The sequence below is a fragment of the Pseudomonas sp. RL_15y_Pfl2_60 genome (genome assembly GCF_963970595.1).
In the GTDB taxonomy this organism is placed as follows: Bacteria; Pseudomonadota; Gammaproteobacteria; order Pseudomonadales; family Pseudomonadaceae; genus Aquipseudomonas.
Window position 1 is genome coordinate 1 of record NZ_CAXAOE010000003.1, and the last position, 57,671, is coordinate 57,671.

The 57,671-nt window shown below is 56.1% G+C and carries 46 protein-coding genes and 1 pseudogene (1 of these 47 running past the window's edge); 16 read left to right on the forward strand and 31 right to left on the reverse strand.

All coding sequences use genetic code 11. The features are described 5' to 3' along the window. Nucleotides 1-235 (forward strand): annotated as a pseudogene (locus tag AACY26_RS08965) (hypothetical protein); the annotation flags it as partial. 128 nt (nucleotides 236-363) lie between these two features. Here the strand turns inward: AACY26_RS08965 and pelG are convergent. The 9 genes from pelG to AACY26_RS09010 form a co-directional block, all read right to left on the reverse strand. Continuing rightward, entirely contained in the window at nucleotides 364-1,734 is a 1,371-nt protein-coding gene (pelG, locus tag AACY26_RS08970; protein WP_339513138.1) for an exopolysaccharide Pel transporter PelG, read from the reverse strand. 1 nt (nucleotide 1,735) lies between these two features. Then, nucleotides 1,736-3,265: a GT4 family glycosyltransferase PelF gene (gene pelF / locus AACY26_RS08975; protein WP_339513140.1), complete on the reverse strand. Its 1,530-nt coding sequence runs from the start codon at nucleotides 3,263-3,265 to the stop codon at nucleotides 1,736-1,738. After that, nucleotides 3,262-4,251, reverse strand: coding sequence for a HEAT repeat domain-containing protein (locus AACY26_RS08980; RefSeq protein ID WP_339513142.1), 990 nt, complete (start codon nucleotides 4,249-4,251; stop codon nucleotides 3,262-3,264). The genes pelF and AACY26_RS08980 overlap by 4 nt, the downstream gene beginning before the upstream one ends. Continuing rightward, nucleotides 4,229-5,608, reverse strand: a complete 1,380-nt coding sequence (locus AACY26_RS08985) for a PelD GGDEF domain-containing protein (protein WP_339513144.1) — start codon at nucleotides 5,606-5,608, stop codon at nucleotides 4,229-4,231. The genes AACY26_RS08980 and AACY26_RS08985 overlap by 23 nt, the downstream gene beginning before the upstream one ends. After that, nucleotides 5,605-6,123, reverse strand: coding sequence for a hypothetical protein (locus AACY26_RS08990; RefSeq protein WP_010488195.1), 519 nt, complete (start codon nucleotides 6,121-6,123; stop codon nucleotides 5,605-5,607). Before AACY26_RS08990 ends, AACY26_RS08985 begins: the two co-directional genes overlap by 4 nt. A 27-nt stretch (nucleotides 6,124-6,150) precedes the next feature. Continuing rightward, nucleotides 6,151-9,762: a tetratricopeptide repeat protein gene (locus AACY26_RS08995; RefSeq protein WP_339513146.1), complete on the reverse strand. Its 3,612-nt coding sequence runs from the start codon at nucleotides 9,760-9,762 to the stop codon at nucleotides 6,151-6,153. Next, nucleotides 9,740-12,487, reverse strand: coding sequence for an endo alpha-1,4 polygalactosaminidase (locus AACY26_RS09000; RefSeq protein ID WP_445261296.1), 2,748 nt, complete (start codon nucleotides 12,485-12,487; stop codon nucleotides 9,740-9,742). Before AACY26_RS09000 ends, AACY26_RS08995 begins: the two co-directional genes overlap by 23 nt. A gap of 287 nt (nucleotides 12,488-12,774) precedes the next feature. Next, the gene (locus AACY26_RS09005) at nucleotides 12,775-13,998 is read right to left on the reverse strand and encodes a CaiB/BaiF CoA transferase family protein (RefSeq protein WP_339513149.1); all 1,224 of its coding nucleotides are present in this window, start codon (nucleotides 13,996-13,998) and stop codon (nucleotides 12,775-12,777) included. 86 nt (nucleotides 13,999-14,084) lie between these two features. After that, nucleotides 14,085-15,263, reverse strand: a complete 1,179-nt coding sequence (locus AACY26_RS09010; protein WP_339513151.1) for an acyl-CoA dehydrogenase — start codon at nucleotides 15,261-15,263, stop codon at nucleotides 14,085-14,087. Between the two features lie 299 nt (nucleotides 15,264-15,562). Between AACY26_RS09010 and AACY26_RS09015 the strand changes: the two genes are divergently transcribed. The 4 genes from AACY26_RS09015 (at nucleotide 15,563) to AACY26_RS09030 (ending at nucleotide 19,897) form a co-directional block, all read left to right on the forward strand. Continuing rightward, nucleotides 15,563-16,471, forward strand: a complete 909-nt coding sequence (locus AACY26_RS09015) for a LysR family transcriptional regulator (RefSeq protein ID WP_339513153.1) — start codon at nucleotides 15,563-15,565, stop codon at nucleotides 16,469-16,471. A 535-nt stretch (nucleotides 16,472-17,006) separates the two neighbouring features. Then, entirely contained in the window at nucleotides 17,007-18,128 is a 1,122-nt protein-coding gene (locus tag AACY26_RS09020; RefSeq protein ID WP_339513155.1) for a Re/Si-specific NAD(P)(+) transhydrogenase subunit alpha, read from the forward strand. A 12-nt stretch (nucleotides 18,129-18,140) separates the two neighbouring features. After that, on the forward strand, nucleotides 18,141-18,458 hold the full coding sequence (locus AACY26_RS09025; RefSeq protein WP_010488190.1) for an NAD(P) transhydrogenase subunit alpha: 318 nt from the start codon (nucleotides 18,141-18,143) through the stop codon (nucleotides 18,456-18,458). Between the two features lie 2 nt (nucleotides 18,459-18,460). Next, complete coding sequence (locus AACY26_RS09030) at nucleotides 18,461-19,897, forward strand: NAD(P)(+) transhydrogenase (Re/Si-specific) subunit beta (protein ID WP_339513159.1); 1,437 nt, start codon at nucleotides 18,461-18,463, stop codon at nucleotides 19,895-19,897. 89 nt (nucleotides 19,898-19,986) lie between these two features. On the opposite strand, the gene AACY26_RS09035 is transcribed toward AACY26_RS09030, so the two are convergent. Next, entirely contained in the window at nucleotides 19,987-20,538 is a 552-nt protein-coding gene (locus AACY26_RS09035) for a cytochrome P460 family protein (RefSeq protein ID WP_339513161.1), read from the reverse strand. Between the two features lie 591 nt (nucleotides 20,539-21,129). On the opposite strand from AACY26_RS09035, the gene AACY26_RS09040 reads away from it, so the two are divergent. Further along, on the forward strand, nucleotides 21,130-21,345 hold the full coding sequence (locus tag AACY26_RS09040; RefSeq protein WP_339513163.1) for a DUF1127 domain-containing protein: 216 nt from the start codon (nucleotides 21,130-21,132) through the stop codon (nucleotides 21,343-21,345). A gap of 91 nt (nucleotides 21,346-21,436) precedes the next feature. On the opposite strand, the gene AACY26_RS09045 is transcribed toward AACY26_RS09040, so the two are convergent. The 13 genes from AACY26_RS09045 to AACY26_RS09105 all read right to left on the reverse strand — a co-directional run bounded on the left by AACY26_RS09045 (nucleotide 21,437) and on the right by AACY26_RS09105 (nucleotide 36,461). Next, complete coding sequence (locus tag AACY26_RS09045; protein WP_339513165.1) at nucleotides 21,437-22,579, reverse strand: glycosyltransferase family 4 protein; 1,143 nt, start codon at nucleotides 22,577-22,579, stop codon at nucleotides 21,437-21,439. Further along, a complete protein-coding gene (locus AACY26_RS09050) occupies nucleotides 22,579-23,721 on the reverse strand; it encodes a glycosyltransferase family 4 protein (protein WP_339513167.1) in 1,143 nt (380 codons plus the stop codon). The genes AACY26_RS09045 and AACY26_RS09050 overlap by 1 nt, the downstream gene beginning before the upstream one ends. After that, complete coding sequence (locus AACY26_RS09055) at nucleotides 23,699-25,087, reverse strand: glycosyltransferase family 4 protein (protein ID WP_445261292.1); 1,389 nt, start codon at nucleotides 25,085-25,087, stop codon at nucleotides 23,699-23,701. Before AACY26_RS09055 ends, AACY26_RS09050 begins: the two co-directional genes overlap by 23 nt. 8 nt (nucleotides 25,088-25,095) lie before the next feature. Next, on the reverse strand, nucleotides 25,096-26,349 hold the full coding sequence (locus AACY26_RS09060) for an ABC transporter ATP-binding protein (protein WP_339513171.1): 1,254 nt from the start codon (nucleotides 26,347-26,349) through the stop codon (nucleotides 25,096-25,098). Next, nucleotides 26,349-27,146: an ABC transporter permease gene (locus tag AACY26_RS09065; RefSeq protein WP_339513173.1), complete on the reverse strand. Its 798-nt coding sequence runs from the start codon at nucleotides 27,144-27,146 to the stop codon at nucleotides 26,349-26,351. Before AACY26_RS09065 ends, AACY26_RS09060 begins: the two co-directional genes overlap by 1 nt. Next, complete coding sequence (locus AACY26_RS09070; RefSeq protein WP_339513175.1) at nucleotides 27,146-28,585, reverse strand: mannose-1-phosphate guanylyltransferase/mannose-6-phosphate isomerase; 1,440 nt, start codon at nucleotides 28,583-28,585, stop codon at nucleotides 27,146-27,148. The genes AACY26_RS09065 and AACY26_RS09070 overlap by 1 nt, the downstream gene beginning before the upstream one ends. Nucleotides 28,586-28,589: 4 nt before the next feature. Further along, the gene (gmd, locus tag AACY26_RS09075) at nucleotides 28,590-29,561 is read right to left on the reverse strand and encodes a GDP-mannose 4,6-dehydratase (RefSeq protein WP_339513177.1); all 972 of its coding nucleotides are present in this window, start codon (nucleotides 29,559-29,561) and stop codon (nucleotides 28,590-28,592) included. Between the two features lie 147 nt (nucleotides 29,562-29,708). Beyond that, nucleotides 29,709-30,611, reverse strand: a complete 903-nt coding sequence (locus tag AACY26_RS09080; RefSeq protein WP_339513179.1) for a GDP-mannose 4,6-dehydratase — start codon at nucleotides 30,609-30,611, stop codon at nucleotides 29,709-29,711. Further along, nucleotides 30,608-31,798, reverse strand: a complete 1,191-nt coding sequence (locus tag AACY26_RS09085) for an acyltransferase family protein (RefSeq protein WP_339513181.1) — start codon at nucleotides 31,796-31,798, stop codon at nucleotides 30,608-30,610. Before AACY26_RS09085 ends, AACY26_RS09080 begins: the two co-directional genes overlap by 4 nt. Nucleotides 31,799-31,810: 12 nt before the next feature. Further along, complete coding sequence (locus tag AACY26_RS09090; protein WP_445261293.1) at nucleotides 31,811-32,674, reverse strand: class I SAM-dependent methyltransferase; 864 nt, start codon at nucleotides 32,672-32,674, stop codon at nucleotides 31,811-31,813. Between the two features lie 30 nt (nucleotides 32,675-32,704). Continuing rightward, entirely contained in the window at nucleotides 32,705-33,574 is an 870-nt protein-coding gene (locus tag AACY26_RS09095) for a class I SAM-dependent methyltransferase (RefSeq protein WP_339513185.1), read from the reverse strand. Continuing rightward, nucleotides 33,571-35,022 carry a glycosyltransferase gene (locus tag AACY26_RS09100; protein WP_339513187.1) on the reverse strand — a complete coding sequence of 484 codons (1,452 nt, stop codon included), beginning with the start codon at nucleotides 35,020-35,022 and terminating at the stop codon, nucleotides 33,571-33,573. Before AACY26_RS09100 ends, AACY26_RS09095 begins: the two co-directional genes overlap by 4 nt. After that, on the reverse strand, nucleotides 35,019-36,461 hold the full coding sequence (locus AACY26_RS09105) for a glycosyltransferase (protein WP_339513190.1): 1,443 nt from the start codon (nucleotides 36,459-36,461) through the stop codon (nucleotides 35,019-35,021). Before AACY26_RS09105 ends, AACY26_RS09100 begins: the two co-directional genes overlap by 4 nt. 554 nt (nucleotides 36,462-37,015) lie before the next feature. On the opposite strand from AACY26_RS09105, the gene AACY26_RS09110 reads away from it, so the two are divergent. From AACY26_RS09110 to AACY26_RS09120, 3 genes are all read left to right on the forward strand, one after another. Further along, nucleotides 37,016-37,333: a DUF2388 domain-containing protein gene (locus AACY26_RS09110; protein ID WP_339513192.1), complete on the forward strand. Its 318-nt coding sequence runs from the start codon at nucleotides 37,016-37,018 to the stop codon at nucleotides 37,331-37,333. Nucleotides 37,334-37,504: 171 nt separating this feature from the next. Further along, entirely contained in the window at nucleotides 37,505-37,825 is a 321-nt protein-coding gene (locus AACY26_RS09115; RefSeq protein ID WP_089360005.1) for a DUF2388 domain-containing protein, read from the forward strand. After that, on the forward strand, nucleotides 37,822-39,774 hold the full coding sequence (locus AACY26_RS09120) for a DUF7844 domain-containing protein (RefSeq protein ID WP_339513197.1): 1,953 nt from the start codon (nucleotides 37,822-37,824) through the stop codon (nucleotides 39,772-39,774). The genes AACY26_RS09115 and AACY26_RS09120 overlap by 4 nt, the downstream gene beginning before the upstream one ends. Here AACY26_RS09120 and AACY26_RS09125 read toward each other — a convergent pair. Continuing rightward, nucleotides 39,771-40,175 carry a GFA family protein gene (locus AACY26_RS09125; RefSeq protein ID WP_339513198.1) on the reverse strand — a complete coding sequence of 135 codons (405 nt, stop codon included), beginning with the start codon at nucleotides 40,173-40,175 and terminating at the stop codon, nucleotides 39,771-39,773. The two genes, AACY26_RS09120 and AACY26_RS09125, sit on opposite strands and share 4 nt — an antisense overlap. A gap of 77 nt (nucleotides 40,176-40,252) precedes the next feature. Here AACY26_RS09125 and AACY26_RS09130 point away from each other — a divergent pair, with 77 nt between their 5' ends. Then, nucleotides 40,253-41,188 carry an AEC family transporter gene (locus AACY26_RS09130; protein WP_339514088.1) on the forward strand — a complete coding sequence of 312 codons (936 nt, stop codon included), beginning with the start codon at nucleotides 40,253-40,255 and terminating at the stop codon, nucleotides 41,186-41,188. A 2-nt stretch (nucleotides 41,189-41,190) separates the two neighbouring features. Here AACY26_RS09130 and recD read toward each other — a convergent pair whose 3' ends face one another. From recD to trpB, 5 genes are all read right to left on the reverse strand, one after another. After that, on the reverse strand, nucleotides 41,191-43,035 hold the full coding sequence (gene recD, locus AACY26_RS09135; protein WP_339514090.1) for an exodeoxyribonuclease V subunit alpha: 1,845 nt from the start codon (nucleotides 43,033-43,035) through the stop codon (nucleotides 41,191-41,193). Beyond that, nucleotides 43,035-46,628 carry an exodeoxyribonuclease V subunit beta gene (gene recB / locus AACY26_RS09140; protein WP_339513200.1) on the reverse strand — a complete coding sequence of 1,198 codons (3,594 nt, stop codon included), beginning with the start codon at nucleotides 46,626-46,628 and terminating at the stop codon, nucleotides 43,035-43,037. The genes recD and recB overlap by 1 nt, the downstream gene beginning before the upstream one ends. After that, the gene (gene recC, locus AACY26_RS09145; RefSeq protein ID WP_339513202.1) at nucleotides 46,625-49,897 is read right to left on the reverse strand and encodes an exodeoxyribonuclease V subunit gamma; all 3,273 of its coding nucleotides are present in this window, start codon (nucleotides 49,895-49,897) and stop codon (nucleotides 46,625-46,627) included. The genes recB and recC overlap by 4 nt, the downstream gene beginning before the upstream one ends. A 197-nt stretch (nucleotides 49,898-50,094) precedes the next feature. Beyond that, nucleotides 50,095-50,904, reverse strand: coding sequence for a tryptophan synthase subunit alpha (gene trpA, locus AACY26_RS09150; protein ID WP_339513204.1), 810 nt, complete (start codon nucleotides 50,902-50,904; stop codon nucleotides 50,095-50,097). Continuing rightward, nucleotides 50,904-52,124 carry a tryptophan synthase subunit beta gene (gene trpB, locus AACY26_RS09155; protein WP_339513206.1) on the reverse strand — a complete coding sequence of 407 codons (1,221 nt, stop codon included), beginning with the start codon at nucleotides 52,122-52,124 and terminating at the stop codon, nucleotides 50,904-50,906. Before trpB ends, trpA begins: the two co-directional genes overlap by 1 nt. 148 nt (nucleotides 52,125-52,272) lie before the next feature. On the opposite strand from trpB, the gene AACY26_RS09160 reads away from it, so the two are divergent. From AACY26_RS09160 to AACY26_RS09180, 5 genes are all read left to right on the forward strand, one after another. Further along, nucleotides 52,273-53,160: a LysR family transcriptional regulator gene (locus tag AACY26_RS09160; protein WP_339513208.1), complete on the forward strand. Its 888-nt coding sequence runs from the start codon at nucleotides 52,273-52,275 to the stop codon at nucleotides 53,158-53,160. 125 nt (nucleotides 53,161-53,285) lie between these two features. Continuing rightward, nucleotides 53,286-53,498 (forward strand): dodecin, encoded by a 213-nt coding sequence (locus AACY26_RS09165; RefSeq protein WP_010488136.1) that lies wholly within the window; start codon nucleotides 53,286-53,288, stop codon nucleotides 53,496-53,498. 157 nt (nucleotides 53,499-53,655) lie between these two features. After that, nucleotides 53,656-54,588, forward strand: coding sequence for an autotransporter domain-containing protein (locus AACY26_RS09170; protein WP_339513211.1), 933 nt, complete (start codon nucleotides 53,656-53,658; stop codon nucleotides 54,586-54,588). Nucleotides 54,589-54,732: 144 nt separating this feature from the next. Further along, the gene (locus tag AACY26_RS09175; RefSeq protein ID WP_339513213.1) at nucleotides 54,733-55,728 is read left to right on the forward strand and encodes an LLM class flavin-dependent oxidoreductase; all 996 of its coding nucleotides are present in this window, start codon (nucleotides 54,733-54,735) and stop codon (nucleotides 55,726-55,728) included. 94 nt (nucleotides 55,729-55,822) lie between these two features. After that, nucleotides 55,823-56,248, forward strand: coding sequence for an OsmC family protein (locus tag AACY26_RS09180; protein WP_339513215.1), 426 nt, complete (start codon nucleotides 55,823-55,825; stop codon nucleotides 56,246-56,248). A 24-nt stretch (nucleotides 56,249-56,272) separates the two neighbouring features. Here the strand turns inward: AACY26_RS09180 and AACY26_RS09185 are convergent, their stop codons facing one another. Together AACY26_RS09185 and AACY26_RS09190 are read right to left on the reverse strand one after the other, a co-directional pair. Further along, a complete protein-coding gene (locus AACY26_RS09185) occupies nucleotides 56,273-56,692 on the reverse strand; it encodes a PA0061/PA0062 family lipoprotein (RefSeq protein WP_339513217.1) in 420 nt (139 codons plus the stop codon). 51 nt (nucleotides 56,693-56,743) lie between these two features. After that, nucleotides 56,744-57,160, reverse strand: a complete 417-nt coding sequence (locus tag AACY26_RS09190) for a PA0061/PA0062 family lipoprotein (RefSeq protein ID WP_339513219.1) — start codon at nucleotides 57,158-57,160, stop codon at nucleotides 56,744-56,746. A 113-nt stretch (nucleotides 57,161-57,273) separates the two neighbouring features. Here AACY26_RS09190 and AACY26_RS09195 point away from each other — a divergent pair, with 113 nt between their 5' ends. Next, nucleotides 57,274-57,671: the start of an aminopeptidase gene (locus AACY26_RS09195; protein ID WP_339513221.1), read on the forward strand. 676 nt of this gene lie beyond the right edge of the window; 398 of the gene's 1,074 nt are visible here — the first part of the coding sequence; the start codon lies at nucleotides 57,274-57,276; its stop codon lies off the right edge, out of view.

A 57,671-nucleotide genomic window follows, 5' to 3' on the forward strand; every position in this document is an offset into this window, starting at 1 on the left:
TGTTTTTCGAAGTTCTTTTCCGAAGAAAACCGTTTCTACTCAACCACTTGCGCTTCCGATCAAACCAGCTTCTCGTCAGCGGGAGGCGCATTCTACAGCGTTCAAAACCGCTGTCAACACCTCTTTTCTACCGCTTCCGATCACCGAAGCGATCACTCCAAAGGCTATTCAAAGCACCCTTCAGAGCCCGGCGCATTCTACACAGCTTTCACTGTTTTGCAACCCCTCTTTTTAAGCTAACTTCTTGTTTTACAAGAGGTTTTCCGAGAGGTCTACGCCGGAAGAGGTGCGCATTATAGGCACCTCAGATTTGCCGTCAAGGGTTTATTTGAATCTAATCCAAAAAACCTTCAAACCCGCGTATTAACGGCTGAGCATGAAGGTTTCATACTCCAGATCATCCAGCGAGCTTGATAAGCGGCCTAAGGCCAACAGTACACAGACCAGCAAGGATAGAGTGAATCCGTAGCCGAAGAAGCTCGGCCCCATATAGATGCTTAATATGGTCAACGCGGCGTTGAGCACGACAAACAGGATGCACAACTCCAGCACAATGGCGCGCTTGTCTAGATAGAAGAAGACGTTAAGCAAGGCCATGAATACCACCTGGATGCTTACCCCGATCAGATCGATGTAGAACAACGGCAGGTAGTGGCTGGACATGCCCAACCACTCAAGCAGTTGCGGCGCCAACAAGAACAGCAATGTCACCGTGACGCCCTGCACCTTGCAGATCTCCAGCAGACCTTGGCGGATAGATAGAATCATCTGCTCTTTTAGCTGGCCAATATGCTGCAGCGTCTCGCCTCCGCGGATGGCCACATACAAGCGCTCGTTCCATTCGGCAAAATCAGTTTCAATCCGCACCAGGAACACCGCCATACCGGGAATAATCGCCAAGTAAGCGAGGAAGATCGGCAAGTCATAAAGAATCGAGGCGCGTAATGGTCCGATAACCTGGCTTGAGGTCGCGGGGGTGTACCAAAAGATGAACTTGTCTATCCACACCCCGAGGTTGTAGCAAAGCCCTGTAATCAGCAGGCTGTAAAACACTTGCTGGCGCTTAAAGAAATCAAAGGCGACCAACTGTTTAGCCGGGTACTCACGCAGAATATCGAACAGGTACATAAAGAGCAGACTGGCGTGACCGATGAGGAAGGCCAGCAATAAGCCCTCCATTTTCAGGAAGCGCAACAACAGGGCACAGAGCACCATCAATGAATAGCCCGCCAGCATCACCAGCAGGATCCGGTTGTAGGCCTTCATCCCTGACAGGAAGGTGATTACCAGCCACAAGTTGCACAGCACAACGAAGTTCGACACCACCAGCAGGCGGTAGGTGAACGACTCATCGAACATGGTCGCCAGTAGCACAAAGCCCAGAAAGCCTGCACCTATAGTGACCACCAATAACATGCCCACCAGGTTAGGCAGAATTCTGTCATTGGCCTTTTCAAACAAACGATCGGAGATAAAGCGGGTAAACATCAACTGCAAGCCGCCAGTGATGATCAGTGAACAGGCCATCAGGTAGGTTACGGTGATAAGGAACTGCCTGATGAGCAATTCGGGGACCACGATACCCAGGCTAAGCACGCCGATCATCATCACGCTCAGGATCGACAGCACCCATGGACCGGAGCCGATCAACCCCGCGTAAACATAAGCACGCAATGTCGAGGTATAAGAGTCTCGCGAGAGAATCTTGCGCAGTTCAAAACCAATGCCAGCCATTTTATTGGGCCTCCATGGCAATAGCATCGCGATAAAGTGTGCGGTAGCGCTGCAGCATCAGTGTCTCTGTGTAGTAGGTGTTGACCCGTTTCAAGCCAACAGCCTGGGCCTCGTGCCAACGGTTTGAATCAGTAAGCAGACTGACAATAGCCCGCGATGTCGCCTGAGGATCGGCAATGGCCACCACCTCTCCGGCATTGCCTAATGCCCGGTCTTCCCCCTCAACCCCCTCAATCATTTCTCGGCAAGAACCCACATCGCTACTGACAACAGGTGTTCCCGCCGCCCAAGCCTCAAGAATCACCAATGGCTGGGCCTCACTGATTGATGTCAGGACCATCATGCCCAGTTCTGGCAGCAGTTCGCGGATATTGCGATACCCCAGGAACTTCACTTTGTCTTGCAAGCCCAGGCTGACCACCAAGCTATGGCATTCGCTGGCGTAATCCGGATCTTCTTCCTCTGGCCCCACAATCCAGCCTTCGGCTTCGGGTATGGCACTGACCACGCCACGCATGGCGCGGATGAAGGTCTTGACGTCCTTGATCGGCACAACCCGTCCAATCAAACCCACTATTGGCGGGATACCAGCCGAGCGCTGTTCGATGGCATTGCTCCATACCTCCATGGCGATACCGTTGGGGATAACCCGTGCTCGCTGCGGATCGGCGCCATCGGCCAGTTGGCGCTGGCGATTGCCTTCATATAAGGCCGTAATAGGATTGGCAGAGCGGTATGCCAGCAAGCCAATACGCTCAAAGAACCGGATCCATAAACGTCGAACGTAATTGACCTCGGAATCGATGCCTGTTTTCAAGGCTTCATCCGGGCTGTCGGAGATCCAACTGGCCTGCGCCAGATCGATCTTGCGTTCCTTGGTGTATATACCGTGCTCACTCAATACATAGGCGCAATTCCAGCGCGACTGCAAGATGCTGCCCAGCAACCCTGCATAACCCGTAGAGATTGAGTGCAACGCACGAGCACGCGGCATGCGCATTGCTGCTTCACACAGCATCATCAACGGCGCCTGCATGGTGCGCAGCGTCCAGAAATAATTGACGAATGAAGGATCGCTGCAATGGTTGGTGTAGCCTTCTGTCACGGCATCCCAACTGGCGCGGCTGTGCAGCACATCGTCTAGTGTCACATCACCTGCAGCGAGAATCTCAAGCACCTGTTCGCCTTGCTCGGCGAGCGGTTCAGTCGGGTGATGGAAAAACTCGTGCAGCGCATTGATCTCGGCTCTTGGCCCTTCACGTTTGGCCGACATAACGGCACGCCCAGCCGTCCAAGAACTTTCCAGAAAATGCTCTTCTATATGCACCACATTTGGCGGAATAGCATATTGGCGCTTGGTGTAAGCGCTTTGTTGGCCACCGATGAAGAACACCGAGAAGGTCAACTCAGGCAAGCCAAGGATCAGTTGATTCACCCAACTGGAAACCCCTCCGCGCACATAGGGCCAAGTCCCTTCAAGCAGTAGGCATACATCGGCAATTGGCGCAGTACTCAGCGGTTTAGTCGTCATAACCAATATCTCGCCAGCGCGCCAAAAGGTGGGCGCGCCAAGGCTTCGCTAGACAGCTGGGACAAGTACAGGGGTACTTCGTCATAACGCCCTTGAAGGAAAGCAATCTCAGCCTTGAACGGGGCAATTTTTTCTTGCGCAAGCCCGGCAGCCTTGGCCGCCAATAGATGATCCCGCGCCTCGTCCAGCAGACCTTGCTCCATGGCAATGCGTGCCGCCAACAGGTGCATGTCATCGCCCGCGCCAAGACTCAGGCCATGCTCGACATGCTCACGCGCCTGATTGAGTACATGCTCAAGCACACTGCCTTGCGCCAAGCCCATATAGGCCAGCTCCCAGTACCAGCGCGCCAAGGTCGAATGCAGGGCCGAATGTTGCGCCTGGGGTGCTGCTTGCAGTTGATTGAGGGTTTTCTCTATTCGCTGGTTGATCTGGCTTTCTTGCTGATCAAGCATCGAGTACGCCAGCAAACGCACATCGTCGGCCGGGTCACGCAATGCCAGCTTGAGAATAGGAATAGAGTCTTTGCCATTCATTCGGCGCGTGGCCATCAGAGCCATGGTGCGGCGCTCAGGACTAGGCGCATGGCGCAACACATCCTGCAGACCGCCATCGTTGAACATCAAATCACGACCAAGCTCTTGGGCGCGGAACGGCAGCTCTGGCACATCCATTGAGTTCCATACCAGCGGCTTTGGTCGACGAGGCAAATAAAGCGCTGGGAATACCGCGAGGATCACACCCAAGGTACCAAGGATAGGGATGAAGAAAGCCAGGCTAAATAGCACCAGCGGACTCCAGGGCACTGGAAATTTGTAACGACGCGGCAGCAATAACCACACGCCTGCGCTGAGCATCACACTTGCCAAACCATGGGCAGAGACATACAGCAGCGTGGCCTCGACCGTGGATAAGTTATCGAGCAAAGCAGCAAAACTGCTCAGCTCGAAAAACGCCGCCCCGCTAAATAGCCACTTGCTGATCATTGATCCCACACTCGTTGAACATAAAACGCCGCAAGCCTTCACTTCCGCCCTGGCCGTCGAGATCGAACTCGCGAACCTGCAGCCCCAGAGACTCGAAGCTCTGATCCAGACCAAAGCGCTCATGAATAATATTATTGAGCCGTGTCAGGTAGCCTTGGCCGCCATCTGCAGATGTCAGCGGCAACAGCACCAGCACACACTCGTTGCCGCGCTCGTTAGTCACCAGCAACTGCACATCCAGACCGCGCCGACTGTCTTGGATCAGGCGCAACAACGCAGCGTGATGCTCACTCGGACTGGCCTCGATAACAAAGATGTGCGCCTCAAGGTCGTGCTCGACAGCATCATTGATCGAACGCTTGAGCTGCAAGCTGAAATCCTGTGCATCCATATCAGTAAGCTGCAAGGTTTGCGCATCGGTTTGCAGCAAGTCAGCAATGTGTCCACACAGGATCATCAGCAAGCTCAGCACGCGCTGGGTAAAAGAGAAGAAAGGCATCTGCTCAACCGCCAGCAAGGCCAAAATCCGCCCCTCGGTATCCATCAGCGGAATACAGACTTGGTACTGCGAATGCTGGCGATGCTCCCCACGCTCCATCAACTCTTCACGTACACTGACCAACTGGCCTTGCGCCAGGCATCGCTTGACCAGTAGATCATCGGCCAGCATGGGGCGCACTTCACCCATGCTGCTCAGTGGCTCGAGCACCACGGTTTTACTGTCATTGACCCTATGCAGGCTGGCCACACGAAATGAGCCATATTGCGCGAGCAAGGTCAGGATGGATTCGGCCAATACCGAGATCCCCACGCTTTCGCGCGGCAATTCACGCATTTTTGCCCGTAGCCCCAGAAGAGAACTGCGTAAGCTCTGGTCATTTCCGGCAACACGCTTTTCCAGGCGATCATGGGAAATGCGCAGGATGTAATGAGCCCGGGTGAACTCATCAAGCCGCAACTGACGATACTCATTGGCCAGATCAAGCCGCTCCAGGCGTCGTTCCCAGATATCGCGAAACTCGCCAATCAGCATCGCGCTGATGAGCACACCCACGATAAATGATACCGGCAGCTCCTGATACAAGCCCAGGTCACTGGCGCGATAAGCAAAGAGCGCGGCGACAATAATCAGCGCACTGATCAAGCCACGCATAAAGCCGTAACGAATCGCCATCAGCAATGGCGCCAGAATCAGCCATGGAAACGAGCCGTGCACCAACAACGGATCAGCCGGTGACAACCAATAACCAAGCGCAACCGCAACCACGCTGATTAACAGGGTTTCGACCCAGGAGACATGACCACTGGCGCGAGGCGCCAGGGCAAAGTCCTTGTGAGCAGACTCAGTTGCCATCATTCAACCTGTAATTCGCCGACCAGCTCACGCAGGACTTTTTGGGTGGTGCCAGCCAGGCTTTCGCGTGACCAGCCCGCGCGAGCACCGCTGTTGCTCCAGAGCACACGACCGGTTGCAGGCTCGATAACCTGAAGGCTCAGGCCTACAGCGGGCTCGCCATCAAGACCACTTTTGTACTGCCACTCTTCAACGCTGCCGCTGATGACATAATCCAGGCCTTCTTTACGGGCCCAGTTAAGCGCCTCGTCAAGACGCGCGCGGTCATCGAGCAGCGGCAACTCACTTTGCGTGCTCGCCGGATACAAACGAGGATGCAGCCCCTCTTCGTTCAACACGCTGAGCAAAATCTGCTCACTGCGCTGACCCGCTTGAGGTGCTTGCGAATAGTTGACCAGAGGCAGGACGCCCCACTGCGCTGCCCGCGGAAACACCTGGCCATCAGGCGTGGTGAAACTTGAACAACCCGCTACCGCGACAACAACGGCCAACAAGGCCAGCTTTCGAATACTCAACATTGTCAGTTCCTCCATTTAAACCTGTTTTCAACGCCCAAATCGGGTGCTGTAAGTAATTGCTGCGGTGCCGCCCGGCTCACCATCGCCATTTTGCGGAGCCGATTGATAACCCATGGAAAACGCCAGCTCATCATCACCGACCACTTCCATGCCCAAACCGGTGCTGAAGGCGTAATTAACCTCTTGTTCAACCCACTGCCAGCCTGCCTGCATATCCACGAACCAGGTGTATTGCGGGTGACTGCGATTCAGTGAGCCGGGCAGACCGCGCTGCCAACTGGTGCCGAAGTAAAGCTGGCCATAACGTTCTTCAAGAAGGGTTTCAGGCGTCGCCCCATCCACAGACAAGGCCCCACCTAAGGGCACAAAGAAGTCATCCCCATTGTCATTTACCACTTCCTGGCGCGTTAGCAGATCGTCTGGCAAGGTGTTTTCCAGGCTGTTGGTCTGATAATCCACGCCCGTGCGCAACACCCAGGCCGGGCCGGCAAAAAACAACGTGTGGTTGTATTCCAGGTTGTATTTCTGACCCGAGCCGATGTCATCGCCTTGACGGGTCTGGTAATACTGTTGGCCTATGGACCAGGCAATCTGATCCCGTGCCGTCAGGTTGTGTTGTCCGCCCAGAGTCAGGCCATCACGCATGCCCAATGCGCGCAGCAGACCACTTTCATCAGCCTCGCGATGAACGTCCAGATCGACGCGCAGCAAATCACGCGAAGTCAGCTGCAAGGTGCGGAACAGGCCGAAACCATAACGATCCTCATCGTCGCGCCAGCTTCCATCCAGCTCGAAGCCGAGTACGCCGTTGTCCATTGTCCGCTGCAATTGCAGCTCGGCATTGCGCTCATTACCAATAACGCTTTCATCGAGACTATCCGAGTCGTAACGGCCGTCGAATAAATCAAGCCGCGCATACCAGTCATCATTGATATTACGGGCAATCGCTGCACGGGCACCTTGCAACTTGAGCCCGCCAAAATCTTCACTCTGCCAGCCCAACTGCGCACCTTGCGGTGTACCTTCTATGACGCCGGCCAGCATCTCGCGAAGCTGATTGCCCACGGCATCAGGATATTGATCGGAAAGATGGCTCAGCGCATAAGCATGGGCCTGGCCGTCCATGCCTAACGCCGCAAGTACTTCAGTTTCCTGCAATGGATCCAGGCCGCCTTTGTTCAGTTCGGCTTGCAGGCGCGTACGGTTCAAAGTGCGCAGCGCTTCGCTGAGCTGCTCATAACGCTCAACCTTCAAGCCCTGACCTCCTGCCCACGCCAGCCACTGGCCATTAATATCAGCCTGACCGTTCGCGCTGAGCTGGGCGGTATATTGCTCGAACCAGAGTTGCAGCATTGCCTTGGAATCACCCGCCAATCGGGTAGCTTGAGCCGATGCGGCATGCTGCGACTGAGCACTGGCGAGCAGGCGCAAGTAAGTGCGTAATGTATCCGGATCTGCTGGCAGGGCTTGTGCCTGCATCTCCTTGAGCAGCTTACTGCGCAGGCGCAAGGCTGCCTCCTGATAACCCGAAGCTTCGAGCGCATCGGCATAGCTTGCGTTGGCCAGCATGTCATCCGGATTGGCCTGTAGATAGAGCTTTAGCCAAGCCAGCGCACGCTGGGTTCGATTGAGCATTAAATTGCCACTGGCAAAAGGCAACCACATGATGCCGTCAGCCCGCGCGATCGATTGCCACTTGCTTAGCGCCCGCTTGATATCTTCATGTCGCCCTTGGTCGATGTAGAGCCAAAGTAGCTGTTCGCGGTAGATATTCTGGGTTGGAAAGCGTTTGAGTGCCTGTGCATAAATACGCTCAGCTTTGGCTACATCACCTGCGCGAATAGCCAATTGAGCCCGAGCATTCCACAGCACTGGAAGGTTCTCGGTGCCTGGCACTTTTTCGGCGCTGGCAACTAACGCTGCATACTGCTCCCAGTCGCCGAGTCCTTCGGCTAGATCCAAGGCACTGGCCAATCGTTCAGGCCTGTGCCGTTCATTCCAGAAAGACACTACCAAGGCCAAGGCTTTTACCGGGTCGACCTTTTGATAAATGCTCAGTAACTGTTCACGATCGGAGCTATACAGCGTTTCGTTGAGGGCCAAGAGTTGCTCAAACGCATACTGGGCATCCTGATCATTGGCCGTCACCCATGCCAGCTCAGCCCTTAGCCGCCAGTATTCGGGGTCGGTAATCTTCTCGGCACGAGCATTCTTAGCTGTAATAACCTGCCAGGCCGTTTGCTCGTCGAAGAGCTTCCAATGGGCCTGGGCCCAACTGATGCGCTCACTGGTCGATATTCCGAAGCGCTTATCCAGTTGCGCCCATATTTGAGTTTCTGCCTTGAATTGCTGGGTCCGCTCAAGCAATTGCTGCAACCGCAACCAGCCAAGTTCCTGGCCGGGATGCGCCTTTGTATAGCGGCGCAACCATTGTTCCTCTTCTTCGGGCTCACCCAAGGACTCATAGCTGTACACCAGCGAGTCGAGCTCAACCGGGGTCAGTTCGCGCATATCACCCAGCTCAACCAACAAGGGGATTGCACGGTCGAACTCAAATAACTGAGCTGCCAAACGCCACGCGTGCTCACGAACTGCCGGGTCTTCGTTCAGCGCCAGCAGGCGTTCCCAGTAGTCGAGCGCACCAATCGATTGCCCGACCCACTCACCCAGCTTACCCATGGTCGACAGTAACTCTGGATTCTCTGGGTCTTCAGCGACCAACAATTGACCCAATGGCCAGGCAGCGGCGATGTTGCCCGAGGCCATATGCAAATCAAACTCAGCCTTGATTGCGCGCTTGTCATTGGGCTCCTGCTTACGCCACAGGGTGACAAACTGCTCGGCTAGGTCATATCGATTGCTGCCCAAGGCCGCTTGGAAGCCTTCATCCAGTAATGCTGAGTCGTGGCCACTTAGCGCGTCCACGTGCTCACTGAGAAAAACCGCAGCCGCATCTTCTTGATTGGCGCCCCGCAGGGCCAACACCGTTTGGTAGATCAGGTCGAGGCGCTTTTGTGGGTCTTTTTCATCATCAAGCAGCAGCTTGTATACCTCAGCAGCGCGCCCCGGCTCCGAGCCTGCCATAAACCATTTCGCAGCCAGACCTAACCACTGAGCCTTCTTCTCCGGCTGACGCACTGCCAACTCATCATAGATCGGAGCTGCAACGCCAGGCGCGCCTAACGCAAGGGCGTAACTGGCCTCACGTTTAAGCTGTTCATCGCTAAGTTTTGTGCGTGGCAAAGCCTCTATTCGTGCAGCCAATACAGCCTTTGTTGCCGCATCAACGCCCTCGGTTTTGGCCAGTGCCTCGAGGGTATCCAGCTCCAACTCGAAGAAACCCTTGAGATCTGGGGCCGTCACCGGCAACTCATTGACGTGCCGGCGCGCAGCGTCATAGCTGCCCAACTCGATGAGTTGCCCGATGAGTTTCTCGCGTAGCTCCTGGTTTTCAGGGTCAGCCTTGAGCAATAACTCTGCGTAATTTACCGAGACCGCATCAGGCTTATTATCATCCGGCAAAAATGCATCTTTACCCGAGAAACTGACAACTAAAAGCGTGCCGACCAATATGGCGATCAGCAGGAGAATCCATGGGCTAAGCAGGCGGGTCTTTTTAACGACAGGTGAACTGCGCATCGTTCACCTGTGTTTTATCGATATTGAACTGCCAAAGGCCATCAACCGCCTTGGCAACATAACGCTTACCCGCGTAGTCAAGTGAACACGCTGTGCTGGCACGAACGCTGAATTGCAATGGAAATTGTCCGGCGAATGACACTCGCACCTTCTTGTCACTCTGGTAGACCCAGCCAGTCAGCGGGATATTGGCCTGTTCGAGTGCGGGGCGAGGGTCGCGCGTCTTGCGCAATGCCAGGACGGGGAAATCGCTACTGAAATGCACATAGCGTCCTTGCGGCAAATCCCTGACCCCGGCAACGTCTTTAGACGCGCCCAAATCAGGCCAACCCATTGCCGGATCAATGCGCACGGTGCGCAGCTTGTTCAGTCCGCGAAATTGCCAAGCGCCATCAGCACGCTGGGCCATGCTGGCTTCATACAAGCCACGCATGCGCGGAATGTAATCACTCATCCACAGCGATATAGGATGCTCGGCCTGCATCGATCGGTAGATCTCGCCCATGACCTTGATCGAGGCCTGCTTGGTTCCTGAATAGAAGTGATAGTACAGGTGCAATCCACGCAAGCGCCTTGGCTTGTCAGTCAAGGCAAAGGTTTGCATAACATCACGGAAACCGTAGTACGGGCCATGCCAAAGGTTGGTGTAGACGTTCTCGTTGATAACTGGCGCGTAAAACTGCACGCCACCGGCGCTGGGTTTGATCAACGGGTAGAGATTGGTCACCGAAGGAAATGCATTGGTCAACGCAGTGTTGCCACCATTAACGTTGGCCAACCCCTTGTCATACGCCAGCTTAATGGTGGCAGCATCAGGGATGGCATCACCGGACCAGAAAATCATTTTCACCGGCTTATCAGGCGTGGTCAGCCGCTGATTGATGTAGTCCGTGGAACCGATCACCTCACGCTTGAAGTCAATCTTCTTGTACCCCGGAATCTGCATCATAAAGCCATATTCAGGCTCAAAGTCCTCACTCTGGCTAGCCTCCTCTGGCCGCCAGAAAAACGGATGGCTGAAGGTGTGCGTGGCCACTTCAACTTTGTCTTCGGCAAAGATCTTGCGTGCAATCGGTTCCAGCTCGGCCGACAGGTGCGGGTACATGCCCTTTGGCCCGACTTCACCCTCGATAACCGAAACCGAGGTTAAAAAGTCATGGGGCTTGATAAAGCTGTTAAGCACTTCAGTCCCGGCATAAGGACTGCCCGGCACTTCGGCGCGCGATACAAAACCATCGCCATCGATGTGCACAGTCGCCACACGCCGGCCATTTTCCGTGGTCACGTCAGGTCGCGGCATGGTTTCCAGCTTCAAGGCGCGCTGTAAAAAGGCAAAGGGATCAACAATCCAGCGCATTTGATCAGGAATGGTTTCGTGCACGAACGGGCTCAGAGCAATGCCGCCCCAGTCACCTAGCGCTACCGGGTTATAGGACTCGCCTTCATCAACGACTGTTATCGCAGGCTTGGGGCCATTCGCCAGTGCAGTCACGGCGGAAAACTCACGCGTGCGCATCTTCAACGGCGCCTCAAAGCTGCCCAACAGGGTTTTATCGAAGCTTGTGATTTTGGCATTCTTGCTTAAATCCACAGTATTTAGCTGCAAGCCAAGACGGCGCAAAAGCTGCGGATCGGAAATCGGCAGCCCCTTGAAAATAGCCAGTGGAACCTGCTCATCAAGGCGCTGGTTAATCCACTTGTTGAATACACCCGCGTCTAGCGGTGGCCCGGTGTTCATCCAGGTGATAATCCCGGCATAGAGGCCTGCAGATGGCGTTTCAGGCAACTCGTCGGCAGCAAAGTAGTCGACACGATAGCCCAGGTACTCAAGCAGCCCGCCGAGCACATTGAAGCCCGTTGCCCGATAAAGCGCTCCTTCACGCAAGTCATATATCAGCGCGATTCTGCGTGGCTTTACTTCAATCGAACTAATGCCCAGGTAGTTAAGGTCGGGCATTGTCACGAAAGGGATAAAACCTTCGCTTTGCAGTTGCTTGGCCAGCTTGCGTGCCTCAACCCGGCGCTCGGCAGGCAGATAATCAATCGCTACAAGCGGTACCCCCTGCTCACGCAGTGGTTTGAGGTGGCCTTCAAGCCACTCTCGATCACTGGCCGGGACTTCACGGTAACTGCGCTTGGATGGATTCCAACCCGCGTGGATTGATTCAACAGCAACAGCAGCCGCTACACCAGGCAGCTCGGGGAGTACTTCAAAACCGCGGTTGAAAAACAGCTTGAGGTCAGGCTCTTGCTTGGCCAACTGCTTGAGAAAGTCGCGCAAGGCAACGCGCTCCGCCTCTTGTTGATCCTTGGGCAGCAGCTGGAAACTATCAAGGGTGTCGAGAAACAGTCCGCTATAGCCTTGGGCTTTGAGCGCTTTTGCCCGTTGCAGCAGGTGATTACGCCAGACATCGGAACTCAGTCGCATGACCTGGCTTTGCCAAGCATCGTTGCGCGTTGGGCTGGCACCGGTTTGCAAACCTTGGTTTTGTACTTGACTCAGATCGCCATCGAATTCGCCCACGGAAAGATAGGCAAAAGGCTGGGAGCCCTGATCACGCAGGTATTGAACATCCTTAACGCTCAGGTGTGCGGGCTCCACCACGCTCCAGTCGAACTGTGAAAGCTCGGCCAGTGGAGGCGAAACCGCATACCAGAAAACCACGCTTTTAGGCGCTTGCGGCTGGGCGAGCGCCATGCCTGAACACAGCAAGCAACAGCACATGAACAAATGCCGAAACTTGGCAATCAGTGTGAGAGTCGAGCGAAGCAGTGATGAAAAGAATGAGGAGGTCAAAACGACTGCGGATCGAATACTGCAAAATCTAATCATCTACAGCCCTGTAGGAGTTATCCGTATATATAAAAGGAATAAGACTAGGCGGTATTTTCACATGCGTGAAATTAAATTATAAATTTGTTGTCTAAGGTGCCGCCCAAGAATCCAGCGCCACTATATTGACACTAGATCATTCTACTTGGACTGTCAGCCCGGACAGCTCAAAAATCTCGCTAAAGCACCGCGCCTTCGCGCAATGCCGCAATATCGGCAAGGCTTAAACCCAGCCAGCGCTGCAAGACCTGCTCAGTGTGCTCACCCAATAGCGGCGGCGCATTTCGATACTGCACCGGCGTCTCGGACAACCTTATCGGACTTGCAACTTGCGGCACCGCCCCCGCCAACGCGTGGGGCAGTTCAATCTGCAACTGGCGTGCGATCACCTGTGGATCAGCAAACACCTGCTGAATATCATTGACCGGCCCACAGGGAACCCCTGCCTGCTCTAGATCACCAACCCATTGCGCGGTTGTTTTAAATACCGTGACCTGGCGTATCAACGGGATCAACTCGGCTCGGTGCGCGACTCTGGCCTGATTGGTTGCAAAGCGCGAGTCATCTGCCCACTCAGGCTTGCCGGCAACTTCGCAAAATTTTCTGAACTGCCTGTCATTGCCCACCGTCAGGATGAAATCACCGTCCGCCGTAGGAAAATCCTGATAGGGCACGATATTAGGGTGAGCATTGCCTAAACGCTTTGGCGCCGCGCCGGTTGCAAGGTAGTTCATCGCCTGATTGGCCAGGCATGCAACCTGAACATCGAGCAGCGCCATATCAATGTGCTGCCCCTTACCCGTCTCACCGCGATTGGCAAGCGCAGCCAGAATTGCCGAGGTGGAATAGAGCCCGGTAAGAATATCAGTCAACGCCACCCCAACTTTCACCGGCCCGGCACCCGCCTGATCATCAGCACGCCCGGTCAAGCTCATCAGCCCGCCCAGCCCCTGAATCATAAAGTCATAGCCCGCACGCTTGGCATACGGGCCGGTTTGCCCAAAGCCGGTTATGGAGCAGTAAATCAGCCGTGGGTTAAGCGCTTTCAGACTCGCATAATCCAGGCCATAGGCAGCCAGGCCACCCACTTTGAAGTTCTCAATCAATACATCTGACTTGGCCGCCAACTCCCGGATCAATTGCTGACCGCGAGGCTGGGTAAAGTCGATAGTGACCGACTGCTTGTTGCGATTGGCACTTAGGTAATATGCCGCCTCCGAGGTATCTTCGCCGGCCGCATCCTGCAAGAAGGGTGGCCCCCAATGACGTGTATCGTCGCCCACACCCGGGCGCTCAACCTTGATGACCTCGGCCCCAAGGTCAGCGAGTATCTGCCCCGCCCAGGGGCCAGCCAGCACACGGGACAGATCAAGAACACGCAGATGCGACAGAGCACCGGACATAACAGACTCCGAAATTGAGACAAGGCACAGCAAAAGCAGCGGTTAATGAGGGCGCGACCTTATCAGCCTTGCCCTCAGACCATGGATCAGAAGAACGCCTGGATACCAGTTTGCGCACGCCCAAGAATCAACGCATGCACATCGTGGGTGCCTTCATAGGTGTTGACCACTTCCAGGTTGACCAGATGCCGAGCTACACCAAATTCATCACTGATGCCGTTGCCGCCGAGCATGTCACGCGCCATGCGCGCAATCTCCAGCGACTTGCCGCAACTGTTGCGCTTCATGATTGATGTGATTTCGACGGCGGCAGTGCCTTCATCCTTCATACGCCCCAAGCGCAGGCAACCTTGCAGTGCCAGGGTGATCTCAGTCTGCATATCGGCGAGTTTCTTCTGCACCAATTGCGTTGCAGCCAGCGGACGACCGAACTGCTGGCGATCCAGGGTGTACTGGCGAGCAGTGTGCCAGCAAAACTCGGCCGCCCCCAAGGCACCCCAACTGATGCCATATCGTGCTGAGTTAAGGCATGTGAACGGACCTTTAAGGCCGCGCACATCCGGAAAGGCATTCACTTCGGGCACGAACACATTGTCCATCACGATTTCACCGGTGATCGAAGCACGCAGGCCGACCTTGCCGTGAATCGCCGGGGTGGTGAGACCTTCCCAGCCTTTCTCCATGACAAAACCGCGAATCTCGCCCGCATCGTCCTTGGCCCACACCACGAAGACATCAGCAATCGGACTGTTGGTAATCCACATTTTACTGCCGCTCAGGCGATAGCCACCGTCGACAGCGCGAGCGCGGGTGATCATCGCTCCCGGATCCGAACCATGGTTCGGCTCGGTCAAGCCAAAGCAGCCGATGTATTCGCCACTGGCCAGCTTGGGCAGGTACTTTTGCCGGGTTTCTTCGTTACCAAACTCGTAGATCGGCACCATCACCAAGGACGACTGCACACTCATCATTGAGCGATAGCCCGAATCGATCCGCTCAACCTCACGGGCGATCAAGCCATAACTCACATAATTGAGACCACTGCCGCCGTAGGCTTCAGGAATGGTGGCGCCGAGCAGGCCGGTTTCGCCCATCTCACGGAAAATGGCCGGGTCGGTTTGCTCATTACGAAAAGCCTCAAGCACCCGCGGTGCAAGCTTGTCATTGGCAAACTGCTGGGCGCTATCACGCACCATGCGCTCTTCTTCAGTGAGCTGTTGATCCAGCAGCAGGGGGTCAATCCAGTTAAAGCTTGCCTTGGCCATCGGGTAATCCTCTGTTCAGCGCGGGAGCAACAAGACGCTCCTCAAATTGATCGTGTGAATTGATCCTAGACCCGCAATGCACAGCAGACAAACGAGTATTTTGCACTTACCTGTGCATAATACTCACTTCGTAAACTTGTCGTTGAGCACCACAAACTCTTGACACAGGCGAGCCAGATTCGCAGCGCTACGGCAAATGGCGAATCAATACCGCGACTGCACAGAATAACTTTATGGCATGTTTCCAGGGCATTGCCCCCGATAAATGCACCGACGTCATCATCAGCGGATAGCCGACCATGCGCCGAAAAATACCCAGCACTGCCGCCCTGATCGCCTTCGAGTCAGCTGCCCGCCATCAAAGCTTTACCAAGGCGGCGCAAGAACTGGCACTGACACAAAGTGCGATCTGTCGACAGATTGCCGGGCTTGAGGAGTTTCTTAACATTGAGCTGTTTCGCCGCTCAAGACGCGGGGTCGTACTGACGGAGGCCGGCGCGTCCTATTCACGCCGCGTCGCCAGCCAACTGGATGCTGTCGAACGCGACACCTTGGCGGTGATTGGCCAGCAAGGTGCGATCACCATTGAACTGGCAGTGGTGCCCACATTCGGCACCCAATGGCTGCTACCGCGGCTTAAGGACTTTCAACGCTTGCACCCGCAAGTCACAGTTAACCTGACCAACCGCACGCGCCCCTTCTTATTTGCCGACACCGCCTTTGACGCCGCTATCTATTTTGGTGATGGCGACTGGTCGGGTACCGCCTCCTACCGGCTGATGCGTGAAAACCCCATGCCGGTATGCAGTCCGGCACTACTCAATGGCCAGCCGCAATTATCGCCCGATGAACTGGCAAACCTGCCGCTGCTCCAGCAGACGACCCGCCCGTACGGTTGGCGGCAGTGGTTCAATGGCCAAGGCATGTCGGTCGCACGCGACATGAGCGGCCCCCGCTACGAGCTTTTTTCCATGCTTGCGCAAGCAGCCATCCATGAGATGGGCATTGCCCTGATACCGCCGTTTTTGATCGAACGCGAGCTTAACGAAGGCCGTCTGGTGATTGCGTCACCTTGTAGCCATCCGAGTGACAAGGCGTATTTTTTGATCATCCCCGAACGCAAGGCCGAATTCACTGCCCTGAAAGCACTGAGTGACTGGCTTGTCGAACAGACGAAAGACTATGCTGAACGCACTGGACTGGAATAAATGACAGCAACCAAACGATTTTTGCAGTTGAATTCGCGAGCTACTTCCAGACCAATCGAGCTAAAGCCTTTAAAATCATAGGGCAGCACACGTAAGCTGACCCCGTAGTCAATATCTAGACAAGCTACAGACCACCCTCCTCTCACAGCCTCTAAGTGTTTCGTTTTTTGCACAGTAGAGGTCGCTAATGCGCTATATCAGTGGTTTTAACTCCGATTAGACTGTCAACCATTGATCTGCTGAATCGCAAATTATTTAGCGAGCGCCATGCCCATAAAATCCCACTTAAATACGCCATAAAGTCACTAATTACGGGGCCTTAGCTATAAATAATGGCCCATCAGTCATCTGGTGACCTGTAGTTACTGCAAGGTTTTATTACAGAACGGCTTGAAGGCCTCGCGCTTCACCTGCAAAATGCCGACCCCGCTAAATACTAGAAGCCATGCTTAAGCGGGATTGTGCTGATCCTCCCTCGCCCGCATGCCAACGTAGCGTCCGGGTTCACAAAAAAAGATCACGCAGGAGATTTGAAGTGCACATCGGTGTTCCTCTCGAAACCCATGCCGGAGAGACGCGCGTAGCCGCGACTCCCGAGACCATCAAGAAGCTGATTGGCCAAGGCCATCAGGTAACAGTGCAAAGCGGCGCAGGCATCAGTGCCAGCGTGACAGATGCAGCTTATGAAGCTGCCGGCGCAACCATTGGCAGCGATAGCGATGCCTTTGGCGCTGAACTTGTGCTGAAGGTGGTCGCTCCATCTGAAGCTGAACTTGCGCTCATGAAATCCGGCACTGTCCTGGTGGGTATGCTCAACCCGTTCAGCAATGAAACCATCGCGCTGATGAACGCACGCGGCATTACTGCCTTTGCCCTCGAAGCAGCGCCGCGCACCTCGCGCGCGCAGAGCCTTGATGTGCTTTCGTCGCAAGCCAACATTGCCGGCTACAAAGCCGTGTTGCTGGCCGCTCATCACTATCCGCGCTTTATGCCGATGCTGATGACCGCTGCCGGTACCGTTAAAGCAGCGCGGATTCTGATCCTCGGTGCCGGTGTTGCAGGCTTGCAGGCTATTGCGACAGCCAAGCGCCTGGGTGCAGTGATTGAAGCATCAGATGTGCGCCCTGCGGTTAAAGAGCAAATCGAGTCGCTGGGTGCGAAGTTCGTTGATGTGCCATTCGAAACCGATGAAGAGCGCGATGCCGCACAAGGCGTTGGCGGTTATGCCCGGCCAATGCCAGCCTCTTGGATGGAACGCCAGGCCAAAGCGGTACACGAGCGCGCCAAACAGGCTGACATCGTAATTACCACAGCACTGATTCCGGGCCGCAAGGCGCCAACCTTGCTGCATGAAGCAACAGTGCAGGAAATGAAGCCGGGCTCGGTCATCATCGACCTCGCTGCGGCCCAAGGTGGCAACTGCCCGCTGACCGAAGCCGAGCAAGTGGTGATCAAGCACGGTGTGACCATCGTCGGCCATAGCAACCTCGCGGCGTTGGTGCCAGCGGATGCATCGGCCCTGTATGCCCGCAACCTGCTCGACTTCCTCAAACTGGTGATCGACAAAGATGGCCAGTTCAACGTCAACCTTGAAGACGACATCGTCGCCGCGTGCCTAATGTGCCGCGACGGTGAAATCGTACGCAGCAACGGTTAAAGGAGTAGAGACATGGAAATTTCCGACGGTATCTACAACCTGATCATTTTTGTACTGGCTATTTATGTCGGCTACCACGTGGTCTGGAACGTCACCCCGGCGCTGCACACGCCACTGATGGCGGTGACCAACGCTATTTCGGCAATCGTGATCGTCGGCGCCATGCTGGCTGCCGCATTGACCGTTACCCCGTTCGGCAAGCTGATGGGCACCATGGCCGTTGCACTGGCAGCGGTTAACGTCTTCGGTGGCTTTTTGGTCACCCGACGCATGCTCGAAATGTTCAAGAAGAAGGCGCCTAAAGCAGCCGCGCCGACGGAGAAGCACTGATCATGAGCATGAATTTAATCACTGTTCTCTACCTGGTCGCCTCGGTCTGTTTTATCCAGGCACTCAAGGGCCTGTCCCACCCGACCACTTCGCGCCGGGGTAACCTGTTCGGCATGATCGGTATGGGCCTGGCTGTCATCACCACTGTTGGCCTGATGTACAAGCTCAGCGCTGAAGCTGACACACCCGGCATCGGCTACGTAATCCTCGGATTGCTGGTCGGTGGCACGGCCGGTTCGATCATGGCCAAGCGTGTTGAAATGACCAAGATGCCCGAGCTGGTTGCCTTCATGCACAGCATGATCGGCTTGGCTGCGGTGTTTATTGCAATCGCCGCAGTGGTTGAACCCCAGTCGCTGGGCATCGTTGCCGCCTTGGGCGACGCCATTCCAGCTGGCAACCGCCTGGAGCTGTTCCTTGGTGCAGCCATTGGTGCCGTGACCTTCTCGGGCTCGGTAATTGCCTTCGGCAAGCTGTCAGGCAAGTACAAGTTCCGCCTGTTTCAAGGCGCACCGGTATCCTTTAGTGGCCAGCACAAGCTCAACCTGATTGTTGGCATCGCCATTCTGGTATTGGGTCTGTACTTCACCTTTACCGGCAGCCTGACTGCGTTCGTCCTGCTGCTGATCCTGGCGTTTATCATCGGCGTGTTGATCATCATCCCGATTGGCGGTGCAGACATGCCGGTTGTGGTGTCGATGCTCAACAGCTACTCGGGCTGGGCTGCGGCCGGTATCGGTTTCTCGCTGAACAACTCGATGTTGATCATTGCCGGTTCCCTGGTCGGTTCAAGCGGCGCGATTCTGTCGTACATCATGTGCAAGGCCATGAACCGCTCGTTCTTCAACGTGATCCTCGGTGGCTTCGGTGCCGAAGCGGATGCAGGCCCTGCAGCCGGTAGCAAAGAGCAACGGCCGGTCAAGTCTGGCTCCAGCGACGATGCCGCCTTCTTGCTGACCAACGCCGACACCGTTGTGATTGTGCCTGGTTACGGCTTGGCCGTTGCCCGCGCCCAACATGCGCTGATGGAACTGGCCGAGAAGCTGACCCATCGCGGCGTTACCGTTAAGTATGCAATCCACCCGGTTGCCGGGCGCATGCCTGGGCACATGAACGTGTTGCTGGCTGAGGCAGAAGTGCCTTACGAGCAAGTGTTCGAGATGGAAGACATCAACTCCGAGTTCGGCCAGACCGACGTGGTGCTGGTGCTGGGCGCCAACGACGTGGTCAACCCTGCGGCGAAAAACGATCCCAAGTCGCCAATCGCTGGCATGCCGATTCTTGAGGCTTACAAAGCCAAGACGGTCATCGTCAACAAGCGCTCGATGGCCAGCGGCTATGCCGGTCTCGACAATGAGCTGTTCTACCTCGACAAAACCATGATGGTGTTTGGCGATGCCAAGAAAGTCATTGAAGACATGGTAAAAGCTGTTGAGTAAGGGTTAAGCCCTTCCCCAGCCGCACAAAAGGCCCAGGCTGATATCAGCCTGGGCCTTTTTAATTGCGTACAGGTGGTGCCATCAAGGGCTTATTTGGCACCCAATGTCGGATAGGCTTCAGTGTAGATAAAGTCCTTGGACTTGGCCGGTAAATGGCAACCCAGGCAATCGATCTTGTAATCGGTGACCACGCTCTTGCCAGCACTGTCAGGCTTGAACAGCGCCCAACCCCAGCCATCGCCCCAGGCAGGATTCTTACCGGCAAAACGGTTGGTGCTGTCCTTGACCAAGACAAAGGTTTGCTTGATATCACCCGCGTAGCTCACACCTGCGCCCGTGGTGTAGTTGCCCACCTTGGGATGACGCAACTCCTTAACCATTACCGCGCCATCCGGGAACTTGCCTGTTTTGCGGAAAGCGGTGACGCCGTCTGAATCCAAATAGACATCATGGAAGCCACTGGCATCGCCAGCAGGCACGAACCAAGAGCCCAAATGCGACATCGTCGCCCGAAAATCCTTAGGCAAACTAATGTTGCCTTTGGCATCGACCTGAGAAGAGAAACTGTCATCGGCCTGCGCCGAAAGCGCCACACAGGATGCAACCAAGGCGGCACCAGTAAACCTCGTTAATGTATTCACGGCTGTTTCCTTATCTATTTTCCTCATCCTGTCTGTGTATCCATGACTCCAGCCAGGAACACAGCAGACATCTCTAGATAGGGACGCAAAGCGCGCCCGATCATTACAAGCAGCCCGACAGGTTTTGCTTAAAAGTCACTACCCCAGGGCGCAGAACACTAGAATTACGTCGAGGGATTTTGTCTATTGCCGCGTAGGAATCGGCTGTAGCGCGTAGATAGGGAGGGATCAAACTGTACGCAGTCGCCCGGCCAAGCAACCAGTACAGACGGCTTAAAACCGACAACACTATTCATATAACTTGATAAACAGGTCAGATAAATAACTCGATCAATTTGCAACTGTACCGCAACGTTTATCCTGAATTTTGTTTGAATAGCAGTTGAATCAACTGCAAAAAAGCAGCCAACCTGGCCAAATAACTTATGTGCAGTACAGTTTTGTCAAAAACCATAGAAACAGTTACAAAGCATCCTATCTATTAATGCAACAATTTTGATCAGCTGTGACTACTGCACAATTTGCAAAACACCGATCATTAGTACCAAGCAAAATACTCTCTCACACCGCCACAAGCGGAAGGATGTCACCATGGAACGTACCCTCAGTTCCGACTTGTTGTTCGAAACCAAACCGACTTCTGTTACCAGCGGCCTTCCGCTGCGTATGGCTGCCACGCTGCTGCTGTGGCAGCGCCGCATCGTCAGCCGCCGCCAACTGGCGCGTCTTGATGCACGCCTTCTGGCCGACGCCGGTATTTCGGAAAGCCAGCGCTATACAGAGCTGAAGAAGCCTTTCTGGCGCTAATTCCAGCCCAATAAAAAACCGCCAAAGCTTGAGCTTGGCGGTTTTTTTGTGGCCGAGGGAAAGCTTGCTGCCCTAGCTAAAATTCAAGTTATCACTCATGCACAGGCGCGGCTCGCTGATGTGGAGCATCCAGTAACTCTTGATAAAGAGCTGCTGTTTGCTCGCACATGCGCTGAGCAGAAAACACCCGCTCATAGCGCTCTTGCGCACGCATGCCCATTTGCGCAGCAAGTTCTGGATTATCCCAGAGCGTACGCATGGCATCCCTGAATGCGGGAGGATTGCTAGGCGGAACCACCAAGCCTGTTTCGCCATGAATATTGATATAGCTGGTGCCCGTTCCTATCTCACTGGAAATCATCGGCTTGCCATACATGGCGCCTTCGAGCAAAGAAATACCAAAAGCCTCGGAGCGCAAGTGCGACGGGAATACGATTGCGCTGCACAACTGCAGCAAGGCCACTTTATCCTCATCACCCAAACGGCCAACAAAGTGCAGGTGATCCAAGCCAAGGCGCTGAGCCTGTGCCCGGAGTTCCAGCTCCAAAGGACCAGCGCCGAGAATAACCACCGGATAATTCGTACCCTGCAAGGCATCCAGCAGAATATGCAGCCCTTTGTAGTAACGCATAACCCCAACAAACAGGAAAAATCGCGAACCAAATTGCTGCTGCCAACGGCTTAAACGTTCAGCGTCCGGAACTGGATAGGTGGTTTTATCGAGCCCATAAGGAATCACCCGAGTCTTGCTGGCAAACCGCGTCAGCACTTCACTGGTGTGCATGTAGTTTGGCGACGCAGCAATTATCCTATCGACACTACTAAGAAAGCGGTTCATAACCGGCTTATATAGCTGTAACAACCTTCGTTGACGAACAATGTCGGAGTGATAGGTCACCACCGTTGGCTTGCGCACAGAAGAAGCAAAGTGCACCACATCCATGAAAGGCCATGGGAAATGATAATTAATAATGTCCGCTTCAGCAGCCAGTTCACGGAAACGCTTGAACGCACTGCACGAAAAGCCCGTGGACGCCAGATAGAAATCCAGTTTTGCGTGGTGTACTTGATGCGAACCGAATGCAAAATCCTTGGCCCCATCTTCGGCACTGAGGGTCAGTACATGGCTGTCAATCCCTTGAGCGGCGCTGCCTTGGCAAAGTTGATAGATAACCTGCTCAATGCCCCCCATAGACTCAGGCAGGTAGGCCTTATAAAAGTGTAAAACACGCATTAGCTCACCATTACCTGTCGATACACATCAGCAGTAACTGCCGCGCAGCGCTGCCAAGAAAATTGTTGCGCACGGGCTAGTCCAGCCGCACGCTTAGCCTGCCAAAGCTGCTGATTCTCAAGCAACTGAGTGATCACTTCGGCACAGGCCATTTCATCGTCCACATCCACATAACTGCCAGCCCCGCCAGCAACCTCCGGCAATGAAGCCCGTCGGCTGAGCACAACGGGTACACCACTGCTCATGGCCTCAAGCACCGGTAGACCAAAACCTTCATAGAGCGATGGAAATATCAACAGTCGCGCCCCCGATACAATTTGTGCAAGCAGTGCATCAGGTTGATAGCCCAGCACTCGCGCAAAGCCACCGGCGAGTGCCTGTTGCAATTGCTGCGAGTAACTTTCAGGCAGCCAACCGGCCATGCCAACGATCACCAAGGGATACTGCCTACGTAGCGACTCAGGCAAACGTTGATGAGCATTGAGCGTCAGTTGCAGATTTTTACGAGGCTCCAGGGTGCCTACACACAGCAGGTACTGCCCTGGCACCAGCCCAAACGACAGCAAGGGTTCACGTAAGTCATCATCCGCTCTAGGCTGGAAGCGCTCAGAACACCCGAGCGGAGCAACCACGAGTTTGTCTTTAGCGACCGCGTAGTACTTTGCGACTTCAGCCGCAATGAACTCGGAATCAACTAGGATGCGCTGAGCGCGTTGAACAGCCTTCGCCGTATGCCGTTCGATCTCGGCAAGCCGATCCGCTGGCTGGGTTTGAGGATGATGTACATGCGTAAGGTCATGCAACGTCATCACCATGGGTCCATCGAACTCAAATGGCCAGAGATTTGGGTCGTGATACAAACACCCTGGCTGCTTGCCTATTCCTTGACTAAAGCGCTGTTGTTCCAGCGCCCTGCGCAGCGGATAGGCGCCAGGCACCCAACGTTTGATCAAAGAACTCCAGCGCGAATAGCCGGGCATAGGCGCATCAGGTAATTGCTCGCTCCAGTTCCAACCATTGAAGAACTGCAGTTGCAGGTCATCTTGCTTGGTCAATTCTTTGGCGAGCTCCGTCAGGTACTGACCAATGCCAGTACGCGGCGCACGCAAAATACTTGCGTTAAGCGCTATGCGTTTTGGCATCAAACTCTCTCTCTGATCTGTCCAGCGAGTGCGCTTGGCCAATATGCGCTGCGGTGCGCTCAATCAATTGACGAGTCGAATCACTCCAGCTCAACCATGACCACTGCTGCAGATCCTGCGCTGCAGGAAAACGACCTTGCTGCTCAAACGTTTCGACCAGGGCGGCCAGGGATGCGGGTTGATCAAGCTGGAAATAAGCCATGAAGTCACCGCCGATTTCTTCAAAGACTGGAATAGCACTGGCCATGGCTGGCAGGCCGCGCTGCATGGCTTCAACCAGCGGCAGACCAAAGCCCTCAACATAGGAAGGAAAAACCAGTGCCCGTGAATGGCTATAGGCATATTCGAGCCCGGCATCATCAAGCCCGTTAAACATAAACAGGCGCTGGTTCAATTCCGGGTGAGACTCAATGCGCTCGATTAAGGCATCGCATTTCCAACCGACTTTACCAATGATGCACAGGCAAGCTGGCGAGCCCTTTTGCCAAAGCAGCTCAAAAGCATCAAGCAAATAAGCGTGATTCTTGCGCGGCTCTATGGTGCTGACCATCAGGTAAACCGGAGCATCCTTGGCAAACAGATTGAGCAGTTCGGGATCAAGCTTTTTATCGGGCACAACCAGGTCAAGCTCAGACCCCAGATGAAAATGGTCGAACCAACGGGTTTGAGCCTTGGCTTGACCAATGCGTCGACCGACCTCTGCCCGGACCTGCTCACTGATGGTCGAGGAAATTGCGATAAAGCCATCTGCAGTTTGCGAGATCCAGTCAAACCAACGGTCAAATACCTTGACCAGGCCGGCATCACAAAACTGCGGATGAGTCAGCGGGATAAGGTCGTAAATCACCGAAATGATACCTACGCCCTGACTCTTCAATCGCTCAGCCAGCGGAAAGAAATCGGCATGCCAGGATGAGTCGAGCAGCAATAACTGATCGCCTTCCCGACATTCCAGGACCACCGCACGCTCTGGCGCAGGCGCGTCATCGATAAAGCGATCAAGCAAACGGATAGGAATACTGAAGCTCAGCCCGGCCAAGCGGCAGAGTACGTAGAACACTCGACGCAACGCATGTGAATAACGCAGCGGAGCAACCCGCTCGACCCGTGCATGCAAATACCAGAAACGATTACGCCAATGCTCAAGCTTGACCCTAAGCTTATGCATCAATGAAAGTTGTTTTGTCGGTAATGGCGCCAAGCTCAGTACTCGATGCACTTCACCTGCCTGCATCATCACCGGAATACACTCAACAGACGCATCGATTTTAGGCAACTGTTTGATCACATTACGCACGACACGCTGAATACCCGAGTTGTCGTTCGGGTGTTCAAATACATAAGTGCATTCAACTAAAAGCCTCATAGTCATCCTTAACCCTCAACAGTAGCTGCAACAACAGCTTCGCTACGCTCGATAGACACATCGGAATCAAGCCAGGCACAGCCAACAAAGTCAGCCTGCTTGATATTGATCACGTGAAACACCAAGGCAAAATCACGCCACTCATAGTTGGTGTCGAGGTGTGAATCAAAGCGTGACAAGGACAGGGCAATTGAGTAGTTGCCCTTACCCAGGCGCGCAGGAAACCTGAAGCGATAAACCACCTGCTCACCCGCTTTCAGGTTTTCCACAGGCTGATTAAGACGATGGGTATTGATGCCGTACATGGCTTGGCCCATGCGGTCTTTGATCATGAACCCCAACACCAGTCTCGGCACATCAGCCCTTATATCTACGGTCACCTCAAGGGTGACCATAGCGCCGACCGACACAACCTCAACCCGCTGCCCCTGCTCATTGATCAAAGCGATATCGGCAAAGCCAGCCTCACCAGTGCCGGAAATCGTCCTGACTTGTCCGCTTTCAAGACGCTCCTGGCGCACGGTTTGCTGCTCTTTCTCAGCAAGCATGGCACTGTAGAAATCCATGACTTCCTCAGGTGAACCTTCAAGCGCCAATTTGCCGTTTGCCAGCAAGATAGCCCGGTCACACAGGTTCTGAATCGCCTGACGATCATGGGACACAATCAATAATGTTGTACCGGCTTTACGAAACTCGCGGATACGCGCGAAGCTTTTATGCTGAAAATACGCATCCCCCACCGACAAGGCTTCATCGACAATCAATACGTCCGGGCGCCGTGCGGTTGCCACGCTGAATGCCAAACGCATTTGCATGCCGCTGGAATAGGTGCGCACAGGATGATCAATATACTCACCGATTTCCGCGAATGCCTCGATCTCCGCCATCAGTTCATGCAGCTCATCCATTCCCAGACCCAATAGCTGCCCGGCCATAAACACATTTTGCCGACCACTGAAATCCGGGTGAAAGCCCATGCCCAGCTCCAATAAGGCTGCAACCCGTCCCTGCAAATGGATATGCCCAGCATTGGGCTGGGTGGTTCCGGTGATCATCTTCAACAATGTGCTTTTACCCGCACCATTGACTCCAATGATGCCCAGCGCCTCACCTGGATTGACGGTAAAAGACAAATCTTGAAGCACCCATTTAAGCTGATGCCTGGGTGCTGAAAACGGGATAAACCATTCGGCAAGACGCGCCCAGCGCGAGGGGTATTGCTTGTATGCCTTGCCCAGTTGGCTGACTTGAATGCTACCCATTAGAGTTCATCCACCATTTCGCCCGAGCGTTTGCGAAACAAGCGCATTGCTAACACACACAAGACACCCGCAATGACCAACGTCGGCATCAACGACCACCAATCAGGCCAACGGCCATAGACAAAAATGCCTTGATAGCCAGCAATCAATGGCGCCATCGGGTTCGCACTCAACAAAGGCTTAACCCAATCGGGGAGGATTGAAGCCGGGTACACAATGGGCGTGAACCAGAACCAGAACTGCAGGAATATGCCGACAAACTGACCGACATCACGAAAGAACACATTGAGCACGCCCAGCATGACGCCAAGGCCGATAGAGAACAGGATCTGAATCATCAACAGCGGAATGACCGCCAAAACAGCCCAGCCTGGAAAATTCTGCGTGGCAACCAAAAAACCAAGGAACAGGGCAAAGATAATCGCAAAGTTGACCCCGGCATTAAGCACCACAATCAGCGGTAAACAGATCCGTGGGAAGCTGAGTTTCTTGATCAGGTTGGCGTGTTCAAGGAATACCGACTGGCTGCGGCCAATGATCTCGGCAAAGAAGCCCCAGGTGAGAATCCCGGCGCACAGATAGATCCCATACGCCAAGCCGTTATCCACACCCGGCAGCCGGGCTTTCATCAACTGCGAGAAAATAACCGTGTAGACGATGATCATCGACAACGGATTAAGTACCGACCAGGCCGCGCCCAACAGCGAGTTTTGATAGCGCGTTTGGAACTCACGCTTAACACTGCCGAGCACAAATCCGCGGTAGGTCCAAACAGAACGCGCCATGCTCAAAGCCATCAGACCACCCTGCCGTACTGATCTTCAAAGCGCACAATATCGTCTTCGCCAAGGTACTCGCCGCTCTGCACCTCGATCATCACCAGCTCGATCACACCCGGGTTTTCCAAGCGGTGCTTGTGCCCAGCAGCGATGTAGGTTGATTGGTCGCTGTTGACCAAGCGCGCGCCGTCGCCATTGGTGACCTTGGCCATACCCTTGACCACAATCCAGTGTTCGCTGCGGTGATGGTGCATTTGTAGCGACAGCGACGCACCTGGCTTGACTACAATGCGCTTGATCTTGAAGCGCGGCCCTTCTTCCAGAACGGTAAAGGTTCCCCATGGCCGGCTTACCGTGCGGTGTAATCGGTAGGCATCATGATTGTTATCCTTGAGCTGCTTGACCACTAACCGGACATCCTGAGCACGATCAGCATGGGCTACCAACAGCGCATCATCGGTATCAATCACAATCAGGTTATCCAAACCGACGGTCGCGACCATCCGACCGTCGCTTTGCACATAATTGTTGTGGCTATCGATAAACAAGGCATTGTGGGTCGCCCGGTTATTATGTGCATCTGGCTCGACCAACTGGCTCATGGCCTTCCAGGAGCCAATATCGCTCCAGTCAAAGGTCGCCGGTATCACTGCCACGCGTTGTGAAACCTCCATCAAGGCGTAGTCGATGGAAATATCCGGCATATCAGAAAAGGTTTTTGTGTCCAGTTCGCGCTGAACCAGTGTCGGCACTTCCTGCACTGGGCTTTGCTCAACGCATTGGCGCACCTGTTCGAGCAATTGCGGCGCGTGACGCTCGAGCTCTTCAATAAAGGTGCCAGCGGTGAAGCAAAACATGCCTGAATTCCAGAGAAACTTGCCACTATCCAGATAGGTTTGCGCGGTGCTCGCATCCGGTTTCTCGACGAATCGTGCCACCTTTGTGGCGCCATCACTGTTCAGTGCGTTGCCTGTTTCTATATAGCCAAAACCGGTTTCAGGCGTGGTAGGAGGCACCCCGAATGTCACCAGGTAACCCTCCAATGCAAGGGCCTCTGCATGCTTGACTGATGCCGTGAAACCAGCGCCGTCGCAGATCAAGTGATCGGCAGGCATTACCACCATCACCACATCGTCACCATGACTTTGCGCCAGTGTCAGGGCCGCAATAGCAACTGCGGGCGCAGTGTTACGCCCAACCGGCTCAAGAATAAAGTGAGGCCGGCGCGGCCTGGTCTTGGCGGCGTTAAAGTGATCCTTGCTTTGGAAGTAGTAGTCACGGTTGGTCACAGTGACAATTTCCCCGCCATCGACAATCAAGTCAGCCGCGCGGCGATAGGTCTTGGCCAACAACGACTCACCGTCGGGCATCAGCATAAAGGGTTTGGGTTGTCCTTCACGCGACACTGGCCATAAGCGTGTTCCGGCGCCGCCGGATAAAATTACAGGAACTATCATCAGATCACTCCTTGGCTACGCGCTTAAGATCAGCATCCACCATCGATTGAATCAGGGTTTCCAAATTGGTTTTGGGCGACCAGCCGAGAACGCGCTCAGCTTTAGCTGGATTACCCAGCAAGACTTCGACCTCAGCTGGGCGGAAGAACTCGGGATCAATCACAACGTGATCCTGATAATCCAGCTCCACATAGGAAAACGCGATGCGGCACATCTCACGCACCGTCGTAGTAATGCCGGTGGCAATTACATAGTCATCGGGTTTGTCTTGCTGGAGCATCAGCCACATGGCTTCAACATAGTCACCAGCAAACCCCCAGTCGCGTTGGGCATCGATATTGCCCAGGCGCAGTTCGCGTTGCTTGCCCTGCTTAATCCGCGCTACGGCATCTGTCACTTTGCGCGTGACAAACTCAATGCCGCGCAGTGGCGATTCATGGTTAAACAGAATCCCGCTAGAGGCATGTAAACCAAAGCTTTCTCGATAGTTAACCGTAATCCAGTGACCATAGAGTTTGGCCACACCATAGGGGCTGCGCGGATAAAACGGCGTGTTCTCATCCTGACGCTCGGCCTGTATCAAACCGAACATTTCGCTGGTCGAGGCTTGATAGAAACGCGTCTGCGGGCTGAACTGGCGTATGGCTTCGAGCATGTGGGTAACGCCCAGGCCATCGACAATGCCGGTGGTAATAGGCTGATCCCATGAGCTGCCGACGAAGCTTTGCGCGCCGAGGTTATACACCTCATCCGGGCAGGCCTTGAGCACGGCACGCTGCACTGATGATGCATCAGCCAAATCGCCGTCGTGATAGACAATACGCGACTCGACCCCAAGCTCACGCAAACGCCAGCGGGTGTCGGTACTGCGCCGGGCAACAAGGCCATGGACCTCGTAACCCTTGTCTAATAGCAGTTTGGCCAAGTACGCACCATCTTGACCTGTTAAACCTGTAATAAGCGCTTTTTTATACATTATTATTCTCTTACTTCTATCAGAGCTGACTCTGAGCAGGGCCTCTGGAAAGTTTTGCTAGGTTTGTACCCAGTCTCTTCATCTGTTTTTCAGAGCTATCAACTCCCGTGGTGTGACTCGCCAATCAAACCTTATCGAGCGTTGTATTCAGCTTTCTTCTCGCGCCTCCCAATCACCCAGGACGCTAAGCAGCGTCTCGGAAAAGTCAGCACCTGGTTTCCATCCGGTCTGCTTTTGTAGTTTTTCGGAGCAACCCACAACCCTTCGTTGCTCGGCTTTGCGCAATCGTGCCGGGTCCTGCTCAAGAGCCACTTCTAGACCAGACGAATGCGCCATATCGACAATCACGTCACGAACGCTGCGCTCAATGCCTGAGCACAGGTTGTAAACCTCGCCAGCCTGACCTTTTTCCAGCATCAACACGTACGCCCTGACCACATCCCGGACATCGAGAAAATCTCGAGTGACATCCACATCGCCCACATTCAAAACCGGCGCTTGCAGACCACGCTTAATACGGACCAATTGGCGCGCCATATCGGCCACCAAAAAGCTCTCACTCTGACCGCTGCCAATGTGGTTAAACGGACGAGCAATCAGCACTCGCCAAGACTCGGTATATCCCCACTGTTGGCACAACAGCTCTGCAGAAACCTTGCTCACGGCATAAGGGTTACGCGGTTTAACCCTCAAACTCTCGGCAATTGGCATGTCCGATTCATCGACACGGCCATAAACATCACCCGAGCTGACATACAAAAAAGTGCCACTAAATCCACATCGCTTGAGTGCCTGCAGCAGATTCAAAGTGCCCAGCAAATTCACTTCGAAGGTGCGCTGCGGATCGCGAAATGCCTCAGGCACAAATGTCTGACCGGCAAGGTGGATGACGGCATCGGGGCAGGTTTCAGCGAGCGCAGCGTCAAGCGATGCAGGCTCAAGCAAGTCAAACTTCGCAGTCTCAATTAACTGCCAATCAGATGCCGCTAAAGCCATCTCCAAATGTTGGCCGACAAAACCACTGCGCCCGGTGACAAAAAGACGGCTCATGCCTGCTTCCTTGGGTTAATAGGACTATTTAGTAGTGCAACTATTGGTTGCTGATAACCAGTAGTAACTTGCAACTTAGGCTCGATACGTTGCGCAACCCGGCTACCAAGTTGACGCATCGGCACTTCTACCCATCGGTAATTGAGTTGGCTAAGCGCTAAAATCAGTCCGCCAGCGACGGCAACACTCAGAAGTACGTGTTCACTTGCAGAAATCTCTGTAATTGCCAGAACGCGGTAGAGCAGCTCACGAGTAAAGAAATATGCAGGGATATGGATAAGATAAATGGCGTACGAACGAGCCCCCAGCCACATCATCAAACGCTGCCCCAACCCCGTTGGCCATAAATAGCCTCGTCCATAGGAAGCAAGCCAAACCAAGACTGTCGCCATAACCGCTATCAAACCAATTCGTACCGTGGGTAGAAAATCGTTATGCGCCGCTAAAAACGACATGGCCAGCAGCAACGAAAGCAGAATCAAACCACCTGATAATGGCAATGCCTTTAAAAAGCGCGGCTCGAACTGCTGATAGCTAGGCTTTGCCGACCAAATAGCGAGCAGTACGCCAAGTGCTAACGCATCTGTACGAAAAGACATCATCAATACGCTGCGCACTTGGAAAAACTGCACAAGCACGACGATTAACATCAGCCACATCAACTTCTGTCTGAAGCACAGCGCCAAAAGTGGCAATAGCAAGTAAAACTGTTCCTCCAGAGAGAGGCTCCAGTAAACAAAACTAAAACCGTAGTCATACTTAAAGAAACTGTCTGCAAAGCGGAAATTGGCGAAATTAAACAAGCCCGCGACTGTGGCTTCGATATTTGTCGACAGCGTGCCAAACACGCCCGTTTGGTTGAACACCAGAACCAATGGCAAGGGTAGAAGCAGCCACAGCCAAGCCGATGGTAGAAGCCGGAAAGCTCTCCGAATCCAGAAAGCAACGATTACTGGCCTGGCCGCAGATTGCTGCAAAGCGGGTAGCAACTGGCGCGCGATGACGAAACCTGAGATCACGAAGAACAGATCGACTCCCCACCAAAGCTGCAACTGCGACATCAAAGCCTCAAGCCACTCAAGGTTACTGCTCACCAAATTTCCAGAGACGTGATGAAACAGCACGCCAAGGACCGCCAGCCCACGCAGAACTTCAATCTCAGTAATTTTTTGCGTAGCTGCATTCATCCTGGAGCCCACCTAAAGAGGCTTGCGCGCAATAACGACTTGGCTTTTAGGCATTGCTGCGTCCAGCGCCTGCTTGATTATTGGACCATCCGGCAGTGACAGCAATGTAGTCCACGTCTGTGTCCAGCTTTCGATTAATGGGTGCCAAGGAGGGGAAAGCGATTGATTTTCACAGGCCCAGTACAGCGACCACCAAACCGAATGGTAAAAGCCATATTGGGTGGTGCGCTCAATTGTCAGGCCGGCATCAAGCGCCAGTTGGGCCAACTCGCCGCGTTTGAAAATACGAATGTGGTTGGGCTTCTCAAAGTAGACGGGAGGGGCGATATGGGTTTGTATGGTTTCAATCAACTCGTCCGGCACCGTCAGCAGGAACAATGCACCAGGCGCCGCAACCCGAACCAATTCCTGCATAAACTGGGCAGGATCATCGACATGCTCAAGCACCTCCATGGCCACGACCCTCGTCACATGTGCATCAGGCAAGGGCAACGGGTTGGCGTCAGTGACTAGTGCCTGCACGCTGCGTGCACCAGCGTCTAGCACTCGCCGTTGTGCTATTTCGATTTTTTCAGCATCAACATCCGCGAGGATAACGGCCGCACCATGCTTGCCACTGAACGTTGCATAGCCACCATCGCCGCAACCGATATCAAGCACCTTATCGGCTGCAGTAATTGCAAAGCCTTCAATCAATTCGCCCGTATCATTGCGCAACCAACCACTGAGATAGCTATCCACCAGACCAATCTCTAAGCCCAACGCTTCCTCTTCATTCTTGGAAGCAATTGCAGCTGTCCGAGGGCTAGGAGCAGTTTCGCCGAAACCTTTTGGTTCGGAGGATGGGCTTAAAAACCGTTTAATTTTACTGAGCATTTTTATTCCTGTTATCGGCTCGTGACTGGCTTACTGACTTGGTTTGCGGGCGACAATGACCTGACTCTTAGGCATCAAGCTGTCCAGGTTCTGCTTCACCGGGGAAAACTCCGGCATATCAATTAAACGCTTCCAAAGACTCGACCAGTCCTCGACTAGCGCGCTGTATGGCGGATGTACAACATCATGTGTTTCGCCTGAGTTGGGCTCGCCGCTGTGCTTTTGCTGCGTCCAGTACATCAGCATCCACATGGTCCAAAAGAAGCCATAGGAAGCGCGGCGCTCAATGATCAACCCGGCCTCCTCGACCAAGGCGGCGAACTGTTCACGCTCGAAAATATGGATATGGTTGGGATGGCTGAAATAGTGCGGCGCCGCACAGTCTTTTTGAATGTGCTCACCGACAGGATCAGGCACGGCCAAGAGAAACAGAGCCCCCGGACGCGCAACACGCACCAGCTCACGTAAAACCCGTGCGGGATCTTCCACATGTTCCAGCACCTCAAGGGCAATGACCCGGGAGGCATACTCATCGGCGCAGGGCAGCGGCACGCTGTCAGAGACAATGCCTTCGACTCCCCGCGCCGGTGTCTCCTTGAGCTTTTGTTTGAGTGCGTCAATCTTTTCGGCAATTACATCGGTGAAGACCACATGGGCGCCGCGATTGGCGCAGAACAATGTGGCGCCGCCAGCCCCGCAGCCGATATCAAGCACCACGTCCTCAGCGGAAATAGCAAAGCCGCTGAACAACTCATCAGTGGCATTTTGGAACCAGCCACTTTGCACGGCATCGACCAGCCCGCAATCACGCGCATCAACGTAGTCTTCGGTACGGCCACTCGCAGCTGCAGATGCAGCGGGCGCGCCTAGACGCTGGAAAAGCTTTTGCAGAATCTTCATGCCGAGACCTGCTCTTCAAGCTGAAGAAAGCCGAGCATTCGCTCACTGGCAACCGAGTAAGAACAATGCTGCTGCATGCGCTTGATCGCATTTTTCGCCAGTTGCTGATAACGCTCCGGGTGCTCCTGGACACAGCTGTAAGCGGCGCTATAAGCCTCCTTTAGCGACTGCCAATCTATCTGCTGGCGCAACGTACGGTAGGCGATCCTCGGATCATGGGGCCATGCGGTTGCATCTGCCCAGCTATCGACCACAAAACCCACGCTGTCGTCGATGTAATCCGTCATTGCCGAATGTCGCGGCGCAATGGCCGGCTTGCCACAGGACAAATACTCCATAAGCGGCAGACATTGGCCTTCGCCATAAGATGCATTCACGATGTAATGCGTTGCCTGGATCAGTTGGTTATAGGCATCGCCACTCAGATAGCCATGTACCAACACCACTCGACAAGCGAAGGGATCAAGGCGAGACATTGCCATTAATATGCCTCTGATCGCATCTTCATAACGGTGATGGCCCAGTTTGAAAACCAGGGTGGCGTTGGGTTCATCCTTGAATGCCGAACAGAAGGCCGTCAGCATATCCACCCAGTTCTTGCGACCATCTTGAGGATTAAACAGGCTGGTAAACACCACCCCGCTCAATTCCAGCTGACGAGTACCGGCCTGCCACGGATCACTGCTCTCAACGAAGCGATCAAGCATCTTGCGCAATTGCGCAGGCAGGGCCGGAGCCATCACCTGTTGATACCAGTGCAAGAGGTAGTGCTGGGTGATACCAACAATGGTCCCGGATTTACGTCGATAACCAAGGTGACTCTCGATTGGAATCAATCCACGAGACTCAGCAACCTCGCGCGCAATCTCCTCTGCTGTCGGCAGTAAACGCGCAAAATCAGGAGCATGGCTATCAAAGACCACGCCACGTTCTATCGCCAAGAGCTGTGACCTGGCGACAGCTGCCGTCCGAAGAAGCTCGCGCACGGTCTCCAGGCGATCCCAAACGGGAGCCGGAATCGACACTACCGCGAATGCCTCGCCCATGATCTGGCGAACCGCCCTTACGCTTTGCTCCGAATGGACAATGGCCGCACCGCACTGGGCGAGACATTTACGCCAATCATTTTCAGGCCGGTCCTCCCACCAGGTTTCATCCGGCATGCTACTGAATTCCCATGCGAAAACAGGAATTGTCGGGCAGGCCAGGTCTCGGCATGTCAGGTGTGGCGGCGTGAAGCTGAGAAATACACAATCCTCACCCCTGGCTTGAGCCGCTGCGTAATGCGCATCAACTTCAACAGCCGGATCGGCCACCAGAACCACTTCACCAAGCGTCTTGAGCAATGGCAAGAACTCGCGAAGCACAAAGAAATAGCTGTACTCGGGTTCTCCCAGGTTTTGCACTACGGTTTCAGCATTCATGGCGCTATAGAGCAAGAACTTCATGCTTGAGCTCCAGCCAGGCGTTGTTCGCTACCTGAGCCCAGTCCTTGCAGAAAATCCTGCACCTGCTGTGCAACGACTGGGGTATCAGAAAACTCACGCAATTGATGCCAAGCGTGCTGGGACATTTGCTGATAACGGGCAAGGTCACCGCCCGCAATCTGATGACAATGGCGATACCCCTCCATCAGCGATTGCCAGTTCAATCGATATTTGCGCGTGCGAAATATTCCACAAGGATCGTGCGCCCAGCAGGATGGTTCGACGCTGGTTTTCACGACATAGGCCATCTGCTCATCGACATAATCGAGCATCGCCGTATGCCTGGGGGCTAGAGCGGGCTTACCGCTGGCAAGAAACTCCATCAACGGCAAGCACAAGCCTTCGCAAGTCGACGCATTGACATAAAAGTCACTGATCTCAATTAACTGCCGATACTGCTGATCATCGAGAAATCCGTGTAATACCAACACTCGGCATTTGAAAGGTGCTAAGCGCGACAATAGGGTCAGCAAAGGAATTCGGTAGTGTTCCAGATCATGGTGGGTCATCTTCAGGATCAAGGTCGCATCGCTGGTTTCTGAAAATGCCCAGCAGAACGCAGTCACGATATCGATCCAGTTTTTGCGGCCATCGCGCGGATTAAGTACAGAGGTAAACACCACGCCTGACAATTCAATGCGGCATGCATGCAACGCTTGCGCACCGAGCTCACTATGGGCAGGCGCAGCAGGCTTTTCACGCCTGGCCACAGCGCTGGGCCTGTTGCTCAGGGCCTCGCGCCACGCGTGATAAAGCGCCCGGGTACGTCCAACCCGGCTGTGATCTGACTTCGCCGCTGCAACCAACAAGGGCGCTTGGGGCCGGGGCATATGCTGGACCAAGCCATCGGCCGAAAGTCCCAGTAAAGGGCTGTCGATGACGTGCCCGGTGAACTCGATAGAGCGCCCTGGCCGGCAAGGTGTCCAACCACCTTCCGGCATCAGAGCTTGGAATCGCGACCAGACAGGTGCTGGTATCGCAGTAACTGGATAGCTATTACCCATGGCTTTACGCACTGCATCCGCCGACTCACGGCTGCAGGCTATGGCGCCTGCAAAGCCTTGCAGGACATAGCGCCAATCATTACGTGGTTCGCCTTCCCAAGGCTCATCCGGCACATTGTCGAACTCCCAGGCAAACAGGCAAATCGTTGGACACTCAAGATCAATGGGGGTCTGTTGCGGAGGGCTTACGCTGATAAAAAAGACTTGCTCGCCAGCGGCGCGATACTGTTGGTACAGGCTATCGACCTGATCGGCCGACTCCACGCTGATGACTTCGGCTATCTGCTGCAAGGCAGGCATGAATTCTTTCAGCAAAAAGAAATAGCTGTATTCCGCCTTGCCCAAGGAGGCCTGGATATTCGACTGGGTAATTTTCGAACTGATGAGAATAATCATGTACGGCTTGCAAGCCTTTAGCGTCAGATCCCTGGCTGCGAGCAACCAGGCTTGATTGTTATTATTTTTAAGCCTTGCTAGACCTGACGCCGAGAGATCAAACCGTTATAAAAGCGATAAATTCGCTATTTTTTGCAGGTTTTCATGAAATATGGCGGCAATATCGGCAGGCAAATATTTTTTCACGACCCCTCAATACCACCAGCATTTAGTTTGGCTTGCAATAGGCAAATCCATGATATGTGAAATTTTTTGTAACCTGCGAAAGGCGCAATCTAGACGCTTTGCGCCGGCCCAGTATTTGCAGGGCCTGTGCTGAAACCTATGCGTAGTGAATAAAAACTGGAGCGCATTGAATCAAGGTCAGTGCAACTTTCGCTGCCGCCCAAACTCATAGCTTGGCGCTACGCACAATCCGCTGGCCGAACCTTCAGCTCCCGGATTAAAAAATCTATTAGCGGGCATTACCCGACGCGGCATAATCAGCGGGCTAGGCTTATACTCTCCCTAGGTGCCCTGCGCCCTACATCTACCCACAGCTTGGAGTTTTCAGGATGAATCCCTTACGCACACTTAGCTTCGCAGCGCTTATGGCCTTAGCAGCCAATGCCTCGGCCACCAGTTTTGTGGTCACAACCGATGCCATTGTTGGTGCTGTTGCAGCGACCACCGACGCAACCTCTGATATCAGTTCGTCATTTAAGGACGACAAAGTTGTCTTGGCTGCTCGCGATGACGCCGCCAGTTTTGTAGCCAGCCAGGGCGACATTCGTGGCGTGCACCTGGAAGCTGCTCTTGAGCACATCCGCACCAAGGTTCCAAGCCTCCAGGCCAATGATATGCAGCTGGCTCAGGCAATCATCAGCCTGTAATCGCCAAATAACGCCACGACTTGCTCGTGGCGTTATGCATTTACCCTGCACCTCTGGCTATCGGCCTGCTGTGTGAGTCAAAATCCGTATACCACGCTGCTACTTGTGTAGCGGAACCGGGCAGAGTTTTGCCCGTCCAATCGCTATCGAATTGTTTTACGGAGATTTTTTATGCGTCGCATTTTGCTCACCTCTGTTGCCGCAGCCGCACTCATGGCCGGCTCCGTCCAGGCCCAGACACTGGTTGCGACCAGTAATATCATTGTGCGTGCTCTCGACCGCACGCTGGACTTCACCTCGGACACCACCACATCAATCCGCGACTCTAAAGTCGTGCGTGAAGCCCATGATGACGCGGCCAGCTTTGTCGCCAGCCAGGGCGAAATCCGTGGTGCCAATCTTGAAGCGGCAATCACCACTATTCGTAGCCGCGTACCCGAAGCCGAAAACGCCTCCGACCTGACTCTAGCGCAAGCCATTCTCGCTCTGTGAGCCTGGCGCGTACCTGCCTGGTTCTTTGCCTGCTGCTGGTTTCCACCGGTAGTTACGCGCAGCTCAACCTGGAAGTTGTTGGCGATGACTTAAGCGCGCCTGAACAGGCCGCCAGCCAAGCGCTGCTCAATGATGCGCTGCAGGCGCTGCCACCCAGTTTTCGTCAACGGCTTGATCGAGAGGTCAATTTCAGCTGGCAGAAACTGCCGGAGCGTGTTTACGGGCGCACGGTAAAGGTCGATCAGATCTGGCTCAACCAGCGGCTTCTTCCGTCACTGGTCGACGGCAGCGCGCAGACCCAACAGACCAATCGCCCCCACGGCACGGTGCGCAAAGAATTACTGGCCACGGTGATTCACGAACTGACCCATCTCTACGACCGCGCCCAGCTTTGGCCCGCCGCTGAGAAAATACGCCTGCATCGCTGCCAGAACCGCGCCAGCAGCAGTGGTCTTGTTGGCTTACCGGATAATTGTCGGGGTGAAACCGCACGGCGCTTTACCCTCAGCGATGACCCGCGCCTGCTGGATATTGCAGGCTGGCCGCAATACGTGGGCCGTCGCGGCGAACGCGAACAAGAGAACCATCAGGTCGCCCGCAGCCCGGATTTGTACGAACTGGAAAACCCGCGCGAATTTGTTGCGGTCAACATGGAGTACTTCCTGCTTGATCCAAGCTTCGCCTGCCGCCGCCCAACACTGGCCGCTTACTACCGCGAACAATTTGCCTGGACGCCGCCCAACCAAGACAACTGCGACACCAGCCTGGCCTATCTCAATGCGGGCAATGACTTTGCCAAGGAACCACTGGGTAAGATCGACCCTGAGCGCGTCTACGCGGTCGATTACCTGCTCGCTGAAGCCAATGACCAGCTTGCCAGCCGCTGGGGCCACAGCATGATCCGTCTGATTATCTGTGCACCGGGGCGACCACTTGGCCCGGCGTGCCGGCTCGACCTGGATCAGAGCCTGGTGCTGTCCTACCGGGCGTTTATCGGCGACGTGCAACTGTCCAGTTGGGGCGCGATGATTGGCGCCTATCCATCCAGATTATTTGTTTTACCGCTGGCGCAAGTGGTCGACGAATACACCAAGACCGAGCTGCGCAGCCTGATTTCGGTGCCAATGAACCTTAATCGTCAACAGATCAATGACTTCGTCATCCGCTCGGTTGAACAGCACTGGAGTTACGACGGTAACTACTACTTCCTGTCGAACAACTGCGCGGTGGAAAACCTGAAACTGCTGCGCACCGGAACCAACAACCCCAAGCTGCAAACACTCGACAGCATCATGCCCAATGGCTTGCTGGAAGTCCTTGAGGCGCGCGGGCTAGCGGACTCAAGCATGCTCAAAGACCGCAAAGAAGCCATGCGCCTGGGTTATTTGTTTGATTCGTACCGCGATCGCTATCAAGCCATGTTTGATGTATTGCGCACTCACTTACCGATCAAACAAGAATCCGTGGAAGACTGGCTGGAGCTGCCAGCCAAAGAGCGCAGCCAATGGTTCGCCCAAGCCGATATTCGCACCACAGCGGCAATGATGCTCCTGGAAAAAGCCGCACAGCGTAAGCAGATACTGGTCGCCCAACAGGAACTCAAGGAGCGCTACCTCAGCGGTCGCGAAGTGCCTGACAAGGGCCTCGATAAAGCGGGTAATGCGCTCGAACAAATCCTCGCCAATAGCGGCTTCTTGAGCAGGCCCGCCGAGCTGCTCGAAGGCGGTTACGGTTTACCACAAGAGGCTGAATGGCAACGTCTCGAAACCGAGAGCAGCAGCCGGCAAAAGTACCTGCTGAAACTGCGCGACTCGCTCGACAGCGAAGTCCGCAGCCTGCTTGAACCCGAGCGGCTGGCTGAGCTGGAGACGATTGAAGACAACCTCAAGTTACTCGGCAAACACTTGCGCGAGATGCACAAGGCCAGCGGCGGATTGATGCTGCCTTAAACGATTATCTCTTGCTGCTCATCAGGCAACTCAGGGTCAAGCCGCAGCCACGGCAAACGGCTTTGCACCCAGATATGCCGGTCGGCAGGTGCCCGTTCAGGGTGATCAAGGGTTGCGATGGTGACGTCCAGGGTATCGGGGCTGAGCGAGGTGAACAGCGCCAGCTGCGCGCCACAATCGGCACAAAAATACCGCGTGCAACTGGTTGATGAGGCATATTGCCTGGCCTGGCCTTTGAGCCAGGTAAAACTGGCCCGCGGCACGGTAATCCAGGTGGTGACAATCCCTCCGCTGCTGCGCCTGCAAATCGAGCAATGGCAATGCGCGATGTCCTGCAGCGGCGCATCAAACTCGTAACGCATGGCACCGCACTGGCACCCGCCGCGATGAAGCTGCGTCATGATCACGTCCTCCCGTTATCAACACGCCCATCGAATTGACAACCTTAGTGTTGCGCTCCAGCACGCCACTGAGCAAGATAGCTGCCTATCTATTGCAGGAGGTTTCCGTGCTTGAGCTGCTACTGGCCTTGTGGCCGTTATTTGCCTTGATTGTGGCCGGTTTCTATCTGCGACGCTGGAACTTCCCCAATGAGGCCTTTTGGCCCGGCGCCGAACGCCTCAACTACTTTGTGCTGTTCCCGGCGCTGCTATTCAGCAGTCTGGCCCGCGCGCCACTGGATAATCCTGCGCTCAAACAACTGGCGCTCGCGGTGATGCTGGGGCTTGGCATCGGCTGGCTGGCGCTGCTGCTGATGCGCCGCTTGCGTGGCTGGCCCGCCGCACGTTTTGGGGTGTTCACCCAAGGCACTCTGCGCTTCAACACCTACCTCGGCCTTGCCGCCGTTGGCAGCCTTTTTGGTCAACCGGGCCTGACACTGGCCGCGCTGATGCTGGCGCTGATGGTGCCGACGGTGAACGTATTGTCTGTGTGGTCGTTAACCGCCGAACGCGGGATAAGCCTGCGCAGCCTGCTATTGCCCATTGCCAAGAACCCACTGATTCTTGCCTGCCTCGGTGGCGCGCTAATCAATCTCAGCGGTATTGGTCTGCCCGGCGGCACCGATCGATTGCTCAGTCTGCTCGCCGCCGCCAGCCTGCCGCTGGGCCTGCTTTGCGTTGGCGCGGCGTTGAAACCTGAAGAGTTGGGCGGGGAAGTTCCGGCCTTGGCCTGGAGCAGCCTGGCGCGCTTGATCGGCATGCCGCTGCTTGCGTGGGTGATTGCGCAGATTCTCGGCTTGCCTGCGATGGAAACCACGGTGCTGGTGCTGTTCTTTGCCCTGCCAACAGCGCCCACCGCCTATGTGCTGACGCGCCATCTGGGCGGCGACAGCCAGCTAATGGCAGGCGCCATCACCCTGCAAACACTGCTCGCCGCCGCCAGCTTGCCGATTATTTTGACTTTACTGGGTTAGGCTCAAAATAGATCCAGCTGCCCCTGATGCCCTGTATTGACGGGTTCATCACGGGGCGGCTGCGGCGCTTGCGCAGTCGACACCCTGGCCAAGCGCTCAGCCAAGCCCGCCGCGCGCTCGGCGCGGGTCGCTACGGCTTCAGCCAGGCGCTGGGGTAAGCCCCAGATCTCGACCTTGTGCTTGGCCCGGGTAATACCGGTGTAGAACAGGCTGCGAGTCAGCAACGGGCTTGGCTGTTCAGGCAGCGCCAGCAGCACTTCGCTGAACTCCGAGCCCTGGCTTTTATGTACGGTCATGGCGAAGGCACTGTCGTGGCTGGGCAGCCGCGCCGGGGCAAAGGGCCTGAAACCCTGCTCGCCCTCGAAGAACACGCGCAAGCCATGTTCGGTCGGCAAGCAGATACCAATATCACCGTTGAACAAGCCCAGCGCATAGTCGTTCTGCCGAACCATTACTGCTCGTCCGGCATACCAGCGCTCACGGCTGGCGACTTGCTGGCGCCGCCTGATACGCGCTTCCAGGGCTTCATTGATACCCGCCACACCCCAAGGCCCTTCACGCTGGGCGGTGAGCACCCGAAAATCATTGAAGGCGCTGAATGCAGCTTCTGGGTCGGCGCTTTTAACCGCCTGGAAGTAACCGGCGTAGCCCTGGGTCAAACGCTCCAGCAGATCGGTCGCGTTTGGCTCTGCCTGCCAGGCAAGATCAGCCCGCGACTCCCTGAGCAAACTCAAGGTGCCCGGCACGTCACCGGCGTTTATTCGCCGGGCTAGTTCGCCAATCCCACTGTCGCCGGCAAAACGATGGCTGTGGGTCAGCAACACCACGGCATCACCGAGTTTTGACGCGGGCGGCTGCACCTCTACTTGTTGCCCGGTAATACGTTGTAGATCAGCCGCTGCCTGGGCATCAAAGCCGCGCCCCTCACATAACTCGGCAAAGACGGCACCTGCTTCAACCGCCGCCAGTTGATCTTTATCGCCGAGCAAAATCAGTCGCGCCTTGGGCGGCAAGGCATCGACCAACTTGGCCATCAGCGCCAGATCGACCATGGAGGCTTCATCGACCACCAACACATCAAGCGGCAGAGGATTTGCCGCCGTATGCCGCACCTGCGGGCTGTCGCCGCGACTACCGAGCAGGCGGTGCAAGGTACGCGCTTCTTCCGGGAGCATCTGCTTGACTGCATCGCTCACCGGCAATGCAGCCTTGGCGTTGCGGATTGCCTCGGCCATGCGCGCCGCAGCCTTGCCCGTCGGTGCACCAAGGCCAATCGCCAACTGCTCGCCACCCGGCTGTTCAAGCAAGGCTGCGAGCAAGCGTACAACCGTAGTGGTTTTACCGGTGCCGGGCCCGCCGGAAATCACCGCCAGATTGCGCCGTACCGCTTGCGCCGCGGCGAGACGTTGCCAGTCGGGCTGCTGGGTATTGAAGGCAAACAAACGCTCAAGGGTTTGCCCAAGCACGGCTTCATCAACCGCTGGCAGAGCGGCTGAACGGGCCAGCAATTGCTCGGCGAGCTGCTGTTCATAGGCTTGATAACGGGCCAGATACAAGCGCTGGCCATCCAGTATCAGCGGGGTGAAATCACCGGCCTCACCCACCAGCGGCGAGGCGTGCAGGAGGTTTAGCCAGTCAGCCAACACCGGCAGTTGCGTGGTGTTTTCCGGCCATGGGCGCTGGCCAGCAAGACGCGCTAAATCCAGGCACACATCGCCCTTCTCCAGCGCGGCGCAGGTCAAGGCAGCCGAGGCCAGTACCCATGCATCTGCGTCCGGCTGCAACCGTTGCAGGCTCTGCACCAAGGCACGCTCCAGCGCGCCGAATGACAACTGGGCAAGATCGATCATGCGGCCACCTCGGCGCTGAATAACAGATCAAGGGCATCCAGCAATTCATCACTGGGCCGCGAGAAATACACGCCAGCGCTTGGCATGCCGCGCAGAAACAAGTAATAGGCGCCGCCGATTTGCTCATTGCTGAAGTCGCTCAGGCGCTGGCGCAGAAAACGCCGCAGGGCGACCAGATAAATCAGGTACTGCAAATAGTAATGCTCGCGGGCCAAGGCCTGCACCAGCCGTTCGCCGCTGTAGAAACTGGCGTCCGGGCCCAGCCAGTTGGATTTGTAGTCAGCGATATACCAACGCCCTTGATACTCAAATGTCAGGTCGATAAACCCTTTCAGAAAGCCCTGCAAGCTGTCGAACTCAAGCCGCGCTGCCGCTTCACGCATGGGTTCGGCCAGACCATAGGCCGGATCAGTCAGAATGGCGCGTAAGCGCTGCACATCCAGACGCGCCACCGGGAAGGTAAAACCCAGTTCAGGCAAGCGACGCGCGCCAGCAAGGGTGGTCAACGTCAGACCCGCGCCGTCCAAGTCAGTATCAAGCACTTGTTGCAGTTGGTTGCGGGCAATTTCAGTCCAGTCGCTGGAAATGCCGTGGCCGCTCAAGGCCGGCTCGACCAGCTCTGCCAGCGGCGCTTTGTTGCAGGCCCAGTCTTCAAGGATCGCGTGCAAGCAAGTACCGGCGCGTGCGCCACGGGGGAAGCCATAAAAACCCATGCCCGGCTCGCTGGCGTCTGGAATCACCAAGCCATCGCGGTCTGGCGCCTCCATATGCATACCGGCTGACAAGCCAGAGAAGCTGCCAATACGCCAACTGCTGTGCAGGCTGCGGTGCAACTGCGTCAATTGTTCTGGAGCGGGAGCACGATGCTCACCAGCAGCACTGGCTTCGGCTTCAAGCAGCGGCGTCAGGCCAATATGCTGCTGGCTGTTATTGGCCAGGGCTTCAAGCTCTGCACGTATGCCCTGTGGCGTCAGGTTTTGCAGGTGCGCAGCCATCTCGGTCAGCGGGTCATTGCCCGGCAGATCGCGGCCCTGTAGCAGCCAGGCCAAGGCGCTGCTGTGCAAGCCTTCATCGCTTAAGGTGCCGTCTTTTTTTGGTTTGCAGTCGATTGCGCCCCAATGCAGCCAGAGGCGCACGGCAGCGCGGGTCATGGCCACATAGGTCAGGCGCAAGCGCTCGGCAAAACGCTCTTGCCGCGCCAGCTGGCGATGCTGATCAAACTGCTCGCCGCCAAGGTCGAGCAATGGCGTGCCGTCTTCGGCATGACAGGTGATGTCTTCCGTCTTGCGCAGCAACGCGCCATCCCAGAGGTAGGGGCAAAACACCAAGGGATATTCCAGGCCTTTTGAGGTGTGGATGGTGACGATCTGCACCCGTTCGGCATCGCTTTCCAGACGCAGCAGCGCCTCTTCGCCGTGATTATCCACACTGCGCTGGGCGTTGAACCAGGCCAGCAACTGCTCCATGCCCGGGCGCTGCAGGCTTTCGCTTTGCAGCAATTCGGCCAGATGCAGCAAGTTGGTCAAGCGCCGTTCGCCATCGACAACTTCCAACAAGCGCTCGGCAACGCCTTGCTCGTCCAGCCAGGCGCGGAAGGCGCGCATAAAGCCTTGTTGTTGCCAGAGTTGATGGTAACGCTCCGCCGCTTCACGCTCTTGATCCCAAGCCCGCGCATCATCCTGGCAAGCCGCCAGATCTGCCGCACTACGCCCGAGCAAACGTGTTGCCAGCGCATAGCGCAATGCGCCCTCACGGCCCGGTTCAGCGTAGGCCGCCAGCACCGCAGACAAGGCTTCGGCTTCTTCGCTGTGCCAGACACTTTCCTTACCGCGGCGCACACTGGGGACGCCCCGAGCCGCAAGCTGCGCGGCAACCTCAGCGGCTTGGCGATGACTGGCGACCAACACCGCAATATCACCGCCCTTGAGCGGTTCGTGCACGCCATCATCGTCGAAGTAGGCTTGGCCTTTGGCGCTTGCCGCCAGCAAGCCAGCGATACGTCGGGCCGTGTCGATAGCGACCAAACTGCCTGCCTCGCCTTTGCTCAGGTAATCATCCGCCAGCCAGACCAACGCCAGCGAGGCATCGCTTTGCCCTTCGAGCTCTGGCAACACCAGCTTGGCCCGCGCCTTGTCGCTGGCGCCAACGCTTGGATAGTCCAGCCCCTCGACGGCAAATGGCATGGGCCGGTCAAATACCTGGTTCAGGGCGCTGATCAGTTGCGGCGTTGAACGGTGGTTGGTGGCCAGGCTGTATTGCCGGGCGGCTTCACTGCGCGCAGTAAAATAGGTGGCCAAGTCCGCCCCGCGAAATGCGTAGATCGCCTGCTTGGGATCGCCGACAAAACACAGATCCGCGCTATTAGCAGGCTCATCGATGACCTGCGCTGACTCCAGCCCGCTGTCTGCGTAGATACGCCGGAATATCTGGTATTGAATCGGATCGGTGTCCTGAAACTCATCGATCAACGCCAGTGAATACTGCTCGCGCAGCGTCTGGGCCAGATGCTCGCCGCCTTCGCCGTACAGGGCTTGTTGCAGCTGGTTGAGCAGGTCATCAAACGCCAGCATGCGCTGCGCCGCCTTGCGCGCTGGCAGTTGTTGATTGAGCTGGCCGATCATCCGTACTTGCAGGTCGATCAGGCGTTGCTCGGCCTCAGGCTGCGCCGCATCCAGTGCGTCGCACAAGCCTTGCAAGGCATCGGCGACCGCTTCTAACGGCGCCGCAAACCCCTTGTTGGTGCCTTTGATCAATGCCTCGCGGGCCAGTTTGCGCAAGCCATCGACCTTGCTGAACAGAGCCGCCGCATCACTGAAATAGCCATCCAGTTCAAGTTGCCAGAAGCCGAATTTCTCGGCGCTGTAGCTGCGCTTATTGAAGCCATCAAAGGCTTTGAGCTGCTCGATCCAGCCCGCGCCCTGACGCAACCAGAAGTCTTTGGCGTGCTGCCAGGCGTTACGCAACTCAGCCAGCTCAGCCGGAGCGCCCGGCTGGGGCTCAATGCGCAAATAGGGTTTGCCCAAATGGCTGCGCAAGCGCTGGCGCAGCACCTGCGGGGTTATTTTCTGCTGCACCAAAAACGCCGCCCATTCAGGCTCTGCGCTGGCCAGCTCAATACGCCAGAGATCGGCGATCAGCGCATCCAGCAGCTCGCGGTCATCCTGGGTCAGCTCGTTATCGAAATCGCCACCGGCTTCAAACGCCGCATCTTGCAACGCGCGCTGGCAGAAACCGTGAATGGTGAAGATCGCCGCCTGGTCAAAACCATGCACCGCGAGCAACAAACGTCGGTGGCTGGCCGAGTCGGAGAATTGGTCATGCAAGGCATTGAGCAAGGCATCAGCGCCGTGACCCTGCTCATAAACCACCAGCAACTCGGCCAGGCGCTTGCGCACGCGTTCGCGCAACTCAGCCGTGGCCGCGGTGGTGTAAGTCACCACCAGAATCTGGGAAACGGACAGCTGCTTTTCCAGCAACAAGCGCGCATAGAGCAAGGTCAGGGTGAAGGTCTTACCGGTGCCCGCACTGGCCTCGATCAGCGAGCGACCCTTGAAGCTGTCGTGCAGCAGGTCCAACTTAACGCCACTCATTGCTCGTCCTCATCGCCTTGCAGGGCATCCAGCGCAGGGCCATACAACTGTTCGGCCAATGCTTCGAAGCGTTCATCCAGAGGTTCCCGGTCACGAAACGCCAACGCGTTCCATGGGTCCTGGCTTTCGCCACTCATAAAATCGTTCCCGGCCCACAAAATACGTGCCTCGCTGCGCGCGGCGTCTATGGGTTCCTTGCGCCCCGGTTTGCGCCATTTTTTAGCAAAGCCATAACTGCACTTGGCCAAGACTGGTAAGGGTTCGCACAGCGCCGAGCGGTAAGCCAGCAGCCAGGGTTCGAGCAATTCACGGGCATTGCCCAAGGCGCCCAGGCGCCACTCGCTTTTGGGTGACAGCAATCGGCTCTCGCGACAAACAGCGGGGTTATCGCTGCAGTTGAGCAGCAAGTGGCGCAGCCAGAATGGCGCCAGCTCCCACGCACCCAGGTCGCGCAGGCGGTAATCGAACAGGCCGCTCTCGCAGACACCTTCGAGCCAGCCATGTATACGCACACCGGCCAGCTTGATATCAACCAACACCGGCTGCGGCGCATCATCCGGACGCTCGGCAAACAGCGTCGGTGCGAAGGCCCGGATCGGCCCGCGAATTTGCCCCCAATACGCCTGCCCCAACTCGCCGACCGGCAACCAACCGGAGGCCGCCGCGATTGCACGTTCCTCGGCTTCGCTCCAGTTGCGCTCAATCGCCTGCAAGGCCAATTGACGCAGGCCGTGGGTCGATGTCCACTCAACACTGAAGGGCTCGTCGCCCGCCAGCGCGTCCTCGGTTTGCGCCAAGCGCAAGCCAAGGCGTTGTTCCAGCAGGTAGCGCGCCGGGTGCTTGAAGCAATGAATCAACTGGCTCGGTTCCAGCGTCAGCCATTCTTCATCAGGCTCGGGTAAGCGCTCAACAAAAGGCTGGGCAAGCATATTCACTGGCTGGGCCAGACGCTGCGCGGCGCGGAACCATGGCGCAGCAAAACCGGCATGGCGATCCTGTTGAAAGTTAGCCGGGGCAAACGGCTGCAACGGATGCTGGAGAACGATGTGCTTGCTCGCGGTTTGCGCGTAGGCATGTTCCGCCCCGGCGCATACCGCAGTCAGATCGACCACTTCGAGCAACTCACTGATCAGCACCGAAGGCGGCAACTCAGCGTTACTGCGCGGGTCGCGACCGACATAGCTGAGGTACAGGCCACCGCGCGCGCTGAGCAGGGTTTCGAGCAGCAAATAGCGGTCATCCAGACGCCGGGCACGGTCACCCCGACGCGGTTTCTGGCCGATCAAATCAAAGCCGGCCGCTGGCGTTCTACGTGGCAGTGCGCCGTCATCCAGGCCGAGCAGGCACACCTGTTTGAAGGGCAAGCTGCGCATCGGCACCATGGTGCAGAAGGTCACCGCACCGGTTAGAAAGCCTGAGGCGCCGCTGCCTTGCTCCAGCGCAGCGCTGAGTTGCTGACGAATCAGCGCCAGCTCAAGGGGCCGCTCGATGCCGGATGCCAGCGCCTGTTCCTGCAAGGCCGCACACGCCTTGGACAGCAACAACAAGGTATCGCCCGCCTCGCGCTCATCAAACAGGTTATCGACCAGCTCAAGCAGGGTCTGCGCCCATTCACTCAATGAACGAGGGCGCTGCATGTTTTGCGCTAATCCGGCGAGCCGTTCGACAAATCCGGCCAGGCGTCCGAGCAATTGGCCGCGCGCCCCTTCCAGCGCATCCAACGGCCAGCTTTCACCCAACAGCGGCGCAGCCAGACCGGCCAGTTGCGGCGGCGCGGCAAAGCCCAGCAACAGGCGATCGAGCCCCTGACGCCAGGTGAATGCCGCATCGGCCGGTAAACCCAATTGCTGACGATGGCTGCTGTCGCGCCCCCAGCGTACGCCTGCCTCGTGCAGCCAATCGCGAATGAGCGGTAAATCTTCCGCTTCGATCCCGGCCTTGCGGGCGATGGCGGGCTGTTCAAGCCAGCTCAGCACTTCCTCTGCGGCAAAGCGGCTGTCGGGCAGACCGAGCAGGCTGATAAAGGCCTCGATCAGCGGTATTTCAGCGCGCAGGCTGCGGTCGGCAAGACTGAACGGAATACGCGGCACGCCTTCACGGGGCGCGAACACCGCTTCGATATAAGGCGCATAACGCTCGATGTCGGGCGTCAGCACCACGACCTGATCAGGCGTCAGCTCCGGGTCGGCTGCAAAGCGAGCGAGCAGCTGGTCGTGAAGGATTTCGACTTCACGCAACGGCGAGTGAGCGACGTGAACTTCCAGCGAACGATCATCTTCGCGCAGAACCAGACGCTGCTCAGGCGTGCGCGTTTGCAGGCGCAGGATGTCGTTCTGCAAGGCTTGCAGCAAACTGTCGTCGTGCAGCGCATCGTCTTCTGAATACAAGCCAATTTCCTGGCTGCCTTCACTGCTGGCCAGGGAAAATAAGCTGTCGAAGAAGTCACGCCCCTGTTTACCCAGACTAGCCAGTAGCGGGTGACCGACATCCAGGTACCAGTCATCCGGGCTCAGCTCAGGCTGACGCGCCAACTCACGGATATCACGAATCTCGCCCCAGGCCTCGCGGCACGGGTTGAGCGCGAAGATGATCACTTCAGTGTGCTTGGCCAGGCCATCGAGCACGCGCATGTGATGCGGCGGCAAGCTGCTGATGCCAAATACCAGCAGCCGCTCCGGCATGCCGGCAATAGGGTCACTGCTGTACAAGCGCTTGAGCAAGTCATCGAGCAGGCGCGCGCGGTGCGGGTGGCCGTCTTTAGTCAGTTCGCGCCAGAGCAAGGCTTGCCAGGCCTCGTCCGGCCCCAGCTCCAGCAACTCATTGCGCTCCCAGGCCGCCAGCCAGTCATCGCGGTAGAGCAGATACTGGTCAAAGACGTCGGCGATCTTCGCTGCCAGCGACAACCGGCGGCGCTCATCACCGCCTTCAAGGTAGTGCGCCAGACGCGGCGCCTGGGCGAGATGCTCAGCCTCGCAAAGCCAGTCATACAGGCGCCAGCTCAGGGTGGTCGGTGAGAACGCGGATTGCTCGGGCAATTGGCCGAGCGCTAGGCGTGATAAATCCCAGACAAATTTTGCAGGCAGCTGCACATCCAATTGCATGGCGATGCCTTGCTTGCGCGCCAGCTCAAGCGTCAACCAGCGCCCCATGCCTTGGCTGGGCACCACCACTTTGACTGCCGCGAAGGGGTCACGCAAAGGTTGGGCGAGCAGCGTGGTCGCAAGCTCACCAAGGGTTTCCAGGTCTGGCGCGTGATACAGAGTCAGCATGGGTCACATCACATCCGGGCAATCTGGTTAGATTAACAGTTCAGTAAGGTGACAACAGATTTTGGCGGGATACAAATCCAGCGAGGCGGATGAAAAGCGCTATCGAGCGTAGGGTGCGACAACGCGAAGCTTGTCCAGCATGACTCAAACCCTAAACCCCGGGTTTGAGCCAATCGTCCGCCCCAATTGCAACAGCGTTACTTGCGGGCGCTGCGTACACCTTCAGCCAGTTGGCTGCACAGGTCGAGCACGCCTTTGACGGCCGCATCGCTGCTGTCGGCCTTTTCGATCTGATCGATCAGTGCCGAGCCCACCACCACACCTTCGGCCAAACGGGCGATGGTTGCGGCGTGTTCCGGAGTGCGAATACCAAAACCGATGCTAATTGGCAGGTCGGTGTGGCGACGCAGACGCGCAACTGCCTGCTCGACATGCTCAAGCGTGGCCGAACCGGCACCGGTCACACCCGCCACCGAGACGTAGTACACAAACCCCGAGCTGCCGTTGAGCACTTTCGGCAAACGCTTGTCGTCCGTGGTCGGAGTTGTCAGGCGGATAAAGTCGAGCCCGGCCGCTTGCGCCGGATCACAGAGGTCAACGTTATGCTCTGGCGGCAGATCGACCACGATCAGGCCATCGACTCCAGACTCCTTGGCCTCGGCGATAAAGCGCTCAACCCCGTATTTGTGGATCGGGTTGAAGTAACCCATCAACACCAGCGGCGTGCTTTGGTCATCTTGGCGAAACTCGCGCACCATCTTCAGGGTCTTGGCCAGGTCTTGCTTGGCGGCCAAGGCGCGAATATTGGCCAGCTGGATCGCCGGGCCGTCAGCCATTGGGTCGGTAAACGGCATGCCCAGTTCGATCACATCAGCGCCCGCCTTCGGCAAGCCCTTGAGGATCGCCAATGAGGCGTCATAGCCGGGGTCGCCTGCGGTGACGAAGGTCACCAGCGCGGCGCGGTTTTGTTGCTTGAGTTCGGCAAAGCGAGCTTGCAGGCGGCTCATCAGTTGTTCTCCTGCTGGTTTACGGCATCAGCCATGTGATGCATAACGGTTTGCATGTCTTTGTCACCGCGACCGGACAGGTTGATGACCATCAGGTGATCGCTTGGCAGGCTTGGGGCGCGCTTGAATACTTCAGCCAGTGCGTGGGCGCTTTCCAGTGCGGGAATGATGCCTTCCAGGCGACAGCACTTGTGGAAGGCATCGAGCGCTTCGTTGTCGGTGACCGAGGTGTATTGCACGCGGCCAATCTCGTGCAACCAGGCGTGCTCGGGGCCGATGCCCGGATAATCAAGACCGGCTGAGATGGAGTGCGCATCAATGATCTGGCCGTCGTCATCTTGCAGCAAAAAGGTGCGATTGCCGTGCAAAACGCCGGGAACGCCGCCGTTCAGGCTGGCTGCGTGCTTGCCGGTCTCGATGCCGTGACCGGCCGCTTCGACGCCGATAATTTCAACGGACTGGTCATCAAGAAACGGGTGAAACAGGCCCATGGCGTTAGAGCCACCGCCGATGCAAGCCACCAGGCTGTCTGGCAGACGCCCTTCCTGGGCCTGCATCTGCTCGCGGGTTTCCTTGCCGATCACCGCCTGGAAGTCACGCACCATGGCTGGATAAGGGTGCGGCCCGGCTACGGTACCGATCAGGTAGAAAGTGCTGTCGACGTTGGTCACCCAGTCGCGCAGCGCTTCGTTCATCGCATCCTTCAGGGTGCCAGTGCCGGCAACCACCGGAATCACCTTGGCACCGAGCAACTTCATGCGAAAGACGTTGGCCTGCTGGCGATCAATGTCGGTGGTGCCCATGTAGATCACGCATTCAAGGCCAAAGCGCGCCGCGACAGTTGCCGTTGCCACACCGTGCATACCTGCGCCGGTCTCGGCGATGATGCGTTTTTTACCCATGCGCCGCGCCAGCAAGATCTGACCGATGCAGTTGTTAATCTTGTGCGCGCCGGTGTGATTGAGCTCTTCGCGCTTGAAATAAATTTTCGCCCCGCCGCAATGTTCGGTCAGACGCTCAGCGAAATACAGCGGGCTTGGACGGCCGACATAATCACGCTGGAAGTACGCCAGCTCCTTGGCAAACTCGGGATCTTGCTTGGCTTTTTCATATTCGTCCGCCAGATCGTGGATCAACGGCATCAGGGTTTCTGCGACGTACTGACCGCCGAACGCGCCGAACAGGCCGTTGGCGTCAGGACCACTGCGAAATGAAGTCATGGTTTGCTCCTCAATCTAATCTGAACGGCTGGGTCACGAGCTTGGGCGGGCAAATGCTCCATCCACTCGGACAATGGACACAGGATAAGGCTGTGTGCCCCAGGAAAAAAGCGATAAGATTGCTGCGATCTGTTAGGAAAACTCACACATGAACCAAGCGCTTCCGCCCCTAAATGCATTACGTGCTTTCGAAGCGGCTGCCCGCCTCAACAGCGTTAGCGCTGCAGCAGACGAGCTTAACGTGACTCACGGCGCAGTGAGTCGACAGATCAAGCTGCTCGAAACACAGCTTGGCCTAACGCTGTTCAGCAAAGACGGACGCGGCCTTAAACTCACAGATTCAGGCGTACGTTTACGCGACACCAGCTCAGAGCTCTTCGAGCGGCTACGACAAACCTGCGCAGAGCTCAAGCAAGGCCAGGCTGAGTCGCCCTTCGTCCTGGCCTGCCCCGGCAGCTTGCTCGCGCGCTGGTTTATTCCCCGGCTCGATCGACTCAACCGCGAGCTGCCCGACTTGCGCCTGCAGCTGTCTGCCAGCGAAGGCGAGCTGGACCCGCGCGGCGCCGGAGTCGATGCCACCTTATGGTTTGCCGAGCCACCTTGGCCGGCGGATATGCGCGTATTCGAGCTGGCAGCGGAGCGTATCGGCCCGGTGGTAAGCCCGCGTTACAGCCATTTCAATGCGCTGGCACAGGGTTCTGCCGAAGGCTTGCTCAACGAGCCATTGCTGCATACAACTTCGCGGCCGCAAGCCTGGCCAAGCTGGGCACAGAGTAATGCCATCGCCCCGGCAAAGCTGCGCCTGGGCCAGGGCTTCGAGCATTTGTATTACCTGCTGGAAGCTGCCGCCGCCGGGCTTGGTGTCGCCATCGCCCCGCAGCAACTGGTCGCCGACGACCTGGCCGGCGGGCGCTTGCTGGCACCCTGGGGCTTTGTTGAAACCTCGGCACGGCTGGCGCTATGGGTACCGAAACGCCAACTGGATAAGCGCGCAGAGCGCTTGGCGCAGTGGCTGGAGCGCGAATTATCGCGCTGAATGCTTGATCCTTGCCTAGGCTTAGAGTGAACGTTGCACGGATGGCGGCATCAGTATTGATAAGTGCCTGATTTAATCGGCGCTACCAGCCCCTATCCAAAAGTGATTTCACTGAGGAGTAGACCATGTCAGACCACATCTACAAGAAAGTCGAAGTCGTTGGTTCATCCAAAACCAGCATTGACGATGCCATTAACAACGCCATTGCCGAATGCGCCAAGTCGATTCGTAACCTCGATTGGTTTGAAGTGACAGAGACCCGCGGACACATCGAAAACGGCAAGGTTTGTCACTATCAAGTCACCCTCAAAGTGGGCTTTCGCCTAAGCAGCAGCTAAACCCGCCTGGAGCTGCAGGCGAGCCTCGCCTGCACAGCCCTTGCTGCTGAATGCCTCTAGTACGGCGTTTGGCAGAGCGTTTGATTGCGGGTAATTAGTTACCGGCCCTTGGATTAGCGTCTAGAATTCAGGCGAACTGATTACTGACGGCTCAATCATGGCCAAACTCGTTTCCCGCTTTACGCTTCTTGTCGTTATTGCTGCCCCCACAGCCCATGCCGAGCTGATGCTCGACCGCGATGATGTGGAGGATCGGGTTAATGGCGTGCTGTCATTGATGTCCTACTCAATGACCCTTGATTTGGCCTCAAGCTCGCTACAGATCAAGGATGGCAGCAGCGGCAACCCAAGCATCAAGATGACCCAGTTGGGTGGCGGCGCGACCATGAGCAAGTCATTCCCGCTGTATCTCGAAGGCGCTGCGGCCTACAGCCGTTACGACCCACGCTTTGTCGCCACAGATGGTGCCGAGCGCCGTGCCATTCCGGTCAAGTGGAACTCTGTCTCGGCAACCGGTGGTGTCGGCTGGGATTTTCCCATCAGTGATGAAGTGGTGGTGCGTCCGATCGCCAGCGTGGGCCTGGGCTACATGACCAGCGACCTCAACGCGGCGCGGATATTGATCAACCGCAAGACCAATAAACAAATCAAGTTTCTCGATGACGGTCAGATGAGTGCCTTGGGCCTGGGCGGCGCCATGATGCTCGACTGGGAACGTGTTCGCCCCGATTACGAAGCGGATATCGAACTGCGCTACACCTACATGAATTTGCAGCAGATCGGCGGCGATGAAGCCATTAACGGCGAGGTTACCGCCGAAACAGCCAACTTATGGTCACGCTGGCGAGCACCCACCGGCTGGGTGGTGATGCAGCGCCCGCTGCGTTATGTCCTGGAGTTTTCCCATTCGGAATACCTGGGCGACCAACGGGGCGCCCTGGGTTTTGACCGTTTATCCACATTTGGCCTCGGCGTCGAGTTCGACTCCAGCGCTTACGACATATTTATCAGCCGCACCCGCCTGGTATTACGACAGATGGTCGGAGATAACGTATCGGGCTTGTCACTAGGCCTGGCGGTGAGTTTTTAACGCCGAGCCATAGGCGCAAATCAGCCAATTCGATTTCAGGACTTGGAATCGACTGATTAATCCCCACTATTAAACTCAAGTATTGGCGTATTCATTAAGGCTTGAGACTGCGCCGCACATTTGAGCATTTAATAGGCAGAGCAGATGAGCGCTTTAGCAAAGACCAAGATTTCTATCCTCGATCTAGCCCCAATCCGCGATGACGGCGACGCCAAGCAGGCCTTGGGCAACTCCCTGGCATTGGCGCAACATGCCGAGCAACTGGGCTTTAACCGCTTCTGGGTGGCTGAACACCACAACATGGACGGCATCGCCAGTTCGGCGACTTCGGTTTTGATCGGTTATCTGGCGGCCAACACCCAACGCATTCGCCTGGGCTCTGGTGGGGTGATGCTGCCCAACCACGCCCCGCTGGTCATCGCCGAACAGTTCGGCACACTGGCAACGCTCTATCCTGAGCGGATTGACTTGGGGTTGGGCCGTGCGCCCGGTGCCGACCAATACACCGCGCATGCCCTGCGCCGCGACCGCAGCGGCAGCGCCGATGACTTCCCGCGGGATGTAGAAGAACTTCAGCGCTATCTGGGCCCGCGCACAGCCAATCAACGGGTTGTGGCCATGCCCGGCAGCGATACCAATGTGCCAATCTGGCTGCTCGGCTCAAGCCTGTTCAGCGCGCAGTTAGCGGGCCAGAAAGGCCTGCCCTATGCATTCGCCTCGCACTTTGCCCCGCGCATGATGCATGAGGCGATTCGGATCTACCGCGATCACTTCACCCCCTCCGATGTACTCGACAAACCTTATGTCATGCTCGGCGTCCCCTTGGTTGCGGCGGATACCGACGAACACGCTGAACACTTGGCGACCTCGGCCTACCAGCGGATTCTCTCGCTCATTCGCGGCCAGAGCCTGGTCCAGCGTCCGCCTGTCGCCAGCATGGACGGGTTGTGGTTGCCCCATGAACGCAATGCCGTGGGCGAGTTCTTTGGCCTGGCCATGATCGGCGGCCCGGAGAAAATCCGCGCTAAGCTTGAGGTATTGCTCGAGCAAACCGGCGCCGATGAGCTGATGTTCACCAGCGATCTTTACGACTTCAATGACCGCAAGCGCTCTTTCGAGATTCTCGCAGGCTTGCGCTGATCCGACGTTTATCGGCTGTGGAACCTGGCTGCCAACGAACTTGTTGGCAGCACCGGACTCTCAACTAAGTACCCTACGAAGCAGGAGATCTTTGATGAAGAAGACCGCATCAGCCCATTGGCAGGGCAGCATCAAACAAGGCAAAGGCACCATCTCGACCGAGAGCGGTGTGCTGTCAAAATCACCTTACGGCTTCAATACCCGCTTTGAAAACGAGCCGGGAACCAACCCTGAGGAATTGATTGGCGCCGCACACGCGGGCTGCTTCTCAATGGCGCTGTCGCTGCAACTGGGCGAAGCTGGGATGACTGCCGAGAGCATCGACACAAAGACGGAAGTGACCCTTGATAAAGACGGCGATGGCTTCTCGATCACCGCCGTACACCTGACCTTGCACGCAAAAGTTCCGGGCGCGGATCGTGCTGCTTTCGAAAAAGCGGTACAGAACGCCAAAACCGGCTGCCCGGTTTCAAAAGTGTTGAATGCAACCATCACCCTTGAAGCCACGCTCGAAACTTGATTCGCCTGCCAGCAAGACTGGTGACTAAAAAGTACCGCAGCGCATGACTTCTGCTTTGGCAACGACATTGCGCTGCTCGTCATAGAGCCAGCCTTGCGCTTCACGCATTAACGGGCGAGCCTGCATTTGGTAGCGTTTGCCCGCTTCAAAATTGTCATAGCGGTAGCGCAACTCGCAAGTCATCTGCACCGGCTCAGACATGCCCCCCAGGCTACCACCACCTTGCACCTCGAATTGGAAGCGCGCCTCCAAGTCATGGGCACCGGGTGGCACTTGGAAGTAACGTCCATCGTTGAGACGCTTTCCATCAAGTTTATTGGCCATCAGCAGATAGCCAGCGCTGGCGTAGAGGTCAACCCATGCCTGATTGGGTGACGGTTGTGGCAGCTCAGATGCGCAGGCGGTGAGGGCCAGCGTGCAGGCAGTGAGTGCTATTCGGTGCATGACAACCTCGTCAATGCCTAGAGAAGAGCATTCAGCATAGCGCTGTTTCACTCATATTTGCCCACAACTGCCTTCGCGTGCCGTGGCCAGCAGCCGGTCATTTGTATCAAAGAGTTTGGCCCAGGGCCGAAAACCTACGGAGCCAGCCTCCAGCCGATAGGTTTGCCCAGCGGCGAAGTCATTGTATTCGACCACCATCTCGCAGGTGCGCGCCAAAGGCGCTTCATCGCCGCCCATATTGGTCGCGTCCACCTCGAAGCGTATATGCGCATGCAACTCATGGGTGCCGGGGCTGACTTGAAAGAAACGGTCGTCTTCCAACGCTTTGCTATCAACCTCGCTGGCCAGCAACTCGGTATCGTCGTCAGTCCGCAGGTCCACCCAAGCCATGCTTGGGTCATGGCTCGGCATAAGCAACGAACAACCACTGATAAGTGCCAAACTGGTGACAGCCAAAAATGCGCGCATGCAAGGGCTCCGACTTTGATTATCAACGCTGGGGTAGCGCCGCTGTATTTGAACGAAAATCTGCTACTGAAAGGGGCTGGCGTATGGGCCTGCGGATACAGTAGTGTCCTGCCATGCCGCCTACTTATCGCTCTCTACTCGACCGCATCCCGCTAAGCTGGGTTCCATTGCTGCTCATCGTCCTGCTGAGCGGTTGTTCCAGCCTTGATTACTACAGCCAGCTGCTCAATGGGCAGGTTGATCTGTTGCAGCGCCGCCAAACCATTTCGCAACTGCTCAGCGACCCTCAGACCGATGCGCAATTGCGCAGGCGCCTGGCCCTTTCACAACAAGCACGCAGCTTCGCCAGCCAACAACTGGCCCTGCCAGATAACCAGAGCTACCGGGTCTACGCAGATGTGCAGCGGCCATTTGTGCTCTGGAATGTGTTTGCGACCCCGGAGTTCTCCCTAAAACCCGAATTGCACTGCTTCCCCATCGCCGGCTGCGTGGCGTATCGCGGTTATTACCA

Excerpts from the sequence above, each read along its gene's own strand:
- pelG (WP_339513138.1), bottom strand. The coding sequence starts at position 1,734 with ATGGCTGGCATTGGTTTTGAACTGCGCAAGATTCTCTCGCGAGACTCT.
- pelF (WP_339513140.1), bottom strand. The coding sequence starts at position 3,265 with ATGACGACTAAACCGCTGAGTACTGCGCCAATTGCCGATGTATGCCTA.
- AACY26_RS08980 (WP_339513142.1), bottom strand. The coding sequence starts at position 4,251 with ATGATCAGCAAGTGGCTATTTAGCGGGGCGGCGTTTTTCGAGCTGAGC.
- AACY26_RS08985 (WP_339513144.1), bottom strand. The coding sequence starts at position 5,608 with ATGATGGCAACTGAGTCTGCTCACAAGGACTTTGCCCTGGCGCCTCGC.
- AACY26_RS08990 (WP_010488195.1), bottom strand. The coding sequence starts at position 6,123 with ATGTTGAGTATTCGAAAGCTGGCCTTGTTGGCCGTTGTTGTCGCGGTA.
- AACY26_RS08995 (WP_339513146.1), bottom strand. The coding sequence starts at position 9,762 with ATGCGCAGTTCACCTGTCGTTAAAAAGACCCGCCTGCTTAGCCCATGG.
- AACY26_RS09000 (WP_445261296.1), bottom strand. The coding sequence starts at position 12,487 with ATGTGCTGTTGCTTGCTGTGTTCAGGCATGGCGCTCGCCCAGCCGCAA.
- AACY26_RS09005 (WP_339513149.1), bottom strand. The coding sequence starts at position 13,998 with ATGTCCGGTGCTCTGTCGCATCTGCGTGTTCTTGATCTGTCCCGTGTG.
- AACY26_RS09010 (WP_339513151.1), bottom strand. The coding sequence starts at position 15,263 with ATGGCCAAGGCAAGCTTTAACTGGATTGACCCCCTGCTGCTGGATCAA.
- AACY26_RS09015 (WP_339513153.1), top strand. The coding sequence starts at position 15,563 with ATGCGCCGAAAAATACCCAGCACTGCCGCCCTGATCGCCTTCGAGTCA.
- AACY26_RS09025 (WP_010488190.1), top strand. The coding sequence starts at position 18,141 with ATGGAAATTTCCGACGGTATCTACAACCTGATCATTTTTGTACTGGCT.
- AACY26_RS09030 (WP_339513159.1), top strand. The coding sequence starts at position 18,461 with ATGAGCATGAATTTAATCACTGTTCTCTACCTGGTCGCCTCGGTCTGT.
- AACY26_RS09040 (WP_339513163.1), top strand. The coding sequence starts at position 21,130 with ATGGAACGTACCCTCAGTTCCGACTTGTTGTTCGAAACCAAACCGACT.
- AACY26_RS09045 (WP_339513165.1), bottom strand. The coding sequence starts at position 22,579 with ATGCGTGTTTTACACTTTTATAAGGCCTACCTGCCTGAGTCTATGGGG.
- AACY26_RS09050 (WP_339513167.1), bottom strand. The coding sequence starts at position 23,721 with ATGCCAAAACGCATAGCGCTTAACGCAAGTATTTTGCGTGCGCCGCGT.
- AACY26_RS09055 (WP_445261292.1), bottom strand. The coding sequence starts at position 25,087 with ATGAGGCTTTTAGTTGAATGCACTTATGTATTTGAACACCCGAACGAC.
- AACY26_RS09060 (WP_339513171.1), bottom strand. The coding sequence starts at position 26,349 with ATGGGTAGCATTCAAGTCAGCCAACTGGGCAAGGCATACAAGCAATAC.
- AACY26_RS09065 (WP_339513173.1), bottom strand. The coding sequence starts at position 27,146 with ATGGCTTTGAGCATGGCGCGTTCTGTTTGGACCTACCGCGGATTTGTG.
- AACY26_RS09070 (WP_339513175.1), bottom strand. The coding sequence starts at position 28,585 with ATGATAGTTCCTGTAATTTTATCCGGCGGCGCCGGAACACGCTTATGG.
- gmd (WP_339513177.1), bottom strand. The coding sequence starts at position 29,561 with ATGTATAAAAAAGCGCTTATTACAGGTTTAACAGGTCAAGATGGTGCG.
- AACY26_RS09080 (WP_339513179.1), bottom strand. The coding sequence starts at position 30,611 with ATGAGCCGTCTTTTTGTCACCGGGCGCAGTGGTTTTGTCGGCCAACAT.
- AACY26_RS09085 (WP_339513181.1), bottom strand. The coding sequence starts at position 31,798 with ATGAATGCAGCTACGCAAAAAATTACTGAGATTGAAGTTCTGCGTGGG.
- AACY26_RS09090 (WP_445261293.1), bottom strand. The coding sequence starts at position 32,674 with ATGCTCAGTAAAATTAAACGGTTTTTAAGCCCATCCTCCGAACCAAAA.
- AACY26_RS09095 (WP_339513185.1), bottom strand. The coding sequence starts at position 33,574 with ATGAAGATTCTGCAAAAGCTTTTCCAGCGTCTAGGCGCGCCCGCTGCA.
- AACY26_RS09100 (WP_339513187.1), bottom strand. The coding sequence starts at position 35,022 with ATGAAGTTCTTGCTCTATAGCGCCATGAATGCTGAAACCGTAGTGCAA.
- AACY26_RS09105 (WP_339513190.1), bottom strand. The coding sequence starts at position 36,461 with ATGATTATTCTCATCAGTTCGAAAATTACCCAGTCGAATATCCAGGCC.
- AACY26_RS09110 (WP_339513192.1), top strand. The coding sequence starts at position 37,016 with ATGAATCCCTTACGCACACTTAGCTTCGCAGCGCTTATGGCCTTAGCA.
- AACY26_RS09115 (WP_089360005.1), top strand. The coding sequence starts at position 37,505 with ATGCGTCGCATTTTGCTCACCTCTGTTGCCGCAGCCGCACTCATGGCC.
- AACY26_RS09125 (WP_339513198.1), bottom strand. The coding sequence starts at position 40,175 with ATGACGCAGCTTCATCGCGGCGGGTGCCAGTGCGGTGCCATGCGTTAC.
- recB (WP_339513200.1), bottom strand. The coding sequence starts at position 46,628 with ATGAGTGGCGTTAAGTTGGACCTGCTGCACGACAGCTTCAAGGGTCGC.
- recC (WP_339513202.1), bottom strand. The coding sequence starts at position 49,897 with ATGCTGACTCTGTATCACGCGCCAGACCTGGAAACCCTTGGTGAGCTT.
- trpA (WP_339513204.1), bottom strand. The coding sequence starts at position 50,904 with ATGAGCCGCCTGCAAGCTCGCTTTGCCGAACTCAAGCAACAAAACCGC.
- trpB (WP_339513206.1), bottom strand. The coding sequence starts at position 52,124 with ATGACTTCATTTCGCAGTGGTCCTGACGCCAACGGCCTGTTCGGCGCG.
- AACY26_RS09160 (WP_339513208.1), top strand. The coding sequence starts at position 52,273 with ATGAACCAAGCGCTTCCGCCCCTAAATGCATTACGTGCTTTCGAAGCG.
- AACY26_RS09165 (WP_010488136.1), top strand. The coding sequence starts at position 53,286 with ATGTCAGACCACATCTACAAGAAAGTCGAAGTCGTTGGTTCATCCAAA.
- AACY26_RS09170 (WP_339513211.1), top strand. The coding sequence starts at position 53,656 with ATGGCCAAACTCGTTTCCCGCTTTACGCTTCTTGTCGTTATTGCTGCC.
- AACY26_RS09175 (WP_339513213.1), top strand. The coding sequence starts at position 54,733 with ATGAGCGCTTTAGCAAAGACCAAGATTTCTATCCTCGATCTAGCCCCA.
- AACY26_RS09180 (WP_339513215.1), top strand. The coding sequence starts at position 55,823 with ATGAAGAAGACCGCATCAGCCCATTGGCAGGGCAGCATCAAACAAGGC.
- AACY26_RS09185 (WP_339513217.1), bottom strand. The coding sequence starts at position 56,692 with ATGCACCGAATAGCACTCACTGCCTGCACGCTGGCCCTCACCGCCTGC.
- AACY26_RS09190 (WP_339513219.1), bottom strand. The coding sequence starts at position 57,160 with ATGCGCGCATTTTTGGCTGTCACCAGTTTGGCACTTATCAGTGGTTGT.